63 protein-coding genes and 1 other RNA gene (2 of these 64 only partly in view) are annotated in these 53119 nt (G+C 70.0%); 26 read left to right on the top strand and 38 right to left on the bottom strand.

The features are described 5' to 3' along the window. The 8 genes from A2790_RS06530 to A2790_RS06495 all read left to right on the top strand — a co-directional run. Positions 1–766, top strand: the 3' portion of a protein-coding gene (locus A2790_RS06530; protein WP_293389000.1) for an NADPH:quinone oxidoreductase family protein. 215 nt of this gene lie to the left of the window's left edge; 766 of the gene's 981 nt are visible here — the last part of the coding sequence; its start codon lies beyond the left edge, outside the window; its stop codon occupies positions 764–766. A 7-nt stretch (positions 767–773) separates the two neighbouring features. Beyond that, positions 774–1526, top strand: a complete 753-nt coding sequence (map, locus tag A2790_RS06525) for a type I methionyl aminopeptidase (RefSeq protein ID WP_293388997.1) — start codon at positions 774–776, stop codon at positions 1524–1526. A 78-nt stretch (positions 1527–1604) separates the two neighbouring features. Beyond that, positions 1605–1739, top strand: coding sequence for a 50S ribosomal protein L34 (rpmH, locus tag A2790_RS06520; protein WP_068877158.1), 135 nt, complete (start codon positions 1605–1607; stop codon positions 1737–1739). Between the two features lie 18 nt (positions 1740–1757). Then, positions 1758–2138: a ribonuclease P protein component gene (gene rnpA, locus A2790_RS06515; protein ID WP_293388994.1), complete on the top strand. Its 381-nt coding sequence runs from the start codon at positions 1758–1760 to the stop codon at positions 2136–2138. A 46-nt stretch (positions 2139–2184) separates the two neighbouring features. Then, a complete protein-coding gene (gene yidC / locus A2790_RS06510; RefSeq protein ID WP_293388991.1) occupies positions 2185–3978 on the top strand; it encodes a membrane protein insertase YidC in 1794 nt (597 codons plus the stop codon). A gap of 95 nt (positions 3979–4073) precedes the next feature. Beyond that, positions 4074–4640, top strand: coding sequence for a ribosome biogenesis GTP-binding protein YihA/YsxC (gene yihA, locus A2790_RS06505; RefSeq protein ID WP_293389304.1), 567 nt, complete (start codon positions 4074–4076; stop codon positions 4638–4640). 72 nt (positions 4641–4712) lie between these two features. After that, complete coding sequence (locus tag A2790_RS06500; RefSeq protein ID WP_293388988.1) at positions 4713–5855, top strand: acyl-CoA dehydrogenase family protein; 1143 nt, start codon at positions 4713–4715, stop codon at positions 5853–5855. Between the two features lie 82 nt (positions 5856–5937). Further along, positions 5938–6693: a Crp/Fnr family transcriptional regulator gene (locus A2790_RS06495; protein ID WP_293388985.1), complete on the top strand. Its 756-nt coding sequence runs from the start codon at positions 5938–5940 to the stop codon at positions 6691–6693. On the opposite strand, the gene A2790_RS06490 is transcribed toward A2790_RS06495, so the two are convergent. Beyond that, entirely contained in the window at positions 6690–7958 is a 1269-nt protein-coding gene (locus A2790_RS06490) for an amidohydrolase family protein (RefSeq protein ID WP_293388983.1), read from the bottom strand. The two genes, A2790_RS06495 and A2790_RS06490, sit on opposite strands and share 4 nt — an antisense overlap. Positions 7959–8061: 103 nt before the next feature. Between A2790_RS06490 and argB the strand changes: the two genes are divergently transcribed. The 5 genes from argB (at position 8062) to A2790_RS06465 (ending at position 11891) form a co-directional block, all read left to right on the top strand. Beyond that, positions 8062–8976 carry an acetylglutamate kinase gene (argB, locus tag A2790_RS06485; protein WP_293388979.1) on the top strand — a complete coding sequence of 305 codons (915 nt, stop codon included), beginning with the start codon at positions 8062–8064 and terminating at the stop codon, positions 8974–8976. Continuing rightward, positions 8973–9650, top strand: coding sequence for a pyrimidine 5'-nucleotidase (locus A2790_RS06480; protein WP_293388976.1), 678 nt, complete (start codon positions 8973–8975; stop codon positions 9648–9650). Before argB ends, A2790_RS06480 begins: the two co-directional genes overlap by 4 nt. A 2-nt stretch (positions 9651–9652) precedes the next feature. Further along, positions 9653–10483: a 2,3,4,5-tetrahydropyridine-2,6-dicarboxylate N-succinyltransferase gene (gene dapD, locus A2790_RS06475; protein WP_293388974.1), complete on the top strand. Its 831-nt coding sequence runs from the start codon at positions 9653–9655 to the stop codon at positions 10481–10483. 70 nt (positions 10484–10553) lie between these two features. Further along, entirely contained in the window at positions 10554–11264 is a 711-nt protein-coding gene (locus A2790_RS06470; protein ID WP_293388971.1) for an SIMPL domain-containing protein, read from the top strand. A gap of 156 nt (positions 11265–11420) precedes the next feature. Further along, positions 11421–11891 carry a MarR family transcriptional regulator gene (locus tag A2790_RS06465; RefSeq protein WP_293388968.1) on the top strand — a complete coding sequence of 157 codons (471 nt, stop codon included), beginning with the start codon at positions 11421–11423 and terminating at the stop codon, positions 11889–11891. A 1-nt stretch (position 11892) separates the two neighbouring features. Here the strand turns inward: A2790_RS06465 and A2790_RS06460 are convergent, their stop codons facing one another. The 5 genes from A2790_RS06460 to A2790_RS06440 all read right to left on the bottom strand — a co-directional run bounded on the left by A2790_RS06460 (position 11893) and on the right by A2790_RS06440 (position 15146). Continuing rightward, positions 11893–12675, bottom strand: coding sequence for a molybdopterin-binding protein (locus A2790_RS06460; protein ID WP_293388965.1), 783 nt, complete (start codon positions 12673–12675; stop codon positions 11893–11895). Then, positions 12672–13514 (bottom strand): cytochrome b/b6 domain-containing protein, encoded by an 843-nt coding sequence (locus tag A2790_RS06455; RefSeq protein WP_293388962.1) that lies wholly within the window; start codon positions 13512–13514, stop codon positions 12672–12674. The genes A2790_RS06460 and A2790_RS06455 overlap by 4 nt, the downstream gene beginning before the upstream one ends. A 13-nt stretch (positions 13515–13527) precedes the next feature. Next, entirely contained in the window at positions 13528–14127 is a 600-nt protein-coding gene (locus A2790_RS06450) for a hypothetical protein (protein ID WP_293388959.1), read from the bottom strand. Between the two features lie 73 nt (positions 14128–14200). After that, the gene (locus A2790_RS06445) at positions 14201–14662 is read right to left on the bottom strand and encodes a cupin domain-containing protein (protein WP_293388956.1); all 462 of its coding nucleotides are present in this window, start codon (positions 14660–14662) and stop codon (positions 14201–14203) included. Positions 14663–14669: 7 nt separating this feature from the next. Next, positions 14670–15146 (bottom strand): cupin domain-containing protein, encoded by a 477-nt coding sequence (locus A2790_RS06440; RefSeq protein ID WP_293388953.1) that lies wholly within the window; start codon positions 15144–15146, stop codon positions 14670–14672. A 42-nt stretch (positions 15147–15188) separates the two neighbouring features. On the opposite strand from A2790_RS06440, the gene dapE reads away from it, so the two are divergent. Continuing rightward, positions 15189–16331, top strand: coding sequence for a succinyl-diaminopimelate desuccinylase (gene dapE, locus A2790_RS06435; RefSeq protein ID WP_293388950.1), 1143 nt, complete (start codon positions 15189–15191; stop codon positions 16329–16331). 4 nt (positions 16332–16335) lie between these two features. Here dapE and truA read toward each other — a convergent pair whose 3' ends face one another. Continuing rightward, positions 16336–17073: a tRNA pseudouridine(38-40) synthase TruA gene (truA, locus tag A2790_RS06430; protein ID WP_293388947.1), complete on the bottom strand. Its 738-nt coding sequence runs from the start codon at positions 17071–17073 to the stop codon at positions 16336–16338. Then, positions 17073–17999: a methionyl-tRNA formyltransferase gene (gene fmt / locus A2790_RS06425; protein WP_293388944.1), complete on the bottom strand. Its 927-nt coding sequence runs from the start codon at positions 17997–17999 to the stop codon at positions 17073–17075. The genes truA and fmt overlap by 1 nt, the downstream gene beginning before the upstream one ends. An 87-nt stretch (positions 18000–18086) precedes the next feature. Between fmt and A2790_RS06420 the strand changes: the two genes are divergently transcribed. After that, complete coding sequence (locus A2790_RS06420; protein ID WP_293388941.1) at positions 18087–18389, top strand: cell surface protein; 303 nt, start codon at positions 18087–18089, stop codon at positions 18387–18389. A 13-nt stretch (positions 18390–18402) separates the two neighbouring features. Here A2790_RS06420 and A2790_RS06415 read toward each other — a convergent pair whose 3' ends face one another. From A2790_RS06415 to A2790_RS06405, 3 genes are all read right to left on the bottom strand, one after another. Next, positions 18403–19146, bottom strand: coding sequence for a class I SAM-dependent methyltransferase (locus tag A2790_RS06415; protein ID WP_293388939.1), 744 nt, complete (start codon positions 19144–19146; stop codon positions 18403–18405). A 73-nt stretch (positions 19147–19219) separates the two neighbouring features. Continuing rightward, positions 19220–19729: a peptide deformylase gene (locus tag A2790_RS06410; RefSeq protein WP_293388937.1), complete on the bottom strand. Its 510-nt coding sequence runs from the start codon at positions 19727–19729 to the stop codon at positions 19220–19222. 58 nt (positions 19730–19787) lie between these two features. Further along, entirely contained in the window at positions 19788–21005 is a 1218-nt protein-coding gene (locus A2790_RS06405) for a DNA recombination protein RmuC (RefSeq protein WP_293388934.1), read from the bottom strand. A 121-nt stretch (positions 21006–21126) separates the two neighbouring features. Between A2790_RS06405 and A2790_RS06400 the strand changes: the two genes are divergently transcribed. Continuing rightward, complete coding sequence (locus A2790_RS06400; protein ID WP_293388932.1) at positions 21127–22368, top strand: MFS transporter; 1242 nt, start codon at positions 21127–21129, stop codon at positions 22366–22368. Here the strand turns inward: A2790_RS06400 and A2790_RS06395 are convergent. Then, positions 22365–23276, bottom strand: a complete 912-nt coding sequence (locus tag A2790_RS06395; protein ID WP_293388930.1) for a helix-turn-helix transcriptional regulator — start codon at positions 23274–23276, stop codon at positions 22365–22367. The two genes, A2790_RS06400 and A2790_RS06395, sit on opposite strands and share 4 nt — an antisense overlap. Positions 23277–23464: 188 nt before the next feature. Between A2790_RS06395 and A2790_RS06390 the strand changes: the two genes are divergently transcribed. Then, the gene (locus A2790_RS06390; protein ID WP_293388928.1) at positions 23465–23668 is read left to right on the top strand and encodes a hypothetical protein; all 204 of its coding nucleotides are present in this window, start codon (positions 23465–23467) and stop codon (positions 23666–23668) included. A gap of 190 nt (positions 23669–23858) precedes the next feature. Here the strand turns inward: A2790_RS06390 and recR are convergent, their stop codons facing one another. From recR to A2790_RS06350, 8 genes are all read right to left on the bottom strand, one after another. After that, the gene (gene recR / locus A2790_RS06385; protein WP_293388925.1) at positions 23859–24461 is read right to left on the bottom strand and encodes a recombination mediator RecR; all 603 of its coding nucleotides are present in this window, start codon (positions 24459–24461) and stop codon (positions 23859–23861) included. Positions 24462–24489: 28 nt separating this feature from the next. Beyond that, entirely contained in the window at positions 24490–24816 is a 327-nt protein-coding gene (locus tag A2790_RS06380) for a YbaB/EbfC family nucleoid-associated protein (RefSeq protein WP_293388922.1), read from the bottom strand. Positions 24817–24819: 3 nt separating this feature from the next. Next, positions 24820–26637, bottom strand: a complete 1818-nt coding sequence (locus A2790_RS06375) for a DNA polymerase III subunit gamma/tau (protein WP_293388919.1) — start codon at positions 26635–26637, stop codon at positions 24820–24822. Between the two features lie 61 nt (positions 26638–26698). Further along, positions 26699–26797: signal recognition particle sRNA small type (gene ffs / locus A2790_RS06370), an RNA gene on the bottom strand. 78 nt (positions 26798–26875) lie between these two features. Then, positions 26876–27190, bottom strand: coding sequence for a hypothetical protein (locus A2790_RS06365; protein WP_293388916.1), 315 nt, complete (start codon positions 27188–27190; stop codon positions 26876–26878). Between the two features lie 168 nt (positions 27191–27358). Beyond that, positions 27359–28240 (bottom strand): glutathione-dependent disulfide-bond oxidoreductase, encoded by an 882-nt coding sequence (yghU, locus tag A2790_RS06360; protein WP_293388913.1) that lies wholly within the window; start codon positions 28238–28240, stop codon positions 27359–27361. A gap of 99 nt (positions 28241–28339) precedes the next feature. Beyond that, positions 28340–28594 (bottom strand): hypothetical protein, encoded by a 255-nt coding sequence (locus A2790_RS06355; RefSeq protein ID WP_293388911.1) that lies wholly within the window; start codon positions 28592–28594, stop codon positions 28340–28342. A 33-nt stretch (positions 28595–28627) separates the two neighbouring features. Further along, positions 28628–28918: a hypothetical protein gene (locus A2790_RS06350; RefSeq protein ID WP_293388908.1), complete on the bottom strand. Its 291-nt coding sequence runs from the start codon at positions 28916–28918 to the stop codon at positions 28628–28630. Between the two features lie 147 nt (positions 28919–29065). On the opposite strand from A2790_RS06350, the gene nudC reads away from it, so the two are divergent. Further along, positions 29066–29998: an NAD(+) diphosphatase gene (nudC, locus tag A2790_RS06345; protein ID WP_293388905.1), complete on the top strand. Its 933-nt coding sequence runs from the start codon at positions 29066–29068 to the stop codon at positions 29996–29998. On the opposite strand, the gene A2790_RS06340 is transcribed toward nudC, so the two are convergent. The 3 genes from A2790_RS06340 to A2790_RS06330 are packed head-to-tail and all read right to left on the bottom strand — an operon-like array spanning position 29995 to position 31862. After that, positions 29995–30327: a LytTR family DNA-binding domain-containing protein gene (locus A2790_RS06340; RefSeq protein ID WP_293388902.1), complete on the bottom strand. Its 333-nt coding sequence runs from the start codon at positions 30325–30327 to the stop codon at positions 29995–29997. The genes nudC and A2790_RS06340 overlap by 4 nt on opposite strands. Before the next feature lie 24 nt (positions 30328–30351). Further along, positions 30352–30744: a response regulator gene (locus tag A2790_RS06335; protein ID WP_293388900.1), complete on the bottom strand. Its 393-nt coding sequence runs from the start codon at positions 30742–30744 to the stop codon at positions 30352–30354. Beyond that, positions 30741–31862 (bottom strand): histidine kinase, encoded by a 1122-nt coding sequence (locus tag A2790_RS06330; RefSeq protein WP_293388898.1) that lies wholly within the window; start codon positions 31860–31862, stop codon positions 30741–30743. The genes A2790_RS06335 and A2790_RS06330 overlap by 4 nt, the downstream gene beginning before the upstream one ends. 174 nt (positions 31863–32036) lie before the next feature. Here A2790_RS06330 and A2790_RS06325 point away from each other — a divergent pair, with 174 nt between their 5' ends. After that, the gene (locus tag A2790_RS06325; protein ID WP_293388897.1) at positions 32037–33128 is read left to right on the top strand and encodes a S41 family peptidase; all 1092 of its coding nucleotides are present in this window, start codon (positions 32037–32039) and stop codon (positions 33126–33128) included. 61 nt (positions 33129–33189) lie between these two features. Next, complete coding sequence (locus tag A2790_RS06320; protein ID WP_293388894.1) at positions 33190–33798, top strand: PEP-CTERM sorting domain-containing protein; 609 nt, start codon at positions 33190–33192, stop codon at positions 33796–33798. Between the two features lie 31 nt (positions 33799–33829). Here the strand turns inward: A2790_RS06320 and A2790_RS06315 are convergent, their stop codons facing one another. Continuing rightward, positions 33830–34687: a prephenate dehydratase gene (locus A2790_RS06315; protein WP_293388892.1), complete on the bottom strand. Its 858-nt coding sequence runs from the start codon at positions 34685–34687 to the stop codon at positions 33830–33832. Continuing rightward, positions 34665–35405: a 3-deoxy-manno-octulosonate cytidylyltransferase gene (locus A2790_RS06310; protein ID WP_293388889.1), complete on the bottom strand. Its 741-nt coding sequence runs from the start codon at positions 35403–35405 to the stop codon at positions 34665–34667. The genes A2790_RS06315 and A2790_RS06310 overlap by 23 nt, the downstream gene beginning before the upstream one ends. A 137-nt stretch (positions 35406–35542) precedes the next feature. Between A2790_RS06310 and A2790_RS06305 the strand changes: the two genes are divergently transcribed. Next, complete coding sequence (locus tag A2790_RS06305; protein WP_293388886.1) at positions 35543–36280, top strand: cytochrome c family protein; 738 nt, start codon at positions 35543–35545, stop codon at positions 36278–36280. 63 nt (positions 36281–36343) lie between these two features. Here A2790_RS06305 and A2790_RS06300 read toward each other — a convergent pair whose 3' ends face one another. The 9 genes from A2790_RS06300 to A2790_RS06260 all read right to left on the bottom strand — a co-directional run bounded on the left by A2790_RS06300 (position 36344) and on the right by A2790_RS06260 (position 45371). Beyond that, entirely contained in the window at positions 36344–37177 is an 834-nt protein-coding gene (locus tag A2790_RS06300) for an NlpC/P60 family protein (RefSeq protein WP_293388884.1), read from the bottom strand. Next, entirely contained in the window at positions 37174–38544 is a 1371-nt protein-coding gene (locus A2790_RS06295; RefSeq protein ID WP_293388882.1) for a leucyl aminopeptidase family protein, read from the bottom strand. The genes A2790_RS06300 and A2790_RS06295 overlap by 4 nt, the downstream gene beginning before the upstream one ends. Before the next feature lie 3 nt (positions 38545–38547). Then, entirely contained in the window at positions 38548–39063 is a 516-nt protein-coding gene (locus A2790_RS06290) for a prepilin peptidase (RefSeq protein ID WP_293388879.1), read from the bottom strand. A 127-nt stretch (positions 39064–39190) separates the two neighbouring features. Next, positions 39191–39367, bottom strand: coding sequence for a Flp family type IVb pilin (locus tag A2790_RS06285; RefSeq protein WP_293388876.1), 177 nt, complete (start codon positions 39365–39367; stop codon positions 39191–39193). 216 nt (positions 39368–39583) lie between these two features. After that, a complete protein-coding gene (locus tag A2790_RS06280; protein WP_293388873.1) occupies positions 39584–41005 on the bottom strand; it encodes an MFS transporter in 1422 nt (473 codons plus the stop codon). Between the two features lie 76 nt (positions 41006–41081). Then, positions 41082–42266, bottom strand: coding sequence for an alanine--glyoxylate aminotransferase family protein (locus A2790_RS06275; protein ID WP_293388870.1), 1185 nt, complete (start codon positions 42264–42266; stop codon positions 41082–41084). 7 nt (positions 42267–42273) lie between these two features. Beyond that, a complete protein-coding gene (locus A2790_RS06270) occupies positions 42274–43047 on the bottom strand; it encodes a tyrosine-protein phosphatase (protein WP_293388867.1) in 774 nt (257 codons plus the stop codon). Between the two features lie 70 nt (positions 43048–43117). Further along, positions 43118–43897 (bottom strand): tyrosine-protein phosphatase, encoded by a 780-nt coding sequence (locus A2790_RS06265; RefSeq protein WP_293388864.1) that lies wholly within the window; start codon positions 43895–43897, stop codon positions 43118–43120. 28 nt (positions 43898–43925) lie between these two features. Next, a complete protein-coding gene (locus A2790_RS06260) occupies positions 43926–45371 on the bottom strand; it encodes an AMP nucleosidase (protein WP_293388860.1) in 1446 nt (481 codons plus the stop codon). 102 nt (positions 45372–45473) lie between these two features. Here A2790_RS06260 and A2790_RS06255 point away from each other — a divergent pair, with 102 nt between their 5' ends. The 4 genes from A2790_RS06255 (at position 45474) to A2790_RS06240 (ending at position 49959) form a co-directional block, all read left to right on the top strand. Continuing rightward, complete coding sequence (locus A2790_RS06255) at positions 45474–46727, top strand: dicarboxylate/amino acid:cation symporter (protein ID WP_293388858.1); 1254 nt, start codon at positions 45474–45476, stop codon at positions 46725–46727. A 115-nt stretch (positions 46728–46842) separates the two neighbouring features. Beyond that, positions 46843–48225, top strand: a complete 1383-nt coding sequence (locus A2790_RS06250) for a bifunctional diguanylate cyclase/phosphodiesterase (RefSeq protein ID WP_293388855.1) — start codon at positions 46843–46845, stop codon at positions 48223–48225. A gap of 74 nt (positions 48226–48299) precedes the next feature. Further along, on the top strand, positions 48300–49235 hold the full coding sequence (htpX, locus tag A2790_RS06245) for a zinc metalloprotease HtpX (RefSeq protein ID WP_293388852.1): 936 nt from the start codon (positions 48300–48302) through the stop codon (positions 49233–49235). A 310-nt stretch (positions 49236–49545) separates the two neighbouring features. Beyond that, the gene (locus tag A2790_RS06240) at positions 49546–49959 is read left to right on the top strand and encodes an SRPBCC domain-containing protein (protein WP_293388849.1); all 414 of its coding nucleotides are present in this window, start codon (positions 49546–49548) and stop codon (positions 49957–49959) included. 22 nt (positions 49960–49981) lie between these two features. On the opposite strand, the gene A2790_RS06235 is transcribed toward A2790_RS06240, so the two are convergent. Continuing rightward, entirely contained in the window at positions 49982–50944 is a 963-nt protein-coding gene (locus A2790_RS06235) for an SDR family NAD(P)-dependent oxidoreductase (RefSeq protein ID WP_293388846.1), read from the bottom strand. A 177-nt stretch (positions 50945–51121) separates the two neighbouring features. Here A2790_RS06235 and A2790_RS06230 point away from each other — a divergent pair, with 177 nt between their 5' ends. Continuing rightward, entirely contained in the window at positions 51122–52018 is an 897-nt protein-coding gene (locus A2790_RS06230; RefSeq protein WP_293388843.1) for an AraC family transcriptional regulator, read from the top strand. Here the strand turns inward: A2790_RS06230 and A2790_RS06225 are convergent. The 3 genes in view from A2790_RS06225 to A2790_RS06215 are tightly spaced (at most 31 nt apart) and all read right to left on the bottom strand, a layout consistent with a single transcriptional unit that may run on beyond the window. Continuing rightward, positions 52015–52383: a YccF domain-containing protein gene (locus A2790_RS06225; protein WP_293388840.1), complete on the bottom strand. Its 369-nt coding sequence runs from the start codon at positions 52381–52383 to the stop codon at positions 52015–52017. The genes A2790_RS06230 and A2790_RS06225 overlap by 4 nt on opposite strands. Before the next feature lie 31 nt (positions 52384–52414). Further along, positions 52415–52951, bottom strand: coding sequence for a LuxR C-terminal-related transcriptional regulator (locus A2790_RS06220; protein ID WP_293388837.1), 537 nt, complete (start codon positions 52949–52951; stop codon positions 52415–52417). After that, positions 52948–53119 carry the 3' portion of a cytochrome b/b6 domain-containing protein gene (locus tag A2790_RS06215; protein WP_293388834.1) on the bottom strand. Its footprint extends 494 nt past the window's final position, so 172 of the gene's 666 nt are visible here — the last part of the coding sequence; its start codon lies off the right edge, out of view; its stop codon occupies positions 52948–52950. Before A2790_RS06215 ends, A2790_RS06220 begins: the two co-directional genes overlap by 4 nt.

Raw genomic sequence — 53119 nt, 5'->3', positions numbered from 1 at the left:
CGTCGGCGAGGGCGTCACCACCTTCAAGCCGGGTGACGAGGTGTGCGCCGGCGGGCGAGGCGTGTTTGCGGAGTATGCGATCTTTCCGGCGGCGGCCCTGCGGCTCAAGCCCAAGCGCCTCTCCTTCGCCCAGGCCGCGGGATACCCGGTGGCCTACCTGACCGCCTATGTGGCCCTGAAGCGTTGTGCCGATGCGCAACCCGGCGAATGGGTCCTGGTGCACGGCGCCGCGGGCGGCGTCGGCCTCGCCGCCGTCGACTATGCGAAAGTCCTCGGCTGCAAGGTGATCGCCGCCTCGGCCTCGGACGAGAAGCTGGCGGTGATCCAGCGCGAATACGACGTCGACGCCGTGGTCAACGTCACCGGCGGCTTCCGCGAACGGGTGAAGGAGCTGACCGGCGGCAGGGGCGCCGACGTCATCTACGACCCTGTGGGCGGCGACATCTTCGATGAGTCGACGCGCTGCATCGCCTTCGGGGGCCGCATCCTCTCCATCGGCTTCACCTCGGGCCGCCTGCCGACGCTTCCGGTCAACATCGCCCTCATCAAAGGGTTCTCGGTCCACGGGGTCCGCGCAGGCGAATACGGCCGCCAGTTCCCCGAGAAGGGCCGCGAGAACAACGAGGCGATCTGGAAGCTCGCCGAGGAAGGCGCCGTGAACCCCCGCGTCGACCGCGAATACGCCCTGGACGACTGGCGCGAGGCCTACGAGACTCTCGCCCGGCGCAAGGTGGTCGGCAAGACGATCATCCGGCCGGATCTGTAGGACCCCCATGACCATCGGCAGCGAAGAAGAACTGGAAAAGCTCAAGGCGGCCGGCCGCCTCGTGGCCCGTACGCTGAAGGCCATGGGCGAGGCGCTGGAGCCGGGGATCACGACCCGCGAGCTGGACCAGATCGGCCGCCGGATGCTGGAAGCCGAGGGCGCGCGCTCGGCGCCGGAGCTGACCTACAACTTCCCGGGCGCCACCTGCATTTCCGTGGGCCCGGACGTGGCCCATGGCATCCCGGACGACCGCCAGGTCAAGGCCGGGGACCTGATCAACATCGACGTCTCCGCCGAGCTGGACGGCTTCTTCGGCGATACGGGCGCCAGTTTCGCCGTGCCGCCGGCCAGCAAGCGGGTGGAGCGCCTGTGCCGCGACGGGCGCCGGGCGCTGTGGACCGGCATCCGCGCCGTGCGGCCCGGCGCGGCCCTCTCCGAGCCCGGCCGGCAGATCGAGGCCTTCGCCCGGAAGAACGGCTATAGCCTGGTGCGCAACCTCGCCAGCCATGGCGTCGGCGCCTCGCTGCACGAGGATCCCACCGAGATCCCCACCTGGCACGAGCCCCGCGAACGGCGCCGGATCACCGAGGGCCTGGTCTTCACCCTGGAGCCGTTCCTGTCGCTGGGCGCGGACTGGGTGGAAGAGGCCAACGACGACGGCTGGACCCTCCGCCCGCCAGGCGGCCAGCCCACCGTCCAGTACGAGCACACGCTGGTGGCCACCCGCAACGGCCCGGTGGTGTTGACGCTGGCAGACTGAACCGCCCTCAGGTGGTTGACAGGCCCCCACCCTTCCACTATCCACCGCCGCTCGATTTTCGACCCCGGAGCTTTCGTCGTGAAGCGCACTTTCCAACCGTCTCGCCTCGTGCGCGCGCGCCGTCACGGCTTCCGTCTGCGCATGTCCACGAAGAACGGCCAGAAGATTCTGGCGCGCCGCCGCGCCAAGGGCCGCAAGCGCCTCAGCGCCTAGGACCGGCCAGGTGTCCGCATGACGGACGCCGCGCCGCCAGGCCGCATGACCATCGAAAAGCTGAAGAAGCGCAGCGAGTTCCTCGCCTGCGCCCAGGCCCCCTCGTGCGCAAAGGGGGCCGTTGTCGTTCAGGCCCGCCCCCGCGGCGACGAGACCTCGCTGGTCCGCGTCGGCTTTACAGCCACCAAACGCATCGGCGGCGCCGTCGAGCGCAACCGAGCCAAGCGCCGGATGCGCGAGGCCGCCCGGGCCCTTCTGCCGGAATTCGCCACCCCCGGCGTCGACTATGTGATCATCGCCCGCGGCGGCGTGCTAAAGCGCCCCTGGGTCCGTTTGCTTGACGACGTGAAAAGCGCGCTGATAAGGCTCGCCGCCGAACGCGCGGCCCCCCAACTGTAGACGGCCCCGCCCCTTCTCTTCCTCGACGGAAACCTGCGTCCCGCTCATGAGAGACGACAACACCCGCAACACGATCATCTTCTTCGTGTGCGCGGCCCTCCTGCTCCTGGTCTACCAGGTGTTCGTCATCGACCCGCAGGCCAAGCGCCAGGCGGAGGAGCGCGCCCGTCAGGCGCCGCCCGCCGCCACCAGCACAACCGGCGTCGCCGGCCCGCTGGCGCCGCAGGTTCCCGTGGCCGTCACCCGCCAGGCCGCCATCGCCGCCATCCCGCGCGTGCCGATCGAGACGCCGGCGCTGAAGGGCTCGCTGTCGCTGAAGGGCGGCCGCATCGACGACCTCTACCTCGTGAAGTACCGCGAGACGCTCGAGAAGGACGCGCCGCCGGTCGAACTGCTGCGCCCCGAGGGGACGCAATACGCCCAGTTCGCCGAAGTGGGCTGGGTCGGCGCCAATATCCCCGGCGTGCCCGGCCCGCAGACCACCTGGACGCTCAGCCAGGGCTCGGTGCTCGCGCCCGGCCAGCCGGTGACACTCACCTACGCGAACGGCGCTGGCCTCACCTTCACCCGGGTGATCTCGGTCGACGACAAGTACATGTTCACGATCACCGACACCGTGGCCAATACAACGGGCCAGCCGGTGACCCTGGCCCCCTACGGCTCGGTCGTACGCCAGGGCGTGCCGCCGACGTTGGGCAAGAACGGCGTGATCCACGAGGGCGGGATGGGCTGGCTCGATGGCAAGCGCCGCCCGCTCAAGTACGCCAAGTGGCAGAAGGACGGCTCGACGCCGATCTACAAGTCCACCGGGGGCTGGATCGGCGTGACCGACCACTACTGGCTGACCGCAGTGATCCCGGCCCAGAACGAAGCCTTCGACGGCCAGTACCGCCTGACCAAGACCCCGGGCCTGAACCTGCTGGACGCCAACTTCGTCGGCCAGGCCCGCTCGATCGGCGCCGGTCGCCAGATCACCCACACCACCCGCGTCTTCGCCGGCGCCAAGCAGAACCCGGTGCTCCAGGAGTACCAGGACAAGCTCGGGGTCCAGAACCTGGACGAGGCCATCGACTGGGGCATGCTGTGGTTCATCACCCGGCCGATCTTCCAGTTCCTGGCCTGGATCTACGGTCACGTCGGCAACTTCGGCGTCGCCATCCTACTGCTGACCGTCGTGGTCCGCCTCATCTTCTTCCCGCTCGCGAACAAGCAGTACGAGTCGATGACGAAGATGAAGAAGGTGCAGCCGGCGATGGAGGAGCTGCGCAAGAAGTACAAGGACGACCCGGCCAAACAGCAGCAGGAGCTGCTCGCCCTCTACCAGCGGGAGAAGGTCAACCCGCTGGCCGGCTGCCTGCCCATCTTCCTGCAGATCCCGGTCTTCTTCGCCCTCTTCAAGGTGCTGCAGCTCGAGATCGACATGCGGCACGCGCCGTTCATCGGCTACATCAAGGACCTGTCGGCGCGCGATCCGACCACCATCTGGAACCTGTTCGGCGCGATCCCCTGGGACCCGGGCAGCGCGCCCTTCATCGGGGGCATCCTGGCCACCAGCCTGCACATCGGCATCCTGCCGATCCTGTACGGCTTCACCACCTGGCTCACCACCTCGATGAGCCCGCCCGCGCCTGATCCGATGCAGCAGCGGATCTTCCAGCTGATGCCGATCCTGTTCACCTTCATCATGGCGCAGTTCGCGATCGGCCTGCTCGTCTACTACACGTGGTCGAACATCCTGACGGCCATCCAGCAGTACGTGATCATGCGGCGCTTCAAGGTGGACAACCCGATCGACCAGCTGATCGGCAAGTTCACCAATCGGGGCAAGGCGGTCGGGTGAGCGAGACGCCCCCAGCTCGCGACGGCGCCGAGCCCTTCGATGCCGAGGCGCTGGAGGCGGCGCGGGTCTTCTTCGCCCACCCCGTTCGCTTCCTGATGGGCGCGGTGGCCATGGACGGCCTGCCGCCCGCCGACCTGCCGGAGGTGGCCTTCGCCGGGCGGTCCAACGTCGGCAAATCCTCGCTGATAAACGCCGTGACCGGCCGCCTGCACCTGGCCCGCGCCTCCACGGCGCCGGGCCGCACGCGGGAGCTGAACTTCTTCGTGGCCGACGAGACGCTGCGCCTGGTCGACCTGCCCGGATACGGCTTCGCCAAGGTCAGCCGCGGCGAGAAGAACAAGTTCCAGAACCTGGGCCGGGCCTACCTGCGCGGCCGGCCGAACCTGAAGCGCGCCTACCTGCTCATCGACAGCCGCCATGGGCTGAAGGACGTGGACCTGGAAGCCATGGAGGCCTTCGACCTGGCGGCCGTCAGCTACCAGATCGTGCTGACCAAGGCCGACAAGCTGAAGCCCCGCGACGTGGCGCAGGTCAGCGCCGAGACGGTCCGCAAGATCGCCAAGCGCCCGGCCGCGTTTCCCCGCGTCGTCGCCACGTCAGCCGAGAAAGGCACGGGCATTCCGGAGCTGCGCGCCGAGATCCTGGCCGCCTGCGAGCTCTGAGGCCGGGGGCGCAGCTCTAGCCGTCCGCTGCGTCACCCGGCTAACTGGCGGGGCGAACCCCAGGGACCCGCCATGATCCAGACCGACTCCCGCGCCCCGTTCGACGAGGAGCTGAACCTGTTCCGCGACCAGGTGCGCAAGTTCTACGACCGCGCCCTGACGCCGAACCTCGATCGCTGGGAAGCCGACGGCATCATCGACCGCCAGTTCTGGCTGGCGTGCGGCGAGGCCGGCATCCTCTGCCCCACCGTCCCCGCCGAGTACGGGGGCCTGGGCCTCGACTTCCGCTACAACGTGGTCATCTCCGAAGAGCTGTTCTACGCCGGCTCGTCGGCGGGCATCACCCTGCAGTCCGACATCGTCGCCGACTACATCGCCAACTACGGCTCCGAGGAACAGAAGCAGCAGTGGCTGCCCAAGATGGTCTCGGGCGAGGCCATCACCGCCATCGCCATGACCGAGCCGGGCGCCGGCTCCGACCTGCAGGGCGTGCGCACCACGGCCCGGCGGGAAGGCAATGAGTATGTCGTCAACGGCTCGAAGACCTACATCACCAACGGCCAGAACGCCGACCTGATCATCGTGGTGGCCAAGACCGATCCGAACGCCCGGTCGAAGGGTATCTCGCTGATCCTGGTCGAAGCGACCCGCGAGGGGTTCAAGCGCGGCCGCAACCTCGACAAGATCGGCCAGCACTCGGCCGACACGTCGGAGCTGTTCTTCGAGGACGTCCGGGTGCCGATCACCAACTGCCTGGGCGAGGAGGGCAAGGGCTTCGTCTACCTGATGACCCAGCTGCCGCAGGAGCGGCTGGGGATCGCCGTCCAGGCCCAGGCCGCGGCCCAGCGCGCCTTCGACGAGACGGTGAAGTTCACCAAGGACCGCAAGGCCTTCGGCCAGACGGTGTTCGACTTCCAGAACACGCGCTTCACCCTGGGCGGCCTGAAGGCCAAGCTCCAGGCCGGCTGGGCGCACTTGGACTGGGCGATCGCGCGGCACCTGAAGGGCGAGCTCAGCGCCGCCGAAGCCTCCGCGGCCAAGCTCTTCCACACCGAGCTGCAGTGGGAGATCTGCGACGCGGGCCTGCAGCTGCATGGCGGCGCCGGCTACATGAACGAGTATCCCATCGCCCGCCTGTGGCGCGACGCGCGGGTCCAGCGGATCTACGGCGGGACCAGCGAGATCATGAAGGAAGTGATCGCCCGCACCGTGTGACGGCGCGAACCGCGTTCCCCGCCCGATGCAACAAGCGCCGCCGTTCGGCGTTTCGCTGGTGTCGAATGGGGAATGCTGATCGATGGAAAAGCCCGGGATAACGCTTGAACGCAAAGACGGCGCCCGCACCGTGGTGCGCCGGGCCAACCGCCTGCTCGGCGCCCTTTCGGCCCGCGACTTCGAGGTGCTTCAGCCTCATCTCGAACTGGTCGACCTGCCGCGCGGCAAGGTGCTGTTCGAACCGGGCGACGATGTGGTCACGACGTATTTCCCGTGCCACCGGACCATGGTCTCGCTGCTGATCGTGACCCGCGATGGGCGCGAGGTGGAGGCCGCCACGGTCGGGCGCGAGGGCGCCATCGGGGGGATCGTCAGCGAGGGGCACAAGCCGGCCTTCGGACGTGCGGTGATGCAGATTGGCGGCCAGGCCCTGGCCATCCCCACCAGTCACCTGGAGGCTGCCAAGACCGGCTCGCCCCGCTTCGCCGACCTCTTTTCGCGCTATGCCGACGCCCTGCTCGCCCAGATGATGCAGTCGGTGGCCTGCAACGCCCTGCATCGCACCGAGGAACGCTGCGCCCGCTGGCTCCTGGCCACCCACGACCGCGCCGGCGACAACATCATCCAGCTAACGCAGGAGTCCCTGGCCGAGATGCTGGGCGTCCAGCGCACGACGGTGACCGCGGTGACCGGCGTGCTGCAGGATCGCGGACTGATCCGCACCCATCGGGGCCGGGTCGAGGTGCTGGACCGGCCCGGCCTCGAGCGCGCGGCCTGCGAATGCTACCGCGCCGTCGAGGACCACTTCGTTCGCCTGCTGCCCGAGGTGGCGGACTAGTTTCGCCGCACCACTTCACCGCCCTTCATCACGAACACGGGCTTCTCCAGCGCGGTGACGTCCGCCAGCGGATCGCCCGCGACGCCCACGAGGTCGCCATAGAAGCCGGGCGCGGCCTGACCCACGTCCTTCTCCCACCCGAGGGCCTCGGCGGCGTTCAGCGTGGCCGACTGGATGGCCTGCAGCGGGGTGGCGCCGAAGCGGACCATGACCGCGAACTGCTTGGCGTTCAGGCCGTGCGGATAGACCCCGGCGTCGGTGGCGAAGACCATCCGGGCGCCGGCTTTCAGGGCCTTGCGATAGTTCTCACGCTGGATACCGCCGATCTCCCGGTCCTTGCGCAGGTTGTCTTCCAGCTCGCCGTTCTTCTTGCCCTCGGCCTGGGTGAAGTCGGTGTTGTAGATGTCGAAGCCCAGCCACGTGCCCTTCTGGACCGCCAGCTTGATCCCTTCGTCGTCGATCAGGCTCACGTGCTCGATGGTGTCGACACCGGCCCGGATGGCGTCCTTGATGCCCGGCGCCCCGTGGGCGTGGGCGGCGACCTTCATGCCCGCCATGTGCGCCTCGTCGGCGATGGCCTTCATTTCCTCAAGGGTAAGCTGCTGGGCGCCAGGTTCCGTGCCGCGCGAGAAGACGCCGCCGGTCGCGCAGATCTTGATCGCGCGGGCGCCGTACTTGCGCTGCGTGCGCACCTGCTTGCGCCCCTCCTCGGGGCTGTCCACGAGGGCCGGGCTCTTCTCCTCCATCGACGGCGGGAAGAAGGTCTCGTCGCAATGGCCCCCCGTGGCGCCCAGCGCGTAGCCCGAGGCCATGATCCGGGGCCCCACGATCCAGCCCTCGTCAACGGCCTCGCGCAGGCCCACGTCGGCATAGAACGCCGTGCCGACGTTGCGGATCGTCGTGAAGCCCGCCTCCAACGTCGTCTCGGCGTTGGCGACGCCGACGGCCGTCCAGAAGCTGTCGGTGAATTCGTAGGGCCGGTAGCCGCCGTACTTGCCGGCGCTGGTCAGGTGGACGTGCATGTCGATCAGGCCGGGCAGCAGCGTCACGCCCGCCAGATCCACGCGTTCTGCGCCGGCCGGGATCGCATCGCCGGCTTTCCCCACCTTGGCGATGCGGCCGTCCTCGATCACGAGCAGGGGCTTTTCCAGGTATTTGCCGGTCTTCACGTCCAGCAGCCGCTCGGCGGTGACCGCCACCGTTTTCGCCTGCGCGCCGCCCGCCAGCAACGTCGCCGCCAGCGCGGCGCCCCAGATCGCTCTCATCACCAACTCTCCCGACTGTGACGGTTCGACTATCACACCCTTGCGCGGGTGACAGGGGGCGCCCTGTCCGCTATCCGGTCGCCCGGGTTTCGAGGACGATCATTTGAGCCAGGGTACGGAAGAGCAGGGCTGGGCGACGGCGAAGACGCTGGCCGAGGCGCTGCCCTACATCCAGATCTACGACCGCGAGACGGTGGTCATCAAATACGGCGGCCACGCCATGGGCGAGGAGTCGGTGGCCAAGCTCTTCGCCGCCGACGTGGTGCTGCTGAAGATGCTGGGCCTGCACCCGGTGGTGGTGCACGGCGGCGGCCCGCAGATCAGCCGCATGCTGGAGCGGGCGGGGGTGAAGTCCACCTTCATCGACGGCCTGCGCGTCACCGACGACGCCACCATGGAGGTGGCCGAGATGGTCCTGTCCGGCGCGATCAACAAGGAGATCGCCAACTGGATCACCTTGGCCGGCGCCGAGGCGGAGGTGCGGGGCGTGGGCCTGTCCGGCAAGGACGCCCGCCTGATCACCGTCGAGAAGGCGGTCCGCACCAAGAAGGACCCGGACAGCGAGATCGAGAAGGTGGTCGACCTGGGCTTCGTGGGCGAGCCGAAGAAGATCGACACCACCCTGATCGACGCGCTGCTGAGCGCCGAGGACGACTACATCCCCGTGATCGCTCCGATCGGCGTGTCCGAGGAGGGTCAGACCTACAACATCAACGCCGATACGGTGGCCGGCGCCATGGCGGGGGCCCTGGAGGCCAAGCGCATGCTGCTGCTGACCGACGTGGCCGGCGTGCTGGACAAGAACGGCGAGCTCATCCGCCAGCTCACCGTCGCCGAGGCCAAGGACGCCATCGCCACGGGCGTGGCCACCGGCGGCATGATCCCCAAGCTGGAGACCGCGATCGCGGCGGTGGAGGCCGGGGTCGAGGCGGTGGTGATCCTGGACGGTCGCCGCCCGCACGCCATGCTGGTCGAGCTCTTCACCGAGCACGGGTCGGGCACGCTGGTCTGCCGATGAGCGCCAACCTGTTCCGGGCCGATCTGCGCCACATCGACACCTGGCTGTTCGACCTGGACAACACGCTCTACCCGGCCGAGTCGGGCTTCATGGCCGCGATCGTCGACCGGATGACCGACTTCGTGGAGAAGGTCACCGGCCTGCCGAGGGACGAGGCCTTCAGGCTGCAGAAGGCCTATCTGTCCGAGCACGGCCTGACCCTGAAGGGCATGATGCTGAACCATGGCGTCGACCCGAAGGATTTCCACGCCATCTTCCACGACATGTCGCTGGAGGCCCTCGCCCACGACCCGGACCTGCTGACGGCGCTGGAGCGGCTGCCCGGCCGCCGGCTGATCTTCACCAACGCCGACGACGTCCACGCCGAGCGGGTGCTGGAGCGCCTGGGCCTCTCCCACCTGTTCGACGACGTCTTCCATATCGGCTCCTCGGGCTATGAGCCCAAGCCCAGCGCGGCGGCGTTCGAGCGGATCGCGGCGGCGCACGACATCGACCCGGCGGTCACGGCCTTCTTCGAGGACTCCGAGCGCAACCTGGCGCCCGCCGCGGACCTCGGCATGACCACCGTGCTGGTGGGCGCCTACGCCGCCCAGTCCACCGCCCCCTTCATCCACCACCGCACCGACAAGCTCGCGCCCTTTCTGATAGACGCGAGACTGAAAGAGGCCGCCTGAAGATGTCCGACGACCTGAAGAGCGTGATCGAAGCCGCCTGGGAGGCGCGCGACGGCATCAACACCGCCACCACCGGCCAGGTGCGCGATGCGGTGTACGAAACGATCGAGTTCCTGGATTCCGGCAAGATCCGAGTGGCGGAGCGGATGGCGGATGGGACGTGGGTCACGCACCAGTGGGCCAAGCAGGCGATCCTGCTGTTCTTCCGCCTCACCGCGAACCGCCTGATCGACGCCGACGCGCCGCATCCCTACTGGGACAAGGTGCCCCTGAAGTTCACCGGCTGGGACGCCGCCCGCTTCGAGGCCGCCGGCTTCCGCGCGGTGCCGGGCTGCATCGTCCGCAAGGGCGCCTACGTGGCCCGGAACGTGGTCATGACCCCCTCGTTCGTGAACATCGGCGCCTATGTGGACGAGGGCACGATGGTCGACACCTGGGCCACCGTCGGCTCCTGCGCCCAGATCGGCAAGAACGTGCACATCTCCGGCGGCGCGGGCATCGGCGGGGTCCTGGAGCCGCTCCAGGCCAACCCGACGATCATCGAGGACAACTGCTTCATCGGCGCCCGGGCCGAGGTGGCCGAGGGTGTGATCGTCCGCGAGGGCTCGGTGCTCTCAATGGGCACCTTCATCACGTCCACCACGCCGATCATCGACCGCAAGACCGGCCAGACCTTCACCGGCGAGGTGCCGCCCTATTCGGTGGTGGTGTCCGGCAACCGGCCGAACCCGGTCGATCCCTCGCTCCCGTCGACCTACTGCGCGGTGATCATGAAGACGGTGGACGAGCGGACCCGGTCGAAGACCAGCATCAACGAGCTACTGCGGGAATAGCCCTGGCAGCGCGGAAAGAATACAACCCTTGATAGGCCGCGACCTGCGGCCGGCTTCCTGGGAGTGTTCGATGCGCCGCGCCATCGTCCTGGCCGCCGCCCTCGTCGCAGGCGCGATGGGGGCCTCGCCCGCGTGGGGCCAGCAGGGCGAGGCCGCGTTCCGCACCACCACGCTGAATATTTCGGCGCAGGGCGAGGTGCGTACTGTTCCCGAGATAGCCACCCTGGTGATCGGCGCCACGTGGGAAGCGGCGACGGCCCAGGGCGCGAGCGCCGAGACGAACGGCCGCGTGAACGCCGCCGTGCAGGCTCTGAGGAAAGCCGGCGTCGCCCAGCGCGACATCCAGACCCAGCAGGTCCAGATCACCCCGAAGTATTCGGATCGTTCCGGAGGGCCTGTCCGGATCATCGCCTATGAAGCCACCACCATGGTCTCGGTCATTGCCCGAGACCCCGGGCGGGCTGGCGATCTGCTGGACACCGCCATGGGCGCTGGTGCGAACCAGGTGCGCGGCGTCCGCTACGGGCTGGCGGATCCAGGCAAGGCCCAGCGCGAGGCCCGCGACCAGGCGCTTCGCGCGCTGCAGGACGACGCCGCGCGCGTGGCTGATGTCATGGGCCAGCGCGTCGTGCGTCTCGTGCGCGTCGACTCCCAGGGCTGGAGCCAGGTGATGAGCGCCAACCGGATCGAGGAGATCGTCGTCACCGGCACGCGGATCGAGCCGGGCGAACTGGTGGTGCGCACCTCGGTCAGCGGGCTGTTCGAACTCACGCCGAAATAGGGCGCGATCGCGCCAGCGCCGCAGGTCCTCGTCGCCCCCCTATACAGGCCCAGTGACAATCCTGGGGGAGCGGCGATGGGACGGGCCGCCACGCTTGCGCCCGCTACGCTGCGGCGTCCAAATAGCGGCTGGCGCGTCGTAGGCGGGGAGTGAGCTGTGACGGAGCAGGACGAGGCCCAGCCGTTCGACCCGCTGAGCCTGGACGTGCAGCTATGCTTCGCGCTCTACACCGCGAGCAACCTCATGACCCGGGCCTACCGGCCGCTGCTCGAGCCGCTGGGCCTGACCTATCTGCAATACCTGGCCCTGATGGCCCTGTGGACCAAGGCGCCACAGTCGGTCGGCGATCTCAGCCGCCGGCTGGGGCTGGAGTCCAGCACCCTGACGCCACTCTTCAAGCGCATGGAGAAGGCGGGCCTGGTCACCCGCACGCGTGACGCGACCGACGAGCGCCGGGTGATGATCGGGCTGACGCCCCACGCCCGCGCCCTGCGGGAAAAAGCCCTGGCCGTCCCAGGCGCCATGTTCTGCCAGCTGCCCATGCCGCTGGAGGAGATCACCGCGCTGAAGGCCGGCGTGGAGCGGTTGATCGCCGGCCTGCGCCGCGCCGATCCGGACCCTGCGTGACCTAGATCCCGGCGTACCACTGGTAGCCGCGGTCCTCCCAGTAGCCGCCCTTGCCGCGACCGAAGTTGGCGAAGCTGTCGATGAGTTCGATCCGCATCACGTACTTGGCCATCTTGTAGCCGAGCTGCCGTTCCAGCCGCAGCCGCACCGGCGCCCCGTGCGCCACCGGGAGCGGCGCATCGTTCATCTCATAGGCGAGCAGGGTCTGCGGGTGGTGCGCGTCGGCCAAGTCGATGGTCTCGTAGTAGTCGCCGGTCCCGTCCAGAGTCAGCTCCAACGTGTCGGCGCAGAAGAAGGCCACATAGCGCGCCTGGGGCTTCACGCCGGCCCGATCCAGCAGAGGGCCCAGCCGCGCGCCCCGCCACTTGCCGATGCAGCTCCAGCCCTCGACGCAGTCGTGGCGGGTGATCTGGGTGCGCGCCGGCGCTTGGCGCAGGTCGTCCAGGGACAGCAGCAGCGGCCGCTCCACCAGGCCGCCGATCTCCAGCCGCCAATCCTTAAAGCCGGTCGTCACGTGCCGTTGGTAGTCCTCGTTGTCGGGATTGACCGTCCCGTTGGCGCGGAAATCGGGGGAGATGGCGCTCGCCGGGTATTCCCGCGCCAATGCCTGGCGGCCCAGAAGCAGGCGCTGGACGTGGAAGGTAAGCCCTTCCGCGGCGCTCAGGCGTTCGTTCACGGCCGGAGAGGTGGCGAGCCGGTCGCAGCCGGCCAGGCCCGCCCCCGTCGCGCCCAGGGCCGCGCCCAGCAGGCCGCGCCGGGTCGAGATCGGTGTGCGCTCGCTCATGGCGTCTTCTTCTCGCGGCGAACGACGAACCAGCCGGTGACCATCGAGCGAATCTCGTTGATCGGACCGGCGGCCAGGACCATGGCCAGGTGGACGGCGACGAAGGCGACGAGCCCCGAGGCGGCCAGGAAGTGAAGCGTCCGCGCCGATTGCCGCCCCCCCAGCAGGTCCCCCAGCAGCGGCAGGCGGGCGTACACCGCCGGCGACATGACGAGGCCCGTCGCCAGCATGAGGGGCAGCAGCCCGAAGACCACGGTCGAATAGGCCAGCTTCTGCAGAACGTTGTAGCCGCGGGCGTCGTCCCCATGCGCGAAACGAAGGCGCAGGTGATCCCAAAGCGCGCGGCCGACGTGCCGCAGCTCGGCCGGCGAAGGCCACAGCAGGCCGCTCAACCGGCCGGTCGCGGCCGCGAAAAGGGCGTAGAGCAAACCGTTGATCACCAGCACCCACGCGAAGGCGAAGTGCCAGCGCCGGCCAGCGCCCAAGTCGGGATACGCCGGCAACGTCAGCCAACTGGGAAACGCCCGCGCCTGTAGCTGTTCACTCCCAGACATCGAGGCGCCGAGCACGCCGGTGGTGTCGAAAACCGCATCGCCGACGAGGAGCCGGCCGCGCAATTTCCCATCCGGCTGGGGCGCCGCCTCGATGGCCGCCAGCGGCCGGTCGAACCGCGAGGTCTCGCCCCAGTAGAGCGCCGGGTGCGCGTTGAGGATCTGGAGCCCGCTCAGCAACAGGACCAGAAGGCACAGCGCATTGACCCAGTGGGTGGCGCGCACCGCCAGCGGATGGCGATAGACCGCTGTCGCCCCACCCCGCGTACGTTCCCGAAACGGCTTCATGATGGGGCCCCGCCTACATCGGCGGCGGCGAGCCCTTTTCGCCCACGGCGACCGCACCGGTGATCAGGCCGCCGCCACCCGGCTTCGGGAAGGCCAGCAGGAAGACGGGGGCGCCCTTCTTCACCATGGGACGCGCGCCCGGCATGATCTGCACCACGGGCACCTTGGGCGGCACCACGATCTTGCGCTGACCGGTCGGATAGCTGACCTGGAGCTCCCGCCCCTTGGCGCCCACTGTCACCTTGCCGACCGTACCGTTGGTCATCATCGAGCCCTTGCGCAGGTTCCAGGCGTAGTGACCCTCGCCAACCTTCACGCCGGGCGGGAAGACGTGGACCTCCAGCGAACGCCCTGTGCCGTCGGCCTGCGGCAGTTCAGCCGTCCCGATGAAGCTGCCTTCCTTGATCTCGGTCACGGCGATCGGCTTGGTCACCTGGACCGTCCAGTCCGGCGTCAGGTCGACCGTCACCGGCTTGCCGGACTTGGGCTTCACGGTCAGCCGAGCCGCATCGATCTGTGTCACCACACCTCGGACGGGCAGCGGCGCGGCCGGCTGGGCGGCGGCCGGGGCGGCGACGGCGAGGGCCGCGGCAAACAGCAAAGCAAGGCGCATGAAGACTCCCTGGACAAACTTCCCAGGAAGAATTGCACGCGATCATATCGCATGCAAACTATTAGGGGCTAACTCAGTCCTCCGGGTAGAGCCGCCCGTCGCGATGCTGATAGCCGCCGGGTCCCGTGACCATGTCGATGTCGGGATAGTCGCACTCGTCCGCATCGGGCTTGCGCGAGCCGACCTCGATGTAGACGGCGTCGCGGTCGCTGCGGTTCTGCAGGTGGTGGGCCTGGCCGGGCTCCCCCGCCTTCCAGGCCGCGCAGTCCCCCGCGCGCAGGACATGGTCGTCGTCGTCCTCGACCAGCACCACCTCGCCCTCCAGCACATAGACGAGCTCGTCTTCGTGCGTGTGCCAGTGCCGCTGACTCGACCACTTGCCCGGCGGCAGGCGCACGAGGTTGACGCCGAAGTCGGTCAGGCCTGCGGCATCGCCCAGCCTTCGCCACGTGGCGCCCAGGCAGATTTCCTTGAACGGATGCGGATAGCTGCACCCCGAACGCACCTCCAGCGCGTTGATCTCGATCTTTGGCATCGTGTCCTCAGCGTTTGCGCCCGTCGTCTTCCGCGTAGGGCGTCCCGTCGCGGTGGCGGTAGATGTCGTCCGGCCCCACGATCATATCGATGCCTGGATAGTCGCAGGCGTCGATCCCAGGGCGCCGCGACCCGACCTCCAGCAGCACCGCCTCAGCGTCGGAACGGTTCTGGATGCAGTGTCCGTTGGGCACACCGGCCTTGAAGCCTGCGCAATCTCCCGCGCGGAGCACCGTCTCCCCGCCCTCCTCCACCAGCACCACCTCGCCCGACACGACCCAGACGAACTCGTCCTCGACGGTGTGCCAGTGGCGCTGGGCGGTCCACACTCCAGGCGCCAGCCGGATAAGGTTCACCCCGAAGTCCGTCAGCCCGGCCGCGTCGCCCAGCTTCCAGCGGCGGCGGTCCCGGCACGGCGTGTCGAACGGCGGTGGATAGGCGCTGCCGAACCGCGTCGGCGCCTTGTCGATGTCGATCTTCGGCATGATCCCCTCGCCTCTCCTGTCATTGCTAGGTATGGCGAAGCCATGCCCGCCGCCATAGACGCCGTCGAACTCACCCGCGACCTGATCCGCCGCCCCTCGGTGACGCCCGCCGATGCAGGCGCCATGGCGATCGTCGAGGAGATGCTGTCGAACCTTGGCTTCGCCTGTCGGCGGATGAGGTTCGGCGAGATCGAGAACCTCTACGCCCGCTACGGGACCGGCAGTCCCAACCTCTGCTTCGCCGGCCACACCGACGTGGTGCCGGTGGGCGACGCCGCCGCCTGGTCCAAGGATGCCTTCGGGGCCGAGGTGGTGGACGGCGTGTTGATCGGGCGCGGCGCCGTGGACATGAAGAGCGCCATCGCCGCCTTCGCCGCCGCGGCCGCGGACGCCATCGCCGCAGGTAGGGTCACCGGCTCGCTCTCCTTCCTGATCACCGGCGACGAGGAGGGCGTGGCCACCCACGGCACCAAGCTGGTGGTCGAGGCCCTGGCCGCGGACGGCGAGGTCATCGACCACTGCGTCGTGGGCGAACCGACCTCGGCCGAGATCTTTGGCGACATGGTCAAGGTGGGCCGCCGCGGGTCGATCAACGCCGAGATCGTGGTCGAGGGCGTCCAGGGCCACGTCGCCTACCCGCACCGCGCCGCGAACCCGGCGCGGCCGCTGATCAAGATGCTGACCGCCCTGCAGGAGCGCCGGCTGGACGAGGGCTACCCCGAGTTCCAGCCCTCGAACCTGGAGGTCACCATGATCGAGATGCCGAACGCCGCGACGAACGTGATCCCCGGCGTGGCGCGCGCGCGGCTGAACATCCGCTTCAATCCCAACCACACGGGACAGCAACTCGCCGACTGGTTCGACCTGGAGGCCTGGCGCGCTTCCGTGGATTTTGGCGGCAAGATCACCGTCACCTCCAGCATCAGCGGCGAGGCGTTCCTGACCGAGCGCGGCGGGTTCACCGAACTGGTGGCGGCCGCCGTCGCCGACGTCACGGGCCGCGAGCCCGAGCTCTCGACCAGCGGCGGCACCTCGGACGCTCGTTTCATCCGCGCGCTGTGCCCGGTGATCGAGGTGGGCCTCGTCGGTAAGACCATGCACCAGGTGGACGAGCGCGCCCCCGTCGAGGAGATCCGCACGCTCCAGCGCGTCTACGCCCGGATCATCGAGCGCTACTTCGCCTGACGGCTCAGTAGGTCACGCCGGTCAGGTACAGCCCCTCGGCCGGCGCCACCGGGCCGCACGCCCGGCGGTCCCGCGCCGCCAGCGCGGCGGCGACGTCGTCCTTCGTCCAGCGTCCGACACCCACCTCGGCCAGGGTGCCCGTCATCGAGCGGACCTGGCGGTGCAGGAACGAGCGCGAGGCGAACTCCAGGATCACTTCCTCGCCCTCGCGGCGGACGTCGGCCACGTCCAGCGTCTTCATCGGCGACTTCGCCTGGCAGGCCAGGTCGCGGAACGTGGTGAAGTCGTGGTGGCCTACCAGCACCTGGGCGGCCGCGTGCATGGCCCCCGCATCCAGCGGCTTCTTCACATGCCACACGCGGCCCTGGTCCAGCGCCGGCGGGCTGATGCGGTTGAGGATGCGATAGCGATAGCGCCGGCCGGTCGCGGAAAATCGGCTGTGCCAGTCGCCTTCGGCCACCTCCGCCGACAGAACGGAAATGGGGTCGGGCATCAGGTGGAAGTTCATGGCGTTGCGGACCGTCTCGGCGGGCCAGTCCTTGGCGAGGTCGATATGGACCACCTGGCCCGTCGCATGCACGCCGGTGTCCGTCCGACCGGCGGCGCTGACCCGCAGGTCCTCGCCGCAGAACTTCTTGACCGCCCGCTCCAGCGATCCTTGCACCGACGGCAGGTCGGCCTGGGCCTGGAAGCCGTGGAACGGCCGGCCGTCGTACTCGATCAAGAGACGGTAGCGAGGCATCAGCCCAGCTTCGTTCCAGCCGGCACGGGATTGCCGCGCAGGAAGACGTCGGCCTCCTGCGGCCCCTTGCCCTCGCGCTGCACCCGCAGCAGGCGGACAGCGCCCTCGCCCGCGCCCACCAGCAGCCGGTCGTCCAACGTGACTCCAGGTTCGCCCGCCTCGTCCTCGATGGCCGAGAGCAGCGCCTTCACCCGGACCGGGCCCTTGTCGGTGGGCAGCTCGAACCAGGCGCCGGGAAATGGCGACAGCCCGCGGATCTTGCCATCCAGGACGGCGCCGGGCTTGGTCCAGTCGAGACGCGTGAACCTCGGACTGATCTTCTTGGCGTAGGTGACGCCGTCCGCGGGCTGGGGCGTCGCCACGGCCGTTCCAGCCTCGATGTCGGCCAGGGTGCGGACGATCAGATCGGCGCCCGCCGCGGCCAGCCGGTCGTGCAGCGTGCCGGCGGTCTCCAGGGCATCGATCCGGACGGTCGCGGTGGCCAGCACCGGGCCCTCGTCCAGCCCCTCGGTCATGCGCATCACCTGAACGCCGGTGACCTTGTCGCCGGCCATGATGGCGCGCTGGATCGGCGCGGCGCCCCGCCAGCGCGGCAGCAGCGAGGCGTGAACGTTGTAGGAGCCGAGCCTCGGCGCCTCCAGCACTGCTCCGGGCAGTATCTGGCCGAAGGCCACCACCACGGCGGCGTCCAGCCCCAGCGCCGCGAAGGCCGCGACTTCCGACGGGTCGCGCATGGAGGCCGGCGTCCGCACCGGAATGCCGTGCGCCTCCGCGAAGGCGTGCACCGGCGAGGGCTTCAGTTCCTGCCCCCTGCCGCGCGGCGCGGGGGGCTGGGAGTAGACGCAGGCCACCTCGTGCCCCGCCGCCACGATGGCCGCGAGCGCCGAGACGGCGAAATCCGGAGTGCCGAGGAAGGCGAGACGCATGGGCGGGTCTTAGCGGGCGGCGAGCCGCAAGGGAACTTCGCGCCAAGCGTGGCCGTTGGATGAGGGAAGTCGCAGGGAGCCCGCCACATGCAGAAGTCGATCATGGTCGCGACCGCCAGCCTGGTGTTCGCGCTCACCGCCTGTTCGCAGGCCGAACGCGAGGACGCCGCCGGCGACGTGAAGGCCGCCGCCCAGGATATCGGCCAGGAGGCGAAAGAGGCCGCCAACAGCCCTGCCGTCAAGGAAGTGGGCGCCGAGATCAAGGAGGCCGCGGGCGACGCCGGGCAGGTGATCAAGGAAACCGCGAAGGGCGCGGCGGAGGGCGCCCGCGAAGGGGCCGCCAAGGTCGAGGCCGAGAGCAAGGACGCCGCCCACGACGCGGCGCACTAGCACCCCTGGACGGCTACCAGATGACCAGGCCCTGACTCGTGGGCAGTTCCAGCACGTGGCGGCCACGCTGCTGGAACCACCTGGTCTCCAGCACGTGCTGCTGGCGGTAGGCCGAGGCGCCGAAGTCGTCGAGCACGATGACCGCGCCGGGAACCAGCCGGGACCCGATGGCCTCCAGGGTCTCGATCTCGCCGCGCGCGCTGTTCATATCGATGTGGGCGAAGGCGATCCGCTCGGGCAAGCCTTGCTCGAAACTCTGCGGCAGAAAGCCCTTCACTACCTTCACGTTGGGCCGATCGGCGAACCGCGCCGCCACGAATGCGAAGAGGTCGGGGCCATGTTCCGGCATGGCATGATGGTCCATCGAGGCATCGTGTTCGAAGAGGTCGTAGAGGAACACCTCGCGGTCGGTGATCCCGGCGGCGTCCAGCATGATCAGCGCCGTGGTGCCCTTGTAGCAGCCGCACTCGATGAAACCGCCCTCGAGGCGCGAGGCCTGGCGTGCGCCCCACACGACGCTCACGGTCCGCCACAGCACGCCGCGCTCGAAGCCATCCTTGGCGTGGGCGTTGAAGGCGTTCAGGAAAGCCGGATCGTCTAGGAACCCCAGGTTCCGGCCGAAGGCGATAAGGTTGTCCGACGCGAACCAATGGTTGTCGAAGTGGGTGGACGCGACCAGCTGGTCCAGCGCCGCATTGAACGCCGCGTGATCGCGGACGCCCCAGAAATAGCGCGAGCGGAACGATGGGGCACGCAAGTCGGACGCCTGCAACAACCGAGACGTCTAGTACGCCTCGGCCGTGAGCTATAGCTGCGCCGCCCGGAGGCTTCTAGGCCGCCCGGACCAGCTTCTTGACCTTCTTGACCGCCTGTTCGCGCTTCAGACGCGACAGATGATCGATGAACAGCACGCCTTCCAGGTGGTCCATCTCGTGCTGGATGCAGACCGCGAAGAGGCCCTCGGCGTCTTCCTCGACCTGTTCGCCCTGGTAATTCAGATAGCGCAGCTTCACACGCGCCGGCCGCTCGACCTCGTCGTAGATCTCGGGCACCGACAGGCAGCCCTCCTCATAGGGGGCCGTCTCTTCCGAAGCCCAAAGGATCTCTGGGTTCACGAAGTAGCGGGGCTGGGGCGGCTCGTCCTGGCGGGCCAGGTCCATGACGATCACGCGCTTGGGCACGCCGATCTGGATCGCGGCCAGACCGATGCCGGGGGCGTCGTACATGGTCTCCAGCATGTCATCCATCAGCGCGCGCAGCTCGTCGTCGACCACATCGACGGGCTGGGACACCTGCTTCAGGGCAGGGTGGGGGACGACGAGGATCTCGCGAAGGGCCATGGCGGGCAGGTAAGGGTCCGATTGTTGAGCGTCAAGGTAGGAGAAGGATGGGAGGCTGCTACCCTTCGCCGCCAGCCGCCAGGCGCACGGGCGGCGCCTCGCTGGTGGTCAGCTTGGCGAGCGGCCGCACCGCCACTTCCACGGGCTGAAGCTCGACGACCTCCTTGCCCTGGTGGTCCACCTTCAGCTCCTCGAACCGACGGGCCTGGGTGAGGACCTGGGTCTCCAACGAGCCGACGAACTGGTTGTAGCGGCTGACCGCCGCCTCCAGCGCCTTGCCCACCGAGCCGGCGTGCGCCCCCATCACCGAGATGCGCTTGTAGAGCTCCTTGCCGAGGTCGGCGATCTTCTGGGCGTTGGCGGCCTGTTCCTCGACCCGCCAGCCGTAGACGACAGCCTTGCAGAGGGCGAACAGGGTGGACGGCGTGACGATCACCACGCGCCGGTCCATGGCGTCGTTCATCAGCTCCGGCGCCCGGTCCAGCGCCGCCGCCAGGGCCGAGTCCAGCGGCACGAACATGGCCACGAAGTCCGGCGAATTCTGGAACTGGTCCCAGTAGGCCTTGGCCGAGAGTCCCTGGATGTGGCCGCGCACGCTTTGCACATGGCGCACGCCCGCCGCATCGCGGGCGTAGTCGTCGACGGCCTCCTGCAACTCCAGGAAGGCATTGAGCGAGCACTTGGCGTCGATGACGAACAGGCCCCCGCCGGGCAGGCGCACGGTCACGTCCGGCCGCCGGCGGCCCTCTTCGGTGTCGGTGGACGTCTGCTCGTCGAAGTCGAACCGGCCGGACAGCCCCGCAGCCTCCAGCACGTTGCGCAGCGTCTGCTCACCCCACCGCCCCTGCACGCCCGCGCCCCGGCGCAGCGCCGCCGACAGCTTGCGCGCCTCATCCTGGGTGGCGGCCGAAGCCTGCATCAGCTGGGCGATCTGTTCTTTCAGGCCGCCCTGCTCCTCGGCCCGCTGTTTTTCCACCGCGGTCACCTGCTCCTGGAACTTCTGCAGGGTGTCGGCCACAGGTTTCAGCTGCGCCTCCAGGCGCGCCTGGGCCAGTTGTTCGCGGTTGCGCACGGCCTCCTCGTTCTTGCGCAGAATCTCCTCGGCGACGCTGGCCGCAGACTGGGTGAGCTGGGCGCGGACGAGGTCGCCCTGCTCGGCCATCAGCTTCATCCGAAGTTCGGCGTGCGAGGCCCGGCCCCGCTCTCGCAGCGCCCAGGCGATGGCCGCCGCGGCGATGAGCACGCAGAGGATCGCGAGGAAAAGGAGTCCGTTCATGGTGCGTTCTTAGCGCGCCTGGCGAGTCGGCGGAAGCGCGCCCGCCGCCATGGCCGGCGGCGGCGATCCATGCCAGCTTGCCGCGTTGGCGCCCCGCCAGAGGGCGCAGGGGGACCAGGGCATGGCGACACTCGCGGCGGCGACGTCCGCGCGGACCGGAATCGGGCCCTGGGTGGTGCCGCTCCTCGCGCTGGCCGTGTTCATCAACTACGTCGACCGCGGCAACCTCGCCACCGCCGCCCCGCTGATCAAGGGCGAGCTGGCGCTGAGCTCGACCCAGATCGGCCTGCTGATCTCGGCCTTCTTCTGGACCTACACCCCGGGCCTCGTGCTCTCGGGCTGGCTCGCCGACCGGTTCAACGCCTACCACACCCTGGCCGCGGGCCTGGCCCTATGGTCCGTGGCCACGCTGCTCAGCGGCTTTGCGGGCGGCTTCATGGCGCTCCTGGTCCTACGTCTGGTGCTCGGGATCGGCGAGAGCGCGGCATTCCCCTGCAGTTCCAGCCTGATCGCCCGGCACGTGCCCAGCCATCGCCTGGGCGCCGCCAACGGCCTGATCATCGTGGGCCTGTCGCTGGGACCGGCGGTCGGGATCTTCTTCGGCGGTCTGCTGATGGCCGAGCTCGGCTGGCGGGGCGTATTCCTGCTGTTCGGCGCCGTCTCGCTGCTCTGGCTGGTCCCATGGCTGGCGGTGACGCGCCGGCTATCCGCCGCGCCCGCGCCGGCGGAGGGCCGGGGCGGCCCCTCGTTCGGCGCCATCCTCCGACGGCCGGAGATCTGGGGGGCGAGCCTCGGCCACTTCTCGGTGAACTTCGGCTTCTACTTCATCGTCTCGTGGATGCCGCTCTACCTCGTCCAGGCCCAGGGCTATTCACTGCCGCAGATGGCGACCGTCGGCGGCCTGCTCTACCTGCTGTACGCCGCCTCGTCGTTCCTGGGCGGCTGGGCCTCGGACCGGTGGATCCAGGCGGGCGGCGCGCCGAACCGGGTCCGCAAGACCTTCTTCGTCGCCACCCACGCCCTCGGCGCCGCCAGCCTGCTGGCCTGCGCGGTGGCCCCGCCGGCGGTGGCGATCGCCTGCCTCTTCGTCACGGCCATGGCGTTCGGCGCCGTGGGTCCGCACATCTTCGCCAGCAGCCAGACGCTTGCCGGACCGCAGGCGGCGGGCAAGTGGGTGGGCGTCCAGAACGGCTTCGCCAACTTCGCCGGCATCCTGGGCCCCATCGCCACCGGCGTGATCGTCGACCGGACGGGCGGCTTCGAAGGCGCCTTCGTCCTGGCGGCGGCCATGACGCTGCTGGGCGTCGTCGGCTGGGGCCTGATGATCCGCAAGATCGAACCCGTCGACTGGGCCGAGACCTAGCCGACCAGGCGTCCGCCGATGGTCTCGCCGCGGGAAAGCGTCGAGGTGATCGGGGCCAGCAGGAACATCTCGCCCAGGCCCGCGGCCGCCGCAGCCGGGCCGATATCGCGGATGAGGTGGTGTTTCAGGTCGTCGGCGATGCTGCCCTCGGGGGCCAGCGGATCGCGCGCCAGCAGTTCGGCGCAGGTGGCGTCGTCCGCCGCCCGGTCGCCGGTCAGGTCGCCGATCCGCTCCATGACGATGGGATAGGCCGAGGGCGTCCGCGCCGCATTCAAGGCCGCCGCCATCACGATCCCGTCCAGGAACGAGGCCTTCGACAGCGGCACCCCGTTCCAGATCACGAAAATGGGGGTCTGGCCCACGGTGTCGAACAGGATCGCGAACAGCTGGCCCTCGGCCGGCAGAAGCCAGCCGTCGAACAGCAGGCCGGCCCCGCCCACCTTGAACTGCAAAAGGCCGTTCTCGTGCCGGCGCACCATCCCGTGGTCGTGGAAGAACCGCCCCGGCATCATCACCGAGGGCCGGGTGGTGCGCCAGAACCCCTCGTAGGCGTGTCCGCGCCGCTCGGTGGTCAGGCGCGACATCTCGAGCACCGGCAGGGGCAGGGAGTCCGGCGCATCATGCAGGCCGGCCACGCCGTGGCCGCTGACCGGCGCCGCCACGCCCAGCAGGCCCGCCAGGCCCGGCAGGTCGCGGTCCCAGTCCAGCATGGTGAAGCCCGGGCAGTGGTTCGAGATCACCCGCGTCAGGTTCTCGAGATTGTGCGCGGACGGCGTCACGACCCCTGAAGCCCATCGCCCGACCAGCGACTTGTCCACGCCGAGCTCCGCCGCCAGGCGCCCACGGCTCATGGAGAGCGCCTTGAGCACCAGCGTCAGCTTCTCGTGAAAGTGCACGAATAACGCCATCACCGAACATTGTTTCACAATGCAACCCGATGATGCAACGGTTGCGCACCCGGTTGCATCGTCGGCTCGGCGCGCGGCGCCACGGTTGCGCCTTTCGCAGGCGTCCGCTGCACCTGCGCGATCACGCCGCACCCGCCTAGGGTTCAGCCAACGACAAGCGGCCGAAGGTCGTGATCCCGGAGGAAACGATGCGGCTGGCCAACCACATTTTCTATGCGCTCGCGGCGCTGATCGGCGTCTCGCTAGTGGCGCTCAGAGATCCCTCGGTGGCGATGCTGACCGCCACCGCCGGCCAGCCGACGACGGCCTGCCGGAGCGATCATCTGGAGCAGCCCTGCGACCCGGGCGTCCGGGGCGACCTGCTACGCGGGGGCCAGGTGGTCGCCCGCTGAACGAGGCAACGGGCTGAGGCGCGCATTCTCCCGTGCAGCGCGCTCTCGGCTCCGCGTCGAGGCCGTCTCTCGCGGCTCTCGGCGCAGCGGCGGCAGGGCGAAGGCCCGCCCCGCACGGTCCCCGAAGGGGTGCTGGCGCTCCGCGTCGCTGGCGGCCATCCCACGGCCGCCAGTGGCGCGGAAGTGTCTGCTAAGCCGGGCGTCTCGCCCGCATCGCCTGGGCGATCGTCCCGTCGTCCAGCCAGTCCAGTTCCCCGCCTACCGGCACGCCGCGGGCCAGCATGGTCACGCTGACGCCCGCTCCTGCCAGGCGGTCGGCCAGGTAGTGGGCCGTGGTCTGTCCATCGACGGTGGCGGGCAGCGCCAGGATCACCTCGCGCACGCCTTCGTCCGCGGCGCGGCCGACCAGCGAGCCGACCCGCAGCGCCTCCGGCCCCACCCCGTCCAACGCCGACAGGAGGCCGCCCAGCACATGGTAGCGGCCCCGGAACGCGCCGGCCCGCTCCATGGCCCAGAGCGCCCCCACCTCCTCGACCACGCAGATCAGGGCGCCGTCGCGCGTGCGGTCGGCGCAGATGGCGCAGGGGTCCTGGGTGTCGAGCGAGCCGCAGGTCTGGCAGGTCTTCACCCGCGCCGCCGCCTCGGCCAGGGCGTCCGACAGCGGCAGCAGAAGCTGGTCCCGCCGCTTCAGGAGCGCCAGCGCCGCGCGCCGGGCCGACCGCGGCCCAAGGCCGGGCAGCTTGGACAACAGGCCAATCAGGCGCTCAATCTCGGGTCCGGCGGAGGCGGCCAAGCTCAGTCCTTCCGTCGCAGGCCGGGCATCAGAATTTCGGCATGCCGGGAATGTTGAGGCCCGCCAGCGGCCCGGCCGCCTCGCGCATGACCTCGGCCTGCTTCTCGTCCAGCTTGCGCTTGGCGTCGGCGTGGGCGGCCACGATCAGGTCGGCGATCACCTCGCCCTCGCCGGGCGCCATGAGGCTCTCGTCCAGGTCGACGCGGGCGAGCTCGCCCGTCCCCTTCAACACCAGCTTGACCATGCCGCCGCCGGACGTGCCCTCGACCTCCAGCGCGCCGATCCGCTCCTGCGCCTCGGCCATGCGCTGCTGCATGGCCTGGGCCTGCTTCATGATCGAACCCAGGTCTTTCATCGGTCAGTCCTCGTCGGCGTCGTCTTCGGGAGGCGGCGCTTCGGCCGGCTCGGGTTGCTTGAGGTGGCGTATGCCCACGATCTCGGTGCCGGGGAAGGCCTGCATCACACCCTGGATGAACGGGTGCTGCTCGATCTCGGCGCGCACCTCGCGCTCCTCGCGCTTCTGCTTCTCCCACAGGCTCTCGGCGCCGCCGCCGCCCTCGGCCGCGATCAGCCAGCGTTCGCCGGTCCATTCCTTCAGTCGCGACACCAGCCGCTGCGCCAGGTCGTTCGGCGCGCCCGGGGCGGGCTCGTAGGTGATGGCGCCGGGCCGGAAGTTGATCGGCCGGATGAACCGCTCCACGTCCAGCTTCAGCCGGATGTCGCGGCGCCGGTCGATCAGCCCCAGCATGTCCTCGAAGGTCTGCAGGTTGGCGACCGGCTCGGTCGATGGAAGACCGGGCGCGATCTGCTGCCGCGCGACCGCATTGGTGGCCAGGCCGGCCCGCGGCGCGCCGCCCCCACCGCCACCGCCGGGCGGCCCGCCGCCGGACCCGGAGCCGCCGGCGGGATTCTCGCCCGCCTGCAGCCGCTTCAGGGCCTCTTCAGGTCCCGGCAGGTCGGCGGCGTAGGCCATGCGGATCAGCGCCATGTCCACGGCCGCCGCCGCGTCGGGCGCGCGCCGCACCTCCTCATAGGCCTTCAGCGTCAGCTGCCACATCCGCGACAGCACACCCGCCGACACCGCCGCCCCAATGGCCGCCAGCCGCAGCGCCTGCTCCTTGGGCATCACGAGGGCGTTCGGGCCGATCGCCTTGGCCACCGAGGCGCCGTGGATATGGTCCAGCAGGTCCATGACCACCTGGTCGGGGTTGGCGCCATAGCCGTAGAGCTGGCGGAAGGTCTCGATGGCGCCCCCGGACTCGCCGCGCATCACCTGCTCCAGGAGGGTGATCGTCTGGGCCCGGTCGGCCAGGCCCAGCATGTCGCGGATGGAGGCGGCGCTGACCGTCTGGCCCGGTTCGGCCTGGACGATGGCCTGGTCCAGCATGGACTGCCCGTCGCGGACAGACCCTTCCGCCGCGCGGGCGATCAGCATCAGCCCCTCGGCCTCGACGCGCGCGCCCTCGTTCTCGCAGATCATCTCCAGGTTTTTGACCAGCACCTCGGGCTCCACCCGGCGCAGGTCGAACCGCTGGGTGCGCGACAGGATGGTCACCGGCACCTTGCGGATCTCGGTGGTGGCGAAGATGAACTTGGCGTGCGGCGGAGGCTCCTCCAGCGTCTTCAGGAGCGCGTTGAACGCCCCCGTCGACAGCATGTGGACCTCGTCGATGATGTAGACCTTGTACCGCGCCTCCACCGGCGCATAGCGCACGCCGTCCAGCAGTTCGCGGATGTCGTTGACCCCGGTCCGGCTGGCGGCGTCCAGCTCCAGGACGTCCATGTGCCGGCCTTCGATGATCGCGCGGCAGTGGATGCCCTCGTCCTTAAGGTCGAGCGACGGCTCGTGGACGGTCTCGGTCTCGTAGTTGAGGGCCCGGGCCAGCAGGCGCGCGGTCGTGGTCTTCCCCACCCCTCGCACGCCCGTGAGCATGAAGGCGTGGGCGATCCGGCCCGTGGCGAACGCGTTGCGCAGCGTCCGCACCATGGCCTCCTGGCCATAGAGGTCCTCGAACGAACGGGGCCGGTATTTCCGGGCGATGACCGTATAGGCGGCCCCCTCGTCCTCCGCGGGCTTGGGCGCGGGTGGGGCCTCGCCGCCGAACATGTCGCCGGTGTTGGGGTCGCGCTCAGGCGGCAGGTCGGAATCGTCGCGCGTGAGGTCGTCGTCGCCCATGCGAGCATCTAACGGGACGTCAAAGCCCCGGCAAAGCGGAAAGCCCGGATATGTGTGGAGAAGGTGGAGACCGGACAACGACCCGAGGCGTGACCCGTTGTGGCTGCTTCCTTCCGGACCTGACCAGGTTGGCGGGGCGTCCGTCCGCCGCCGATCTCCGCGGCGGCATATGGAGGATTAGCAACGCCGGGGCAAGGGGCGGCCGAGTCGCAGGCCGGGCGGCCCACGCCCGCCCGCCTCAGTCCGCCTGCACCTTGGCGCCTTGATTTTCGTACTTTGCGGCAATGTCCTGGTGTTCGGCCGAGCGGATGGCGCGGGAGACGTTCAGCCGGGTCATCACGTGCGTGGCCCCGCGCTTGGCCGCCGCCGCCCAGGCGCCGCGCGCCTTTGACAGGTCGTTGGTTTCGCCGACCTGCAGCACCTTCACCCCCGCCTCGTCTGCGCGGACGTAGACGTAGTTGCCGCCCACCGGCGTGTGCGGCGCGCCTTCCGGCCAAAGGCGGAAGCGGTAGCGGGCGCCGGACGCCCCTTCCAGATCGATGAAGTCCTGCATCTCAAGTCTCAAAACGCAACGGACCCGCCGCGTATCCAACGGACGCGTGCGGGTCCAGTCGGGCGCGGCTTTGCCGTCGATCACATCGGCGTTTGGAGACGTCCTGTCGCAGGGCTCCCGCCGTGGTCGGGCGTCGAACGGCAGAGCGCCGGTCGGCGAACCGCCGGCCTACCCGGCCTCCGCCTTGGCCGCGAGCGCCTCGTCGATATCGCGGGCGTCGTGGCGCTCCAGCAGCGCCGGCGTCCCCTGCGCGCGGTTGACGATCCGGCCGCGCTTCACCGCCGGGCGTTGGCCGATCTGCTCGGTCCAGCGCTGGACGTTCGTGTAGCTCTTCACGTCCAGGAACTCGCCCGACTCATAGGCCCCGCCCTTGGCCAGGAGGCCGTACCAGGGCCAGATGGCGATGTCGGCGATCGTGTAGTCGTCGCCGCCCAGGTATTCGCTCTCGGCCAGCCGCCGGTCCAGCACATCGAGCTGGCGCTTCACCTCCATGGCGAAGCGGTCGATGGCGTATTCGATCTTGAACGGCGCATAGGCGTAGAAGTGGCCGAAGCCGCCGCCCAGGTAGGGCGCCGAACCCATCTGCCAGAACAGCCACGACAGCGTCTCGGCGCGCCGGGCCGGATCGGTCGGCAGGAACGCTCCGAACTTCTCGGCCAGGTGAACCAGGATCGCGCCGGACTCGAAGATCCGGATCGGCGTCGGTCCGCTGCGGTCCATCAGGGCGGGGATCTTAGAGTTCGGGTTCACATCGACGAAGCCCGAGCCGAACTGGTCGCCCTGCCCGATGTTGATGATCCAGGCGTCGTACTCGGCGCCCTTGTGGCCGAGGGCCAGCAGCTCCTCCAGCATCACCGTCACCTTCACCCCGTTGGGCGTGGCCAGGGAATAGAGCTGGAACGGATGCTTGCCGACCGGCAGCTCCTTCTCGTGCGTCGGCCCAGCGATGGGACGATTGATGGCGGCGAACCTGCCCCCGCTCTCCTTGTTCCACTGCCAGACTTTCGGCGGCGCGTAGCCGGCGGGGTGGTTCGGAGGCGGCTCGGACATCTTGGGCTCCCTGGCGGTCTTTCGCGCCTTGAACCGGCGCCTGTCTGGATGTGGGGCGCCCAGCCACTTTTGGCCAGCCGCCCCTCGCCCCAGAAAAGCTCAGGCCGCTTCCAGCGCCGCGGCAGGGGCCGCGTCGCGACGGGGCAGCGCGGGCCAGACCAGGCGCTCGGCGAGCGAGCCGTCTCGCAGGCGGATCCGCAGCTCGCTGGCCTGGCCACTGTGCGCCAGCTGCGCGGCGAGCCGCCGGGCGGCGCTCTCCGCCGCTCCACCCCGGGCGAAGACCATGTCGCCCGCCAATGCCCCCAGGGACACGCGCCAGCCCGGGCCGAGCGGCGCGACTTCGATGACCTGCATCGTGGTCCTCCTTCGTCAGGCTGTGGTGGAAAGTCAGGCGTCGAAGCGCTCGATCCGGTCCAGGCGTTCCAACGCCTCGCGAACCTCGCGGAACGGCACGGGTTCGGGCGTGCCCAGAAGCCAGCGCAGCGTCGGCTGGTCCTGCACGGCCGACGCGTCCGAGGCCCATGACGAAAGCACGGCGCGTTTCTCGTCGTGCCCGAGGTCCGGGTCCTTAAGCACGTCACGGGGGTGGCCGAAGCCGACGGCGGGCCTGAGCCAGCGCTCCAGCGCGGCGGCCAGTCCCTGTTCGCGGATCAGATCTTCCGAGGTCGCGAGCCTCATGTCGGTTCTCCTGAAAGCTGTCCTTTCTCCACGCGCCCGGCGAGGAGGCGGCGGGCGCGGCGAATGATTTGGAATCTGCGCGGCCGGTTTCAAGAGGCGCCGCCGCCCGCCTCGACGCGCGCCGAGCCGCACCGTAAGTAGGTCGCCATGGCGCTCTCCTTCTTCCAGAACACCTTCGCCGGAAACCCGCTGAACCGGGCCAGCGACCGTCGCGGCGACGCCGCCTGGCTGGCCGCCCAGCTGTCGTCCTCCGACGCGCTGGGCCTCGTGCTGTGGAACGGCAAGCCGCTGGCCGAGAAGACCAAGGACGGCGGCGTACAGATCGCCTACCTGCCGGCCAAGCTGGCGGCCGAGCTCGCCGGTGGGAACGAGCGGCTGCTGTTCATGGGCCTTTGGCAGGAGACCGCCGTGTTCGCCGTGGACATGGAAGGCTCCAGCGACCCGGCCCAGGGCCCGCTGCAGGGCCTGGGCGAGTTCATGGACCTGCGCCAGGTCGCGCTGCGCCTGCCCGCCGCCGACGCCGGCATCCTGGCCACCGCCAAGTCCATGTTCGAATGGCGCCGCCGCCACCAGTACTGCGCCGTCTGCGGCCAGCCGTCCGAGCCCAAGGACGGCGGCTGGAAGCGCCAGTGCCCGTCCTGTGAGGCGGAGCACTTCCCGCGCACGGACCCGGTGGTGATCATGCTGGCCTACCATGGCGAGCGCTGCATGCTGGGCCGCCAGGAGGCCTGGCCCCCCGGCATGTTCTCGGCCCTGGCCGGGTTCCTGGAGCCGGGCGAGAGCATCGAGGAGGCCTGCGCCCGCGAGCTTGGCGAGGAGGCGGGCCTGCGCACGCGCCAGGTGCGCTACCACTCCACCCAGCCCTGGCCCTATCCGTCGTCCCTGATGATCGGCCTGATCGCCGAGGTCGAGGACGACGAAGGCACGCCCGACCAGACCGAGCTTTCCGAAGTCCGCTGGTTCACCCGCGAGGAGGCGCGGAAGCTGCTGAAAGGCGAGATCGAGGGCGTGTTCTGCCCCCCGCCCCTCGCCATCGCCCACCAGTTGCTGAAGGGCTGGGCCGACGAGGCGGCCACCTAGGTCGGCGACCGTCCCGTGAGCCAATCGCGGGTGTGACGCTGATAGCTGGGCCCGACGGCGACGGCCGTCCCGTCTGTGAGGATCAGGACATGCCCGCTGGTCTGCAGGGCCTGGACGGCGCCCGGACGCACGAGCGCCGACCGGTGCACGCGCAGGAGCGCCGGCGGCGGGAAGCGCTCGGCGATTGAGGCCATGGTCGCCCGCAGGATGTAGGAGCGATTGCCGGTGTGCAGCAGGACGTAGTCCTTCGCCGCCTCGATCCAGGAAATCTGCTCCAGACTGACGCGAACCAGCCCCTCGCGGCCCTGGACCCAGAAGCCGTCGGTCACGCCTGCCGGCGCGCGCGCCGGAGCCTAGGCGGCGTCGCGGTGCGCCCCCTGCAATCGGCGACGTGCGCGCACCACCGCCTGGCGCAGCCGATCCAACCGCAGCGGCTTCAGCACATAGTCCGCAGCCTCGACGTCGAAGGCGTCCACGGCGTGGCTGTCGAAGGCGGTGAGGAAGACGATTTCCGGCCGGCCTTCCGGCGGCAGCGCGGCGGCGACGCCCAAGCCGGTCCGCCCCGGCATCTGGATGTCCAGCACGGCGAGGTCCGGCCGCAGCGCCGCTATCATTTCCAGCGCCTGCAGGCCGTTGGCCGCCGCGCCCACGACCTCGGCCCCCTCGATATCGCGGAAGGCCAGCGCGAGCCGCTCGAGCGCCAGCGGCTCGTCGTCCGCGATCACCACGCGCAGCGGCCGGTTCATGCGTCGTCCCCCGCGCGCCGCAGCGGAACCCGCACCGCCGCCACGAAGCCCTCGCCCCGCGGTCCCGCCGCCAGCGACGCCCGGTCGCCGTAGAGGAGCGCCAGCCGTTCGCGGACGTTGCGAAGCCCGGTCCCGGTGCCGGCCGCCTGGCCGCGCGCGCCCCCGGCCCCGCTGTCGGCCACGGTCACCACCAGGTCGTTCCCTACCTGGCGCGCCGACACGCGGACCTCCACCGGGCCCAGCGCGGGCGAGACGGCGTGCTTGACCGCATTCTCCACCAGCGGCTGGAGCAGGAAGCTCGGGATGAGGGCGTTCCCGAGGCCGGGCTCCAGGTCATAGGCCAAACGCAGCCGCGCGCCGCGAACGGCCTCGATGTCCAGGTAGTTCTGCAAGGTGGTCATCTCGTCGTCGAGGGTCGCCAATGGCCGCGCGTCCACCCCCAGCGATGCGCGCAGGAAGTCGGATAGCCGGCCGATCATCGCCTCGGCGTCGTCGCTGCGCCGCATGGCGACGAGAGAGGCGATCGCGTTCAGCGTGTTGAAGATGAAATGCGGGTTGAGCTGGTGGCGGAGCATGGCCAGTTGGGCGCTGACCGCCAGCGTGCGGGCGGCCGCCAGCTGCGCCTCGCGCTCGCGGGTCTCGGCGGCGGATCGCAGGATCGTCGAAGCCATGCCGAAGAAGGCGTAGAGCGTCGCGAAGATCACCACGTGGCTTTCGGCGATCAGCGACATCACCCATGCGCGCAGGACGCTGTCGGACAGGATCCGCCGCACGTGCAGTCCCGGGTTCAGCCAGGCCTGCAGAAGGTGGTCGACCTGCAAGTCCAGTAGGGTGTGCGCGGTGGTGGCCGCCAGCACGCCCACGCCGAGCGCCAGGATCGCCCATCGGGGCCGCGCGGCCACGGTCGACACGCGCCACAGCGCGAGGCTGAACACCCAGCCGAGGATCGCCATCAGCAACGCGCGCAGCACGTTGATGGTCAGGGGCTCGAACCGGGTGGCGACGCCGCTGGCCACCATGGCGCCCATGCCCAGAGCCCAGATCCCCGCGGCCAGCCACAGCACCGGCGGCGGCGGGAGCCCGTCGGGCCTGTCGGATGACGGGGACGTGGCGACCAAGGGACCTCCAGGAAGCGGGGCCATAGCATAGCGCCTGGCGCCTGACGCCGGGCTTCGTCGCAGTCTCGTCGCGCGCCGGTCGCTTCGTCGCGCGGCCGTCGCGCGGTCGCAAACGGCGCGACCGCGACGGCCTCTGCGGAGGATCGGGGCGGCCCACCGTTTCACGGAGGTTTCATGTCCATCCGCCCCGCGGCGTTCGCCGCCGCCCTCGCGGCCCTAGCGGCCATAGCGGCCCCGGCGCTCAGCGCCGACGCCCCTGCCGTCGCGCCCGCCGCCACGGCCTCCGCCGCCCGGTTGTCCCCGACCGATCAGCGGGAAGTGCTCGCCCGGCTCGCCGAGGTGTTGGCGGGTCGGTTCGCCGATGCGGATACGGGCCGCCGCTACGCCGCCCGCCTGCGCGAACAAGCCGCCCGCGGAGACTACGCCAAGCTGACCGATCCGGTGGCGTTTGGCGACGCGGTGACCGCCGGGCTCCAGGCCGTCGCACCCGACGGGCACCTGCGGCTCGCGCCCAAGGCGGCCCCGGCTGCGTCCCGGAGCACACCGGCCGACCTGCCCGCCAGCGCCCGCGCCAGCGGTCCGCCGGGCCTGGAAGAGGCGCGGATGATCGGCGACGTCGCCTACCTGCGCTTCAATGAGTTTCCCCAGGACACGCGCACCGGCGAGGCTGCCCGGGCCTTCCTGCTCGCCCATGCCGCGGCCCGCGCGGTGATCTTCGACCTGCGCCCCCACCGCGGCGGCGGCCAGGCGACGATGGACGCGATCCTGCCGCTCTTCTACGGCCAGCCCGCGACGCTGCTGCGCATGGACACCCGCGCCGACGCCGAGGCCGAGGCGCCGCTGGAGGTGGGCCCAACCCTGGTGCGCCAACCGGGGCCCGACGGGGTCATCCGCCGCGACCACATTATCCAGCCCGACCCGGCCGAAACGCGCCTTCGCGATACGCCGCTTTACGCGCTGACCTCGCGCCGCACCGCCTCCGCCGCCGAACACCTGGTGCTTGGCCTGAAGCGGACGCGTCGCGCCGTGCTGGTGGGCGAGACGACCGCCGGCGCCGGTCGCTTCGGCGGGTTCGTGGATCTGCCCCACGGCTTCCGGGCCTTCGTCCCGATCGGCCGCACCTACGATCCGGACACGGGCCTCGGCTGGGAAGGGCGCGGCGTCGCCCCCGACATCGCCGTCCCCGCCGACGACGCCCTGGCCGCCGCCCTCGCCCACCTCGATTCCCGCCCGGCGGGCGCCTCCACGGCTCCGGCCAATCCCTGAAAGGACTTTTCGATGACGATACCTGTTAAGACCCTCGCGCTCGGCGCGCTCGCCGCTGCGTTTGCTCACCACCGCCCCGGCGCACGCGGCCACGGCCGTCCTGCTCAGCCAGAATTTCAGCGGCGGACTCGGCGCCAACGAGCGGCTGGCCGGAAACTTCTCGGTGGGCGGCGGCCGCATGGGCCACATCGCCGGCTACTACACGAACCTCGAGTATTCCTATTACGACGTGAAACTCGACCTGACCGGCATGATCGACGCCCTGTTCAGCTTCGACTTCGCCGGCGCCGCCGAGCTGGGCTTCGACGGGTGGAACCTGCTGGGGGCCACCGAAGGCTCGCCCTTCGACCCGAGCGCGCCGCTCATCGCCCAGCCGAACGTCCATAACCGCTTCGTCGAGGCGCTCGTGGCGTCGGGCGTGACGGGCGTCGCCTCCGGCCGGGCCACCTACGACCTCACGGCCTTTGCCGGCGAGGTGGTCAACCTGCGCCTGCGTTTCGCGAGCGACCACAGCATCACCGGGTCGGGCGTGACGTTCGATAACATCCTGGCCACAGGCACGCAGAAGGCGGTCTCGGCGGCGCCGGAGCCCGCCACCTGGGCGATCATGCTCATGGGCTTCCTCGGCGCGGGGGCTATGCTGCGCCGGCGCGCCGCCGCCGTGAGCTGACGCGACCCGGACGCCGGACCTTCCGCAGCTTCTAGCGGCTGCGGAAGGGGTCCGCGGGATAGACCCCGAGCACCTCGAAGCGCTCGGAGAAGAAGGCCAGCTCGTCGAAGGCCCGGGCCAGGCCGATGTCCTCCGGCCGGCCGTCCACCTCGGCGTAGAAGAAGGTGGCCGTGAAGGCGCCGTTCTCCATGTAGCTCTCGAGCTTGGTCATGTTGACGCCGTTCGTCGCGAAGCCGCCCAGGGCCTTGTAGAGCGCCGCCGGCAGGTTCTTCACCCGGAAGATGAAACTGGTCACGCAAGGGGTGGTGAACGGCGGCGGCGCGGGCGCCTTGTCCGCGGTCATCACCAGGAACCGGGTGGTGTTGTTGTGCTCGTCCTCCATGTCCCGCGCCAGAATCTCCAGGCCATAGATCTCGGCGGCGAGCGCGGGCGACAGGGCGGCCTTGGTGGGGTCGGGATGCTCGGACAGCAGCTTGGCGGCGCCGGCGGTGTCGCCCGTAGCCTCGGTCTTCAGGCCCATGCGGCGCAGGGTCTTGCGGCACTGGCCCAGGGCGATGGGCATGGAGAGGGCGGTCTTCACGTCCTCCAGCTTCACGCCCGGGTTGGCCATGAGCTGGAAATGGATCGGCTTGAAACGCTCGCCGATGATCTTCAGGCCCGACGACGGCAAGAGGTGGTGCACGTCGGCCACCCGCCCGGCGATGGAATTCTCCACCGGGATCATGCCGAGCTGGCAGTCGCCCGAGCGGACGGCCTCGAAGGCTTCCTCGAAGGTAGCGTGCGGAACCGGCTCCATGTCGGGAAACGCCGCCGTGCAGGCCTCATGGCTGTTGGCGCCGAGCTCGCCCTGGAAGGCGATGCGTCCCTTAGTCATGGAGTGTCCTTGCATACTCGCGGGCGCGTTCCAGGTCGGACGGATTGTCCACCGAGATCGGCGCGTCCTCGGCCACGGCGGCCCAGATCGATAGTCCCAGTTCCATGGCGCGCAGCTGTTCCAGCTTCTCGCGCTGCTCCAGCGGCGACGGTGGGGCGGCGTTGAAGGCCTCCAGCGCCGCGCGGCGGTAGCCGTAGATTCCGATATGCCGCCACACCGGCTGGTCGCCATAGAGCGTGGAGCGGGTGAAATAGAGCGCGCGGCCGGCGCGGGCCCCCGGACCGAGCGACATCACCGCCTTGACGACGTCGGGGTTGGCCCGGTCGGCGGGCGAGGCTTCCGGGGCAACGACGGTGGCGATATCGCACGCCGGCTCCGCGGCCAGCAGCCCGGCGCAGGCGGCGAGCACCGACGGCGCGACAAACGGCATGTCGCCCTGCAGGTTGATAACCACGTCATGGCGACCATCGGGGTCCAGTGCGGCCAGGGCGGCCAGGATCCGGTCCGAGCCGGACGGCAGGTCTGGATCGGTCAGCACAGCCTGTCCTCCGGCAGCCCGGACGGCGTCGACGATCTCGGGATCGCCCGCCGCCACCGCCACGGGACCCGCACCGGCCGCCTGGGCCTGGCGCAGCACGCGCACGATCATCGGCGTCCCGCCGATGTCCGCCAGGGGCTTCCCCGGCAGGCGGGTCGCGGCCATGCGCGCGGGAATGAGGACGATCGGGTTCATGCCGTGGGGGCTGGGACGTCTTGGGCGGTTGCGCGAGCGCCGGTAGCGTGTAAGAGAGCCGCACGCAATAAGGGGCGGGATTCCCGCGCGTCCGGGGGCTCTGCTCTACGGCCGAATAGAGGCGTGACTAGGGGATTATGAGCGACCTTACGTTCAACAAGATCGCCGGTGCTGTCCTGGCGACGGGCCTGGCGATCGTCGGCCTTCGTGAGCTTTCGGCGGGCGTGTTCACGCCCGAGCATCCCGCGAAGCCGGGCTATCTGGTCGAAGTCGCCGAAGAGGGCGGTGAGGGCGGCGCGGCCGCCGACACCCTGCCCGACTGGGGCACGGTTCTTCCGACCGCCGACGTTGCGGCGGGCGAGGCCGCCTTCGCCAAGTGCAAGTCGTGCCACGTGGTCGACGCCTCCAACGCCAACGGCACCGGCCCCGGGCTGCATGCCGTGGTCGGACGCAAGCCGGGCGCCCATCCGGGCTTCGCCTACTCGCCCAGCATGACCGAGTTCGCCGGCAAGGCCCCGGTCTGGGACTATGACCACCTGTACGAGTTCCTGAAGGCGCCGCAGAAGTACATCCCCGGCACCAAGATGACCTTCGTCGGCCTCAAGAAGTCGGACGAGCGCGTCAACATCATCGCCTATCTGAAGGCCCAGGGCGGCACCCTGCCGGTCCCGGCTCCCGATCCGTCGCGCGCTCCGGGCGCTGCCGCGGCGGCGGCTCCGGCCGCGGAAGGCGCTGCGGCTCCGGCGGCCGAGGGCCAGCCCACCACGACGGAGGCGGCTCCGCCCGCTTCCACCAGCGGCGGCCCCGCCGGCCAGGCTCCGGCCCAGCCCGGCGCGCCGGCGCCTGCGCCCGCGGCGGCTCCGGCCAAGAAGTAGGCCGGCGCGACAATCTGATTTCGGAATGGCCGGGCTCAGTCCCGGCCATTTTCGTTGGGGCCGTCAGACCCTGCGGTAAGCCGTCGGCTGGCCGGAGCCGGCCGCGTCGATGCGGGCGATGGCCTCGGCCAGGGGCTCGATCACCGTCGCCATGTAGAAGCCGTTGGCATGGATGATCCGGCCTTCGCCAAGGCCCATGGCCACGTGGCCCTTCCAGAACACCAAGTCGCCGCGGCCGAAGTCCGCCGCCTCGATGGGCGCGCCCATCGCCTGCTGCTGGTCGGTGTCGCGCGGGCAAGCCCGGGCGCAGGCGAACAGCGCCTGCTGGATCAGGCCGGAGCAGTCGAGCCCGAGGCTCTCCCGGCCGCCCCAAAGATAGGGCGCGCCCACGAACCGCTCGGCCACCGCGGCCCAGTCGTCCTCGAACTCGCCGATGGGCGACAGGTGCGCGGCGGTCATCCAGCCGGCGCCGGTCACCTTGGCCAGCTTGCCCTCGATGGCTTCTACGGCGACGAGGCTGTTGATCGAATAGGGACCGACGGCCCGCGACTTGATGCTAGCTTCGGCGAAGGCGTAGGTCCGGAGCGCCGAGACGCGATGCGTCGGCATGGCGCCGGCCGGCTGCAGCGTCGCCGCTTCAACGAAGCCCACATAGCCGTCGCGCGCGGCCTGGCCGAACAGCCATCCGCCATCTTCTTCCAGCACCTCGAACCGCTCGCCGAACAGCAGCTGGTCCATCTGTTCGGACCCACCGTCCGGCGCCGAACGGATGGCGGCCGCGGCGGCCACACAGCTCATGGCCTTGGGATCGAGGTAGACCTCGGCTTCCAGCACGCCTTCCAGGCTGCGGGCGGCGATGCCGTCGCGCCAGGGCGTGATGCGGGGATCGTGCTTCATGCGAAACGCTCGCGGATCATGCGGTAGAGGCCGCGGATGGCCTGGGCTTCGCCGCCTGCGGGGAATCCGGGACGGCCGCGCGGGTTCCACGCGAAGATATCGAGGTGGACCCACGGACCTGCGGGCGCAAACTTCTGCAGGAACAGGGCGGCCGTCACCGAGCCGGCCTGAGCCCACCCGTCGGGGTCGTTCTTGATCTCGGCCACGTCGCTGTCCAGCGCGTCGGCATAAGGTCTCCAGAGCGGCATCCGCCACACAGGATCCGATTCCGCCGCGGCCGCCGAGTCGATCTGCGCCGCGAGCGTGTCGTCGTCGGTGAAGAACGGCGGCAGTTGCGGTCCCAGGGCGATCCGGGCCGCGCCGGTCAGGGTGGCCAGGTCGATGGTCAGCGCCGGCTCCAGCTCGCAGGCGCGGGTCAGGGCGTCGGCCAGGATCAGCCGGCCCTCGGCGTCGGTGTTGCCTACCTCGATGGACAGCCCCTTGCGCGAGGCCAGCACGTCGCCGGGCCGCATGGCGTCGCCCGAGATGGCGTTCTCGACCACCGGCAGCAGCACCGACAGCCGGACGGGAAGGCCCGCCGCCATCACCATTCGGCCGAGGGCCAGCGCGTGGGCGGCGCCGCCCATGTCCTTCTTCATCTGCCGCATGCCGGCCGATGGCTTGATATCCAGGCCCCCGGTGTCGAACACCACGCCCTTGCCGACGACGCAGACCAGCGGCTTACCCGCCTCGCCCCAGCTCAACTCAATGAACCGCGGGCTGCGGGTGGGATCGGCGGCGCGCCCCACCGCGTGGATGGCGGGATAGTTGGCCTCCAACAGCCCCTCGCCCTCGATCACGGTGATCCGGGCGGCGTACTGTTCGGCGATCTCGCGGGCGATCGTCTCGATCTGCCGCGGGCCCATGTCGTTGGCCGGCGTGTTGATCATATCGCGGGCCAGGGCGCAGGCGTGCGCCACCTGGCGCACCTCGGCCACGTCGCAGCCCTGGGCCAGCAGGCGCGGGCGCTCGCCGCCGGCGGTCTTGTAGCGGTCGAACCGATAGCTCCCCAGGGCGAAGGCCAGCGCGGCCTGGTCGGCCGTGATCGCGTCCGGCGTCTCGACGATCCGATAGACGCCGACCGGCAACTTTGCCGGCAGGGCCCGCAGCGCCGTCCAGCTCTCGCCGGCCCCGAACAGCACGCGGGCGAGCCCGCCCTCCGTGTCAGGGACCAGCAGGAGCTGACCCGCCTTGCCCTTGAACTCGGCCGTGCGGGCCAGGGCGGCGGCGAAGGCGTCGGCCTCGAGCGCGGCGGCGGCCTGCGCCTCCGTCAGCACGTGGATCGGCGTCGCGGAGCCTTCCCAGGCGTCGAGGATCGCGTCCGCCATGCTCTAAAGTCCCAGCACCGCGCCGAACGGCGAGGCCGGCAGCGCCCAGAGCGCGCCGGCGGCGATGGCGACGCCATAGGGAATGCCATGGCCCGGCTCGGCTAGTTTGCTCACCCAGGGCGGGCCCAGGACGACGATCGGGCGAATGGGAGCCGAGCGCAGCGTCAGCAGGAGAACGGCCAGTCCGCCCCCGGCCACCGCTACGCCCAGCAGGAAGGTCGGCAGGCCGCCCAGGCCCAGCCAAAGGGCGACGGCCGAGACCAGCTTGGCGTCCCCCCCGCCCATCCAGCGCAGGGCGAACATCGCCATGCCGATGAGGAGGGCGGCGACGCCCACCGCCAGGTGCAGACCCATCGCCGGCAAGGAAAGCCCGGCCGCCAGGGCGGCCACCGGAAAGACCGCGACCAGCGCCAGCGAGATCCAGTTGGGAATGGTGAAGGAGACGGCGTCCCAGGCCGCTGCGGCCAGGACCAGGGCGGCGAAAACGATCACAAGGGCGGCGGCGAGCAGCGCGAGCATCGAGACGAAGACCTCTTTCCGCCCACCTTATGCCTTCCAGCAAATGAACGGAGCGTTGCAGCGAAGCTTGAAACGAAAAAAGCCCCCGGCGTCTCCGCCGGGGGCCTTCATTCCGCGGTGGCGTGCCTTAGGTGGCCGCGCCGGCCAGGGCGGTTTGGATGCTCTGGAAGGTCGCCTCCAGCGAGTCGCCGACCAGGGGCAGCACGCCCACGATGGCGACCGAGATCAGGGCGGCGATCAGGCCATACTCGATGGCGGTGGCGCCGGATTCGTCCTTCAGGAAACGGGTCACGAACTTCGACATTGGGCTCTCTCCTTGGATCTAGCGAGCAGACTGTGCGGGGGCCTCAAGCGGGTTGCCTGCTCGCCCCTAAGAACACGTCCAATGTCCCGCCCCGCGCTTAAGGCGGCATGAATCCAAATGCCTAATATTCTTACACTATTAGCGCCGGTTAAGCCTTTACGCCCGGAAACCATGATGCGGCGCAGCTCGAGATTATCCTGTAGAATCAATCGCGCTTCAGGCACCGTAAGCCGCGCCGCGGCCGCCCCCGCGGACCAGGAACAGGCCCGCCAGGCCCACGGCCAGAAGTAACAGAAGGGTCGCAAAGCCCCCCTGCTGCGTGCCCGTCGCGCGGGTCCCGATGTTGACCAGCGTCGGGGCGAGCCAGGCGGTGGCCACGCCCGACAGCGCATAGACGCCGAAGAACGCCCCGGTCTGGTCCGGCGGCGTGATCCGGGTCAGCAGCGTGCGGCTGGAGGCGTACTGGGCCGTGATGAAAATGGCATTCACGAAGCCCACGAGCACGAAGACCACGTCCGGCAGGTGCGTGAAGACCGGCCCGGCCCAGATCGGCGCCGCGGTCGTCGCGTCATAGGGCCAGAAATAGAGGATGAGGTCGGGCCGCATGCCGAGAAAGCCGGTCAGGCCCAGCATGGTCATGAAGATCTCGATCCGCAGGGCGTTCTTCGGACCCACACCGGCGTCCAGCCAGCGCGCCACATAGCCGCCCAGCACGGCGAAGATGCTGAGCAGGATGCCGTAGGCCAGCATCTCCAGCGCGCCCCACTTCATCACGCCGACGGCATAGACGCCGGCGTAGACCAGCACCCCGTTCATCCCGTCGACGAAGAACATCCGCGAGCCGATGTAGATCGCCGCGTCCTTGAAATGGCTGATCGTCTTCAGCATCCGCCACAGCTCGGCCGCGCCCTGGGCGAAGGCGCGCAGGACGGGCGTCCCGGTCCGCGGCGCGTCCGGCGTCCAGAGGAACAGGGGGATCGAACCGAAGAACAGCAGCCCTGCCGCCAGCCAGGCCACCACCCGCTCCGGCTCGTGGGTCGCGGGGTCCAGGCCGAACAGAGGCACGGCGGGAACCCAGCTCCAGTCGACCTTGCCGGGCAGGGCGAAGGCCCAGGCGGTGAATATCAGCGCCAGCACCGAGAACAGGTTGCCCAGCGACAGCGCCAGCCCGGAGGCGCGGTGCGCCCCCGACAGCCCCGCCGCCCGCACCAGCAGGGAATTGTGGAGCACCTCGTTGTAAACGAACAGGACCTGCACGGTCATGGCGAACAGCATGGTCATGCCGACCGACAGGCCGGAGCCGTCCGGCTTGGCCCACCAGAGGGCGGCGCACAACGGGACCATGAGCCCGACGATCAGCGCCAGCCAACCCTTGCGCTGGCCCACCTTGTCGATCGAGGCGCCGATGAACGGGGCCGTGGCCATCACCGCCCAGCCAGCCCACTGCTGCCAGCGGGAGATGGTCTCCTGCCCCAGCACCGGGTCGCCGATCATCGACCCGGCCACGTAGGGCATGAAGATGTAGATCGTGATCAGGATGACGAAGGGGTCGCGGCCGCCCTCGAAGATCGACCAAGCCACGCCGCCGCGGTTCAGTCGCCCATCGGCGGGCAGTCCATGGTCGGCCTGGTCTTTCACGGCAACGCCCCCGCACAGCCGTTCTCGGGGACGGCGCTCGGCGTCACCCTATCCCGCGAAGATAGGTTGTCGATGATTACCTGAGGCGCGCGTCGGCCGCCGCGACCGCTGCCGCCGCATCGGTCTTCACGCCCTGCGCCGCCAGCGCCTCGCACAGCGCGGTCAGGCACAGCCGCACGTGCCAGGGGGTGGCCGATGCGCCCATCAGCCCGATGCGCCAGACCTTGCCCTTCAGCGGCCCGAGCCCGGCGCCGATCTCCAGGTCCCAGGCGTTCAGCACGTGGGTCCGCACAGCCGCCTCATCGACCCCGTCAGGGACCCGCACAGTGTTAAGCTGCGGCAGGCGGTCCTTCGGCTCTACCAGCATCTCGAGGCCCGCCGCCTCCAGGCCAGCCACGAGGGCCTCGTGCATCCGCGCGTGCCGCACCACGGCCGCCTGGACGCCTTCCTCGAAGATCGCCACCAGGCTTTCGTGCAGGCCGTAGAGGGCGTTGATCGGCGCGGTGTGGTGATAGGTCCGGCCGCCGCCCCCGCTCCCATCCGGGCCGCCCCAGTAGGCCATGAGCAGGTTGAAATCGAGAAGCCAGTTGCGGACCTTCTCCTTGCGCCCCCTGATCGCCGCCTGGGCCTGCTTGCTGATGGCGATCGGCGACAGGCCGGGCGGCGCGGAGAGGCACTTCTGCGTCCCGGAATAGATGACGTCGGCATCCCAGGCCGCGGCGTCCACGACGATCCCGCCCAGCGAGGTCACGCAGTCCACCACGGACAGGGCCCCGTGCTTGCGCGCGAGGCCGCACAGGCTCGCCGCGTCGCTGCGCGCGCCCGTGGATGTCTCGGCGTGGACGAAGGCCAGCACCTTGGTCGGCGCCTCGGCCAGCGCCGCCTCGACGCGCGCCGGGTCTACCGGCCGGCCCCATTCGTGATCGACCGTGACCACCGTGGCGCCGGCGCGGCCCGCCATGTCCGCCATCCGTCCGCCGAAGGCGCCGTTTACCGCCACCACCGCCCGGTCGCCCGGCTCCAGCAGGTTCATCATCGCCGCCTCCATGCCGGCGGTGCCGGGCGCGGGCAGCGGGACGCAGGCGTGGTCGGGCGCGTTGAACAGGCGCTGCAGCGCCGCCTTGATCTCCTCCATCAGCGCCTGGAAATCGGGGTCCAGGTGCCCGATGGTCGGGCGGGCCAGGGCGGCCAGCACGCGCGGGCTGACGTCGGAGGGGCCGGGTCCCATCAGGATCCGGCGCGGCGGTTGGAAGCTTTGCATTGAGATCCTAGGCGAGCAGGCGGTCGTGGAGTTGGCCGCGGAGATCCGAATTGAGGCCCAGCGCCTGGTCCAGGTAGCCGTCGAGCGAGCCGTGCGCCTCACACATCACCCGGAAGGCCTCGGCCAGGTATTCGGCCTCGACACGCATGGCGACCATCAGCGCCTCGTCCGAGGCTTCGCGACCGGTCGCCTCGCGCACGGCCTCCCTGACCATCGGCAGGCGCTTTTCCATGCGCGCGGGGTCGTTGGTCAGCAGGTAGTCGGCCTGGATGTCGTCGTCATGCACGCCAGCCAGGTGATGGGTCAGGGCGCAGATGATCCCCGTGCGGTCCTTGCCTGCCGCGCAGTGCACCAGGATCGGCCCCTCGCTCTCGGCCAGGGCATGGAAGTAGCGGGTGTAGAGGTCCACATGCCGCCGTTGGAACGGCAGGTGGCGGTAGTAGTCCATCATGTAGTTGTGGAACGAGGCCGCGGTCAGGTCCGAACTCTGGATGAAGGTCGTCCACTCGTCGGCGGTGTCCTGGCCGATGTCGTTCTCGATCACCCGCGCCGCGAACCCGTTCCACCGCCGCGACGGCTCCCGCTCGCGCTCGTTCGAACGGCGCAGGTCGACGATCACAGACAGCCCGAGGGCCGAGAGGCGGTCCAGGTCCGCGTCGGTGGCGCGCGCCTGGCTGGCCGACCGGTATAGCAGCCCCTGCTTCAACCGCTTCTGACCGGCGGCATACCCGCCGAAGTCGCGGAAGTTCTCGATGGCCTCGAAGGGAATGTGGCGCGTCATCCCCGGTCTTCTAATCGCCTTCCGCGAAGATTTCGAGGCGGGGTGACGCAGCGTGACGGCCGGCGGCGGCTCAGCCCGGCCCCAGAATCCGGTCGTGGATTCGCGCGCGAAGATCGGCGTCGACGCCCAGCACCGCCTCGGCATAGGCGTCCGCCGAGCCGTGTTGTGCGCAGATCGATCCAAAGAAGGCGTCCAGGTACGCAGGGTAGACAGAGGCCGCCACCCGCATCGCCTCGTCGGTGGGCCGCCGTCCGGTCACCCGCTCCACGAAGTCCGCCCCATGGACCATCTTCCGCTGGATACGGCTCTCGTCGTTGGTCAGCAGATAGTCCGCCAGCGTCTCCTCGTAGGGCACGCCGGCGATGTGGTGCACGAGGGCGCAGGCCGCGCCGGTTCGATCCTTGCCCGCCGCGCAGTGCACGACCACGGCGCCCTCGCCGTCCGCGATGTGCCGGAACATCCGGCGGAACACCTCGATGTGCCGCGGTTCGAACGCATGCAGCCGGTAGTGCGACATGGTGCTCTCGTACCACCACTCGGCGGTCAGGGAGGCGGTGTGCAGGGCCTCCACCCAGTCCGGCATTACCGACGGCGCATCGCTCTCGATTACCTCGCCGGCAAAGCCATCCCAGCGGCGAGCGGGTTCGCGCGCCCGCTCCGACGGCTGGCGAAGGTCGGCGATGGCCCCGACCCCCAGGGCGCGCAGCCGCGCCAGGTCGGCGTCGGTGGCCAGGCCGTGGTGCCCCGAGCGGAACAGCCGGCCGCGCGTCAGGCCTCGCCCGCAGGCGGTCGCATAGCCGCCGAAGTCGCGGAAGTTCTCGATGGCCTCGAAATTGATATGCCGATCCATGAGGCGAGACGGTCCCGCGAGTCGCCGGCTACCGGAAGGGTGGCTCATCGAAGCTGCGCAGCTTGCGCGAGTGGAGGCGCGCGCCCTCCTGCTTCAGGAGGTCGATCGCCGCCAGTCCGATCTGCAGGTGCTGGCCGATGGCGCGGTCGTAGAAGGCGTTGGCCTGGCCGGGCAGCTTGATCTCGCCGTGCAGCGGTTTGTCCGACACGCAGAGCAGCGTCCCGTACGGCACCCGGAACCGATAGCCCTGGGCCGCGATGGTGGCGCTTTCCATGTCGATCGCCACGGCCCGGCTCTGGTTGAACCGCAGGGCGCTGGACGAGTACTTGAGCTCCCAGTTGCGGTCGTCGGTGGAGACCACGGTGCCGGTGCGCAGGCGCCGCTTCAGGATGTCGCCGGTCTCGCCGGTCACCTGCTCCGCCGCCCCGTTCAACGCCAGCTGCACTTCCGCCAGCGGCGGGATCGGGATCTCGGGCGGTAGGACCTTATCCAGCACGTGATCGTCGCGCAGGTAGGCATGGGCCAGGACGTAGTCGCCGATCTTCTGGCTGCCGCGCAGGCCCCCGCAGTGGCCGATCATCAGCCAGGCCTGGGGCCGCAGCACCGCCAGGTGGTCGCAGACCGTCTTGGCGTTGGACGGGCCGACGCCGATGTTCACCAGGGTGATGCCGCCCCGGCCGGGCGCCATCAGGTGGTAGGCCGGCATCTGGTGCTTGCGCCACGTGCCCGCCGCGACCGCGGCCTCGGGGTTCGGCGTGTTGGGCGTCACCATCACGTGGCCCGCCGCGGACAGCGCGGTGTAGGGTCCGCCCGCCTGCAGCTGCTTGCACCCCCAGGCCACGAACTCGTCGACGTAGCGGTGGTAGTTGGTGAAGAGAATGTACTGCTGGGTGTGCTCGGCCGGCGCGCCCGTGTAGTGGGCCAGCCGCGCCAGCGAGAAGTCGGTGCGCAGGCCATCGAACAGGGCCAGCGGCCGTGGCTCGTCGCCGACGCCGATCCAGGACCCGTCAGCCACCTCGTCGCCGATGAACGCCAGTTCGGTCGTGGGGAAGTGCCGGGCGATCTCCACCGAGCTGATGTCGGCCATGGCCATGTCGGCCGGGTCCAGCACGTAGGGGAACGGAATCTCCTGGGTCGAGCGGGCGACCTCCAGCGTGATGTCGAAATCCTCCTGCAGCAGGGTCAGCTGCTCGACGAGGTAGTCGCGGTAGAGGTCCGGGCGGGTGACGGTGATCGCGTAGTGGCCCGCCGCCGGCAGGCGGGCGAAAGCCCGGCTCGTGCGCGGATAGGGCAGGCCCGGCGGCCAGGCCAGCCGGAGCTCCGGATAGACAAAGGCGCCGCCCCGCCGCACGGCGGGATCGGGCGGCGGTCCGCCGGACAGGAAGGATTTCAGGGCGGTGCGGAGAGACTCGACGCTTTGGCGGTACTCAGTCTCAAGCCGATCGACGATGCCGGCTGCTTCTTGTTTCTTCATCGCGCGACTTATAGCGCCGGACCGTGACGCTTGCGAATCTCCCGTGCTGGACGGACGGCTCCATCCCGGCGACAAAGGCCCCCGAATATCCTCGGGGTCAGCATGAATCGTCTCTTCACCGCCTTCGTCGTGGGCGCCATGGTGCTCGGCGTCGTCGTCGGTTACCTCATCAACCAGTCGATGTCGGCGGAGGGCGCGAAAGAGGTCGCCTCCCACCTCTCGATCATCACCGACCTGTTCCTGCGGCTGATCAAGATGATCATCGCGCCCCTGGTGTTCACCACCCTGGTGGCCGGGATCGCCCACATGGGCGACGCCTCGGAGGTGGGCCGCGTCGGGGTCAAGACCATCGGCTGGTTCATCCTGGCTTCCATCGTCTCCCTGACCATCGGCCTCGTGATGGTGCACATCATTCAGCCCGGCTCGGGCCTGTCCATGGTCGCCCCGCCCATCGACGCCAGCTCCGGGATCGAGACCGCGAAGTTCACCCTGCGGGAGTTCGTCACCCATCTGATCCCGACGTCCATCGTCGACGCCATGGCCAGGAACGAGATCCTGCAGATCGTGGTGTTCTCGGTGCTGGTCGGGACCGCCGTCGCCGCCATCGACGACAAGGCTCCCGCCGTCCTGAACCTGGTGGAACAGGGCGCCTCCATCATGCTGAAGGTGACGGGCTATGTGATGAAGACCGCCCCCCTCGCGATCTTCGCCGCCCTGGCCGCCAGCGTGGCGACCCAAGGGCTGGAGGTGCTGGCCACCTACGCCAAGTTCGTGGGCGGCTTCTATCTGTCGCTCGGCATCCTCTGGGGTCTCCTGATCGCCGTCGCCGTGCTGATCATCGGCCGGCGATCGCTGAAGCTGATTTCCGCCCTGCGCAGCCCCGTCCTCCTGGCCTTCTCCACCGCCTCTTCCGAGGCCGCCTATCCGCGCACCCTGGAGGAACTCCAGAAGTGGGGCGTCTCGCGCAAGGTGGCCAGCTTCGTGCTGCCGCTGGGCTACTCGTTCAACCTCGACGGCTCGATGATGTACTGCACCTTCGCGACGCTGTTCATCGCGCAGGTCTATGGGATCGACCTGAGCATCGGGCAGCAGATCACCATGCTGGCCCTGCTGATGGTGACGTCCAAGGGCATGGCCGGCGTGCCGCGCGCGTCGCTGGTGGTCATCGCCGCCACCCTCACCTTCTTCGATCTGCCCGAGGCCGGCCTGCTGCTGATCCTGGCCGTCGACCACCTGCTGGACATGGGCCGTTCGGCCACCAACGTGGTCGGCAATTCGGTGGCCGCCGCGGTGGTCGCCAAGTGGGAGAACCAGATCGAGGAGCCGCCGGCCGAACCGGCGCCCGCCCGGGCCTGAAGGGGCGCAGGCTATGGCGCCTGCGTCCTAACGCCCGCTAACCCTATGCTTTAACGCGGCGTTCGCCTCGTATGCGGAATGGTGTGGCCTTACGCAGGACCCACACAGACCGACCGTGCCGCAACTGTCGAACCGCCTTTCCGAACTCGCCGCCCGCGTGGCCGAGCTGGAAGCCGAACGGGAGATGACCCTTCGGCTCGCGCAGACCGATTCCCTGACCGGCCTGGTCAACCGCGGCGCCTTCACCTCCGGCCTGTGCGAGCGCCTCGAGGCGGCGCGCGAAAGCGGCGCCCAGGTGGGCCTGTTCGTCATCGACCTCGACCGCTTCAAGCACCTGAACGACAGCCTGGGCCACCACGCCGGCGACCTGCTGCTCGCCGAGCTGGGCCGCCGCCTGCGCGAGGACGCCGGGCCCGACGACCTGATCGCCCGCCTGGGCGGCGACGAATTCGCCCTCGTCACCAGCGACGTCGACGTGGCGGGCCGCGCCGAGCGCCTGCTCACCGCCCTGGGCCAGCAGCAGCTCATCTACGGCCGCGCGGTGGCGCCCGGCGGCTCGGTCGGCGTGGCGGTGTTCCCGCACGACGCCCAGGACGCCGCCGACCTGCAGCGCTTCGCTGACATGTCGCTGTATCGCGCCAAGTCCGACGGCGGCCGTCGCTGGTCGCGCTTCGACGCCGCGCTCCGCGAGGAGAGCGAGCGCCGCCGCACGCTGGAAGACGAGCTGCGCCGCGCCATTCCGGCCGGCGAGATCGAGCCCTGGTTCCAGCCGATCATCGATTCCATGACCGGCCGCATGGTGGGGGTCGAAGTGCTCGCGCGCTGGCGCCACCCCGAGAAGGGCCTGCTGGCTCCCGGCGCCTTCGTGCCCATGGCCGAGGAGCTGGGCCTGATCCGCGCCATCGACGAGGCGGTCTTCGAGGCCGCCTGCGCCCGGACCGCGCCCTGGGTCGCCGAGGGCCTGATCGAGTCCGTGGCGTGCAACGTCTCGCCCCGCGACCTCCTGGACCCCGCCTTCTCGCGCAAGCTGATCGGCCGGCTCTCGCGCACCGCCCTGCCCGCCACCGCCCTGACCGTCGAGATCACCGAGACTTTCCTGTTGCAGGATCTGGCCCTGTCGCGCCGCCACATCGAGCGGCTGGCGGCCAAGGGGGTCAACGTCGCCCTCGACGATTTCGGCACCGGCTATTCCAATCTGCGCGCCCTGATGCACCTGCCGATCCAGACGGTGAAGCTTGACAGGTCGCTGATCGACGACGTCGGCCGCGACAGCCGGGTGTCGAAGCTGGTGGCCTCCCTGCTGCACGCCGCGCGCTCGCTGGGCGTGCGGATCGTCGCCGAGGGCGTCGAGAACGAGAGCCAGGCCCTCTTCCTGCGCTCGGCCGGCTGCGAACGGATGCAGGGCTACTTCTTTGCCCGCCCCATGCCCGCCGACGCCATGGAAGCGCTGCTGCGAGAGTCCAACACGCCCGTCCCGCGCCTCGCCGTCGCGAGCTGATCTTCCATACGCGTACGAAATCCCCATATAGCCGTCAGGGCCTTTGAAGGTCCGCCGAACGTCATATGGAGACCATGCGCAACCACCTTCGCACCTTCACGCTGCTCGCCGTCCTGACCGCGCTGTTCGTCGGCGCGGGCTACATGATCGGCGGCGCGACGGGCATGCTGATCGCCCTCTTGTTCGCCGGCGCGATGAACCTCGTCAGCTACTGGAACGCGGACAAGATCGTGCTGGCCATGTACCGGGCCACGCCGGTCGACGCCTCGCATCCCGAGCCGCTGATCCGCAACTATGTGGCCGACGTGCAGGCGCTGGCGCAGCGGGCGAACATGCCGGTCCCCAAGATCTACGTGATCGACCAGGATCAGCCGAACGCCTTCGCCACCGGCCGCGACCCGCACCATGCGGCGGTCGCCGCCACCCGCGGCCTGCTCACGATGCTGGACCGCCGCGAGATCCGCGGCGTCATGGCCCACGAGCTGGCGCACGTGAAGCACCGCGACACCCTGACCATGACGGTCACGGCCACCATCGCTGGCGCAATCGGAGCCCTGGCCAACTTCGCCTTCTTCTTCGGCGGCCGCGACGAGGAGGGCCGCCCCACCGGCCTGATCGGCGCCATCGTCATCGCCGTCCTCGGCCCCATCGCCGCGGGCCTGGTCCAGATGGCCATCAGCCGCGGCCGCGAATACGAGGCCGACCGCACGGGCGCCGAAATCTCCGGCGATCCGCAGGCCCTGGCCTCGGCCCTGCAGAAGATCGAGGCCTACGCCAAGGGCGGCTACTTCAACCCGGACGCCGAGCGCAATCCGGCCACGGCGCACATGTTCATCATCAACCCGCTGGCGCGCGGCAAAGGCGACAGCCTGTTCTCCACCCACCCGGCCACGCACAACCGGGTCGAAGCGCTGATGAGCATGGCCGGCCAGGCTCGGGCCGCCGTTCCCGAGCGGCGCGCCACGGCGGTCCCGGTCACCCCGGCGCGCCGCCTGGGCCCCTGGTCGTAAGGGCTATTTCAGCGACGCCAGCGGCCGGCTCTTCTCCCCGCCAGCCATCAGGGTTCTGGCCTCGGCGATGGCGCTCGCCGCGGCCGCCTTGGCCACCTGCACATTCTGTCGCACCTGAAACCTTTGCCGCAATCCGGCCTTGTTCGACCCCAACATCGCTAGGGGTTGAGTTAGGGCGCGCCGGGACGGGAATTTCTTGTGGCGCCCAGCCGGGATGGCTCAACGCGCGTGTCCAGGCGAGCACACGCCGGGATGCGGGAACATCGCCGTCTTCTGGAAGGTTCTCCCCAGTGTCCAAGCCATGTCACACATGCCTGCCCTGAAACGATCCCTCGAGATCGACGCTCCGCCGACTGAGGTCTGGCGGGTTCTCACAAATCCCGAACTCATCCGGGAATGGGCGGCCGTCTACCTGGACGGCGTCTCGATCCGCACCTCCTGGCGGGAAGGCGAGCCCGTCACCTGGAAGGCGCCCGACGGGTCCACCCAGGCGGTGGGCGCCATCGCCGCCTTCCAGCCCGAGCGCCTGCTCCGGATCGAATACGACGCCCAGGCGCGCGGCGCCTTCCCCGACACGTTCGAGATCGTGGCGAAGGAAGACCGCACCTGGCTGAGCGTCAGCGCCGAGAAGCTCGACGAGGACGACCTCGTGGCCGCCGAGGAGGCGATCCGCGAGATCAAGAGCCTCGCCGAGGAGTCGGCCCAGATCCACGGCTTGAGATAGCCGCCGCCCTGGCTGGCGAGCGTCAAAAGCGCTCGCCGACCATCTCCTCGCTCCTGGCCCAGAGCGCCGTGGCGCGCTCGGGATCGAGGGCGTAGGAGCGGACGCCGCCGCGCAGCCCCTCGCCGTCGACGACCTCGGCCACACGACAGTCCTCGCAGTAGCGCCCGCCGACCGCATCGGCCGGGGCGACGATGCCGGCCCAGACCGACGTGGCGGCGCCCTGGGGAATGGATTTCCACTCGAACTGGCCCGTGCCCCCTGCCGGGGTGGAACGGGCGACAGAGTCCAGAAGTCCCTGCAGCATCTCCTCGGTCATATGCCGGCTGAGTTCGGTCTGGATGCCGCCCGGATGCACCGCCGTAGCCCGCACGCCGGCGTCCCTGTGCCGCCGGTCGAACTCCACCGCAAACAGCACATTGGCGGTCTTCGACCGGCCATAGGCGACGAACGGCTCATAGCCCCCGCGGTCGAAGTTGGGATCCTCCAAGTCCACGTCCGAAAACCGGTGGCCCGCGGAGGCCAGGCTGACGACACGCGCGCCGGGCTTCAGCAGCGGGGCGATGCGGTTCACCAGCACGAAGTGGCCCAGGTGGTTGGTCCCGAACTGCGTCTCGAACCCGTCGGAAGTCTTGCCGAACGGCGGCGCCATGACCCCGGCGTTGGCGATCACCACGTCGAAGTCCAGGCCGTCCGCCACCAGCTCGTCGGCGCAGCTGCGGACGCTGTCCAGCGACGCCAGGTCCAGCGCCACCAGTTCCAGAGTCCCGCCGTTCGCCGCCGCGGCGCGCACCGGCTCGGTCGCCGCCTGCGCCTTTTTCAGGTCCCGGGCCGCGCCCACCACATGCGCCCCGCGCGCGGCCAGAGCCCGGGCGGTCTCGACGCCCAGCCCGGCGGACACGCCGGTCACCAGGATGCGCCTGCCGCTCAGGTCCACGCCGTCCAGCACCTCGTCCGTCGTGGACCGGGCTCCAAAGATCTTGCTCATGACGATCTCCCTCGAAAGCGGTCGGGGGGAACGGTCCCCCCGGTCGGCTGGGATGTGGGCCTCGTCCCGCTCCGGCGCGCGCCCGATCGCCTCGAACTCTTGCCTGATCCTCTCACCGGCGGCCGTCGCGAAGCGACCGCCCTTGCGTGAGGCCTGCCGCGATCCGATCATGACGACGTGGAAGACCTCCTTCGCCAGATGCGCGCCGCCGCCGTACGCCACGCCGCCGGCCGGCGGACCGACACCGCGGTCCCGGGCCTGTCCATCCACACGGCAGACGCCCCCACGGCCCTCCAGCCCGGCGTGTTCGAGCCGATGCTCTGCCTCGTGCTCCAGGGCGCCAAGGAGGTCCTGATCGGCGAGCAGGTGCTCCGCTACGACCCCTCCGGCTACTTCATCGCCTCGCTGGAGTTCCCGGCCTCTGGCCGCGTCGTGGAAGCCAGTCCGGCCCGCCCCTATGTGTCCATCGCCATCGCCCTGCCGCCGGAGGGGCTGGCGGCCCTGCTCACCGACGCCGCGCCGCAACCCGAACCGCCGGGCCAGTCGGCAGGCTTCGGCGTCAGCCCCCTGACGCCCGAGTTGGTCGACCCGTGCCGGCGCCTGCTCGGCCTGCTGGATACGCCGGGCGACATCCCCGTCCTCGCCCCGCTACTGGAACGCGAGATCCTCTATCGCCTGCTCCAGGGACCGCAGGGCGGCGTCATGCGCCAGATCGCCCGCGCGGACAGCCGCCTATCGCGCGTCCGCCGCGCCATCGGCTGGATCCGCGAGCACTACGACCGGCCGCTGCGCATCGACGACCTGGCCGCCCTGGCCGGCATGAGCTGCGCCTCGTTCCACCGCCACTTCCGCGCCGCCACGGCCATGAGCCCGCTGCAGTTCCAGAAGAACCTGCGCCTCCAGCAGGCCCGCCGCCTGCTGATCACCCATCAGGACGTCTCGCGCGCCGGCTACGCCGTGGGCTACGAAAGCGCCTCCCAGTTCAGCCGCGAATACGCCCGGGCCTTCGGCGCCCCGCCGGCCCGCGACGCGGTGCGCCTGCGCGGCGACGCGAGCGCCCTGGCCGACGCCTAAACCTCGGCGATCCCCTTGCCCACCGGGGTCAGGGACAGGACCGCCAGCTTCACGTGCTGCCAGGCGAACGGGATGCCGATGATCGTCACCGCCAGGGCCAAGGCCAGCGCCAGGTGGTGCAGCGCCAGCCACCAGCCGGCCAGGATCAGCCACAGGATGTTGAGCAGCAGGCTCACCGCCCCGGGGTCGCGTTCCACCACCACCTTGCCGAACGGCCAGTAGCTGAAGCCCGCGATCCGGAACGCGGCCGGCGTCCACGGCAGGCCCACGACCGTGATCGCCAGGATCACGCCCGCGAGCAGCCACAAGGTTCCCGAGATCCACCCGCCCAGGATGAACCACAGGACGTTCATCAGAAGGCGCATGTTCGGGCTCCGAGAGGTCTGGGCCGCCAGCCTAGCAGGCCCGGGGCCCCTCGTGCGAGGACGGAGCCGCCGGCGCCGGCGGGCCGAGCAGATCTTCCAGGAACAGGCTCGCCAGGCCCGAGCGCGAGTTGACCCCCGCCTTCTCGTAGACCCGCGCCAGCTGCGCGCGCACGGTCCCCGCGGCCGCGTTGCGGAAGGTCGCGATCTCGGCGACGTCGAAACCCTTCAGCGCGAAGGCCGCCACGTCCGCCTCGGCGGGCGTTAGGTTCCAGTCTCGGAAACGGGCCGCCACCACCTCGCTGAGCGCGCCCGCGGCGATCGCCAGCGCAGCCTCCTTCCGCCGCGCCTCGGCCAGCATCGCGCGCGCCTGGAACGCGCCCGCCGCCACGCCGGCCACCAGCGCGGCGGCGATGGTCGCCTCGATGACGAGGTGCGGCGTGAAGCCCTCCGTCGCCAGGTCGGCGATGGCGTCGGCGATGAAGAACACCGCCGCGACCGACTGCAGTGCGGCCAGGGCGGCGACAAGACCGACCGCAGAGCCGCCGCCGCTGCGGCCGCGCCGGCTCATTCCGACCTGGCCGCCCGACGCGGCCCGCCCACCATCGCGCGGACGACCTCCGGACCGCTCCGCCGGGTCTCGAACACCACGCCAGCCAGGTGCAGCGCCGCCAGCAGGAACAGCAGGTTCGCGGCCGCCTCGTGGACTTCCTCGATCATCTCGCCGCCTTCGCCGCCG

The sequence above is a fragment of the Phenylobacterium sp. RIFCSPHIGHO2_01_FULL_69_31 genome, from assembly GCF_001824475.1.
In the GTDB taxonomy this organism is placed as follows: domain Bacteria; phylum Pseudomonadota; class Alphaproteobacteria; order Caulobacterales; family Caulobacteraceae; genus Phenylobacterium.
This window is presented reverse-complemented; position numbering and strand designations above follow the sequence as displayed.

Coding starts and splice junctions, on each gene's coding strand:
- htpX (WP_293388852.1), top strand. CDS start 48,300: ATGCGCAACCACCTTCGCACCTTCACGCTGCTCGCCGTCCTGACCGCG.
- A2790_RS06335 (WP_293388900.1), bottom strand. CDS start 30,744: ATGAACCGGCCGCTGCGCGTGGTGATCGCGGACGACGAGCCGCTGGCG.
- A2790_RS06295 (WP_293388882.1), bottom strand. CDS start 38,544: ATGGCGGACGCGATCCTCGACGCCTGGGAAGGCTCCGCGACGCCGATC.
- A2790_RS06480 (WP_293388976.1), top strand. CDS start 8,973: ATGAGCGCCAACCTGTTCCGGGCCGATCTGCGCCACATCGACACCTGG.
- A2790_RS06445 (WP_293388956.1), bottom strand. CDS start 14,662: ATGCCAAAGATCGAGATCAACGCGCTGGAGGTGCGTTCGGGGTGCAGC.
- A2790_RS06440 (WP_293388953.1), bottom strand. CDS start 15,146: ATGCCGAAGATCGACATCGACAAGGCGCCGACGCGGTTCGGCAGCGCC.
- A2790_RS06380 (WP_293388922.1), bottom strand. CDS start 24,816: ATGAAAGACCTGGGTTCGATCATGAAGCAGGCCCAGGCCATGCAGCAG.
- yihA (WP_293389304.1), top strand. CDS start 4,074: ATGGGCGCGGTGGCCATGGACGGCCTGCCGCCCGCCGACCTGCCGGAG.
- rnpA (WP_293388994.1), top strand. CDS start 1,758: ATGACGGACGCCGCGCCGCCAGGCCGCATGACCATCGAAAAGCTGAAG.
- dapE (WP_293388950.1), top strand. CDS start 15,189: ATGCCCGCCGCCATAGACGCCGTCGAACTCACCCGCGACCTGATCCGC.
- A2790_RS06375 (WP_293388919.1), bottom strand. CDS start 26,637: ATGGGCGACGACGACCTCACGCGCGACGATTCCGACCTGCCGCCTGAG.
- dapD (WP_293388974.1), top strand. CDS start 9,653: ATGTCCGACGACCTGAAGAGCGTGATCGAAGCCGCCTGGGAGGCGCGC.
- A2790_RS06265 (WP_293388864.1), bottom strand. CDS start 43,897: ATGGATCGGCATATCAATTTCGAGGCCATCGAGAACTTCCGCGACTTC.
- A2790_RS06365 (WP_293388916.1), bottom strand. CDS start 27,190: ATGCAGGACTTCATCGATCTGGAAGGGGCGTCCGGCGCCCGCTACCGC.
- nudC (WP_293388905.1), top strand. CDS start 29,066: ATGGCGCTCTCCTTCTTCCAGAACACCTTCGCCGGAAACCCGCTGAAC.
- A2790_RS06490 (WP_293388983.1), bottom strand. CDS start 7,958: ATGAGAGCGATCTGGGGCGCCGCGCTGGCGGCGACGTTGCTGGCGGGC.
- A2790_RS06390 (WP_293388928.1), top strand. CDS start 23,465: ATGCGGCTGGCCAACCACATTTTCTATGCGCTCGCGGCGCTGATCGGC.
- yidC (WP_293388991.1), top strand. CDS start 2,185: ATGAGAGACGACAACACCCGCAACACGATCATCTTCTTCGTGTGCGCG.
- A2790_RS06225 (WP_293388840.1), bottom strand. CDS start 52,383: ATGCGCCTTCTGATGAACGTCCTGTGGTTCATCCTGGGCGGGTGGATC.
- fmt (WP_293388944.1), bottom strand. CDS start 17,999: ATGCGTCTCGCCTTCCTCGGCACTCCGGATTTCGCCGTCTCGGCGCTC.
- A2790_RS06420 (WP_293388941.1), top strand. CDS start 18,087: ATGCAGAAGTCGATCATGGTCGCGACCGCCAGCCTGGTGTTCGCGCTC.
- A2790_RS06350 (WP_293388908.1), bottom strand. CDS start 28,918: ATGAGGCTCGCGACCTCGGAAGATCTGATCCGCGAACAGGGACTGGCC.
- A2790_RS06395 (WP_293388930.1), bottom strand. CDS start 23,276: ATGGCGTTATTCGTGCACTTTCACGAGAAGCTGACGCTGGTGCTCAAG.
- A2790_RS06470 (WP_293388971.1), top strand. CDS start 10,554: ATGCGCCGCGCCATCGTCCTGGCCGCCGCCCTCGTCGCAGGCGCGATG.
- A2790_RS06410 (WP_293388937.1), bottom strand. CDS start 19,729: ATGGCCCTTCGCGAGATCCTCGTCGTCCCCCACCCTGCCCTGAAGCAG.
- A2790_RS06300 (WP_293388884.1), bottom strand. CDS start 37,177: ATGAAGCACGATCCCCGCATCACGCCCTGGCGCGACGGCATCGCCGCC.
- yghU (WP_293388913.1), bottom strand. CDS start 28,240: ATGTCCGAGCCGCCTCCGAACCACCCCGCCGGCTACGCGCCGCCGAAA.
- A2790_RS06255 (WP_293388858.1), top strand. CDS start 45,474: ATGAATCGTCTCTTCACCGCCTTCGTCGTGGGCGCCATGGTGCTCGGC.
- A2790_RS06405 (WP_293388934.1), bottom strand. CDS start 21,005: ATGAACGGACTCCTTTTCCTCGCGATCCTCTGCGTGCTCATCGCCGCG.
- A2790_RS06270 (WP_293388867.1), bottom strand. CDS start 43,047: ATGACGCGCCACATTCCCTTCGAGGCCATCGAGAACTTCCGCGACTTC.
- map (WP_293388997.1), top strand. CDS start 774: ATGACCATCGGCAGCGAAGAAGAACTGGAAAAGCTCAAGGCGGCCGGC.
- A2790_RS06290 (WP_293388879.1), bottom strand. CDS start 39,063: ATGCTCGCGCTGCTCGCCGCCGCCCTTGTGATCGTTTTCGCCGCCCTG.
- A2790_RS06455 (WP_293388962.1), bottom strand. CDS start 13,514: ATGAAGCCGTTTCGGGAACGTACGCGGGGTGGGGCGACAGCGGTCTAT.
- truA (WP_293388947.1), bottom strand. CDS start 17,073: ATGCCTCGCTACCGTCTCTTGATCGAGTACGACGGCCGGCCGTTCCAC.
- A2790_RS06355 (WP_293388911.1), bottom strand. CDS start 28,594: ATGCAGGTCATCGAAGTCGCGCCGCTCGGCCCGGGCTGGCGCGTGTCC.
- A2790_RS06220 (WP_293388837.1), bottom strand. CDS start 52,951: ATGAGCCGGCGCGGCCGCAGCGGCGGCGGCTCTGCGGTCGGTCTTGTC.
- A2790_RS06285 (WP_293388876.1), bottom strand. CDS start 39,367: ATGTCGAAGTTCGTGACCCGTTTCCTGAAGGACGAATCCGGCGCCACC.
- A2790_RS06260 (WP_293388860.1), bottom strand. CDS start 45,371: ATGAAGAAACAAGAAGCAGCCGGCATCGTCGATCGGCTTGAGACTGAG.
- A2790_RS06325 (WP_293388897.1), top strand. CDS start 32,037: ATGTCCATCCGCCCCGCGGCGTTCGCCGCCGCCCTCGCGGCCCTAGCG.
- A2790_RS06500 (WP_293388988.1), top strand. CDS start 4,713: ATGATCCAGACCGACTCCCGCGCCCCGTTCGACGAGGAGCTGAACCTG.
- A2790_RS06305 (WP_293388886.1), top strand. CDS start 35,543: ATGAGCGACCTTACGTTCAACAAGATCGCCGGTGCTGTCCTGGCGACG.
- A2790_RS06240 (WP_293388849.1), top strand. CDS start 49,546: ATGCCTGCCCTGAAACGATCCCTCGAGATCGACGCTCCGCCGACTGAG.
- A2790_RS06460 (WP_293388965.1), bottom strand. CDS start 12,675: ATGAGCGAGCGCACACCGATCTCGACCCGGCGCGGCCTGCTGGGCGCG.
- A2790_RS06235 (WP_293388846.1), bottom strand. CDS start 50,944: ATGAGCAAGATCTTTGGAGCCCGGTCCACGACGGACGAGGTGCTGGAC.
- A2790_RS06495 (WP_293388985.1), top strand. CDS start 5,938: ATGGAAAAGCCCGGGATAACGCTTGAACGCAAAGACGGCGCCCGCACC.
- A2790_RS06315 (WP_293388892.1), bottom strand. CDS start 34,687: ATGCAAGGACACTCCATGACTAAGGGACGCATCGCCTTCCAGGGCGAG.
- A2790_RS06400 (WP_293388932.1), top strand. CDS start 21,127: ATGGCGACACTCGCGGCGGCGACGTCCGCGCGGACCGGAATCGGGCCC.
- A2790_RS06275 (WP_293388870.1), bottom strand. CDS start 42,266: ATGCAAAGCTTCCAACCGCCGCGCCGGATCCTGATGGGACCCGGCCCC.
- A2790_RS06450 (WP_293388959.1), bottom strand. CDS start 14,127: ATGCGCCTTGCTTTGCTGTTTGCCGCGGCCCTCGCCGTCGCCGCCCCG.
- A2790_RS06310 (WP_293388889.1), bottom strand. CDS start 35,405: ATGAACCCGATCGTCCTCATTCCCGCGCGCATGGCCGCGACCCGCCTG.